Below are 57281 nucleotides of genomic sequence, written 5' to 3'. Positions count from 1 at the left end.
TCGACCAGCTCCACGTCGAGCCCGGCGTCCTCGACCCCCCGGATCACCCGGACCGCCTCCCGGGGCGTCCACCCCTGGTTGGCGTCCAACCGCAGGCGCACCTGCGGGCCGACGGCCGCCCGGACGGCGCGGACCCGTTCCAGGTCGCCCGCCGGGTCGGTGCCGACCTTCAGCTTCAGCACGTCGAAGCCCTCGTCGCACCGCTGACGGGCGGCCACCGCCAGGTCCGCGCCGGCCCCGGCGGCCAGCGTGACGTCCGTCGGCACCCGCAGCGCCGTCCCGCCGAGCAACCGCACCAGGGGTACGCCGAGCCGCCGTGCCGCCAGGTCGTGCAGCGCCACGTCCAGCGCGGCCCGGGCCGCCTCGTTGCCGGCCACCGCCGCCGCGACCTCGGCGCAGCGGGCCAGCACGTCGTCGGCGTCCCGGCCGACCACCGCCGGGGCGAGCACGTCGGAGACGCAGGACTCCGCGCCGGCCACCGACGCCCCGGTGACCTGCCACACCTGCGGGGCCTCGCCGAAGCCGGACCGCCCGTCGGCGTCGGTCACCTCCACCACCAGGGTCTCCACGGTGGTGGTACGCCGCAGCGCGGTGACGAACGGGGTGTGCAGCGGCGCGGACAGCCGGTGGGTGCGTACCACGGCGATCGTCATGTGCGGCACCCTATACGCACGTCGTCACCGAAGGAGCGCGCCGATGACCGTGGGAAGCTGGACGCTGGCGGGTGCCCCGAACGCCCGTGACCTGGGCGGACTGCCCACCCGTGACGGCCGGCGGGTACGCCCCGGCCGGCTGATCCGCACCCCGGCGCTGGGCCGGTTGACCGAGGCCGACCTGACGGTGCTGGGCCGGCTCGCCCCGGCCTGCGTGGTGGACCTGCGCGACGACAGCGAGACGGCGCTCGCCCCGCCGAACCGGCTGGTCGGTGACCCCAACCTGGTGCGGCTGCCGGTGCTCGACCCGGCGCACCCCGGGTTCGGCTACCTGTCGGCGGTGCTGCTCGGTCACGACCTCACCGGCCACGACGAGGCGGCCCGGCGGGGTGCGGCGGCGGCGATGGCGGAGCTGTACCGGTGGTTCGTCAGCGGTGCGGTGGCCCGGGAGGGGTTCGCCCGCGCGGTGCGGCTGGCGGCCGACCCGGTCAACCTGCCGCTGCTGTTCCACTGTTCGGCGGGCAAGGACCGCACCGGGTGGCTGGCGGTGGTGCTGCTCACCGCCCTCGGCGTCGACGAGGAGACGGTCCGGGCCGACTACCTGCGGCACAACGCGTTGACGGTGGAGCTGCGCGAGGAGGCGGCGGCGGCGATGCTGCGGCGGCACCCGGAGCTGGACCCGGAGACGGCGCGGGCGGTGCTGGAGGTGCGCCCCGAGTACCTGGACGCCGGCTTCGACGAGGTGCGCCGCCGGCACGGGTCGTTCGACGCGTACCTGGCCGACGGGTTGGGGGTGACCCCGCAGCTCCGCGCCGCGCTGCGGACCCACCTGCTGGACTGACCGCCGGTCAGCCGGTGAGGTCGTGCCGGGCGGCCCAGGCCGTCGCCGAGACCTCCGCCAGCAGCCGGCAGGCGTCGAGGTCGTCGGGCGCGGTGGCGGGGTCGGTGGTGCTGCAGACGGCGATCACGTACGCCGGGGCGTCGTCGGGCAGGACCACACCGGCGCTGTGCCGTACGCCGCGTACCCAGCCGTTCTTGTGGGCGATCCGGGTGCCGTCGGGCAGCCCGGCGGCGAGATCGTCGCGGTGGCGCTGGTCCAGCAGCACGTCGACCATGGCGGTGCAGGCCGCCGGGGAGGCCAGCGGGCCGGGCCGACGTGCGCCGACGGCCAGCCCGCCGAGCAGGGCCGCCAGGTCGGCGGCGGTGACCAGGTTGGTGATGCCGGCCTCCCGGGCGGCGGCGTCCTCGATGCCCCGGCCGGTGACGCTGTGCCGGGCCCCGGCGAGCCGCCACGCCTCGGCGACGGCGGGCAGACCGACGCGTTCGATGATCAGGTTGGTGGCGAGGTTGCCGGACCGGGTGATCATCCGGTCGGCGAGCCAGCGCGGGGTGGCCCGCCCGCCGAGCCGCTGCCAGACGGCGTCGTCGTTGTCGTAGGGCCGGGCGCAGGTGAACCGGGGTGCGTCCGGCCGGGCCGAGGTGAAGTCGTTGACCACCGGCACCGGGGTGTCCAGGTCGAGGGTGCCGGCTTCGGCGGCCCGGTGCAGGGCCAGCAGCACCGCGACCTTCATGGTGCTGGCCGCGTAGTGGGTGGCGTCGGGGGTGCGGGTCCAGGTGGGTGGGGCGTCGAGCCGGCCCAGGTACGCCGAGACGGTGCCGGGCCGCCGGTCCAGCCGGGCGTCGAGGTCATCCCAGGTCATGCCCGTGACGCTAGCCGAATCCGGCCCACCGGGACGGCCCGGCGGCTCCCGGGAGGGTGCCGGGACGTGCCGGCGGTGTCGTCGCGCCGCCGTGACCCGCTGCCCCCTACTTTCCTGGTGTCACCAGACCGCACTCGTAGGCGCACACGACGAGTTGTGCCCGGTCGCGGGCCGACAGTTTGAACAGCAGCCGGCTCACGTGGGTCTTCACCGTGTTGAGGCTGACGGTGAGGTCGTCGGCGATCTCCGCGTTCGACTTTCCGGCCGCGACCTGGACGAGCACCTCACGTTCCCGCTCGGTCAGGTCGGTAAGCCCGTCCGGGCGGGTCACCGGGGTGCTCCGGACGGAGGTGTTGCGCACGAACTCGGCGACCAGCCGCGTGGTCACCCGTGGGGTCAGCAGCGCCTCGCCACCGGCGACGATGCGGATGGCGGCGAGCAGATCCTCCGGGGGTGTGTCCTTGAGGACGAACCCGCTCGCTCCGGCGCGCAACGCGGCGAAGACGTGTTCGTCCTCCCCGAACGTCGTGACGATCAGTACGCGGGCGTCGATGCGGTCGTCGTCGGCGATGTGGCGGGTGGCTTCCAGGCCGTCCATGACCGGCATGCGGATGTCCATGAGCAGGACGTCCGGCTTCAGCGCGCGGCACTGGCGGACCGCGGCGGCACCGTCGGCCGCCTCGCCGACCACCGTGAGCCCCGGTGAGGCCTCCAGGAGGACGCGGAACCCGGCGCGGACCAACGCCTCGTCGTCCACGACCAGCACCCGGACCGGTGCCGTCGAGCCGCCGGTGCCGGCGTCGAGGTCACCCACGGCTGTCCGCCCCGTCCCGGTCGACGTCTCCGGACCGGTTCACCGGCCCTGACGGGAAACGGACGAGCACCGCGAAACCACCGTCGCGACGCGGTCCCGCCGTGACCGTGCCGTCGTACAGGGCGACCCGGTCGCGCATCCCGGCCAGGCCGTGTCCGGAACCGTGGCCGGCCCCGGACGTGCCCGCGACCGGGGCGGAGTTGGACACCGCGATGCTCAGCCCGTGCGGGTCCTGCCCGACCTCGACGGATGTCGCCACCCGGCCGGCGTGGCGTACCACGTTCGTCAGAGCCTCCTGCACGACGCGATAGGCCGACTCCTCGACCGGTGGCGATGCGGCGGCGTCCGTGGCCAACGTGAGGGTGATCGGATAGCCGTCGTCACGCAGGTTGCCGACGAGCGAACGGAGGTGGGCGAGCGTCGGCCGCTCGGCGGCCGGGCCGACGTCCAGTGCGCCGCCGGTGCGCCGTGGGTCGCCCGGAACGTCGCGCAACGAGTGCAGCACCGTGCGCAACTCGTCCAGCGCGCTGCGGCTGGCTGTCTCGATCGCCGACAGCGCGACCAGTGCCTCGTCCGGCCGCTGTTCGAGCACCATCCGCGCCACCCCCGACCGTACCGCGATCATGCTCAGCGTGTGCGACACGATGTCGTGGACGTCCGCCGACACCCGCACCCGTTCCTCCGCGCGGACCCGACGCTCGGCCTCCCGCGCCCGCTCCTGCTCCTCCGCGCGCAACCGTCGTTCCGCCTGTCGGCGGGCACCGAACGCGTACCCGAGCAACCACGCCGGGATCGCGAGCACCAGCTGGATCGCGTTCTGCCCGGTGCCCGGATGTATCTGCATGGCGGTCACCTCCGCCACGGTGACCAGCCCGACCGCGGCCACGCTCGCCCGCAGCGACCGGGCGGGCGGCAGCCGGTCGGCCACCGTCAGCACCGCGATGCCCAGCGCCGGGCCCGCGTTGCTGTGGAACACGGTGAACCCGACATCGGCCACCGCCGCCACGACGAGGACCAGCGACACCGTGATCAGCACCAGCACCGGGGCCGACCGGCGCACCACCAGCGGCACGGTCGCGGCGGCGCCCAACACGGCGATCGCCGCCGTCGGGGCGTGTCCGGAGCCACGGAGCAGCACGGGAAGGGTGAACAGCCCGAACGACCCGACCGCGAGGGCGACATCGAGCAGGTCGAACGGTGGGAGACCGGGGCGGCGCAGTCGCATGTGGATCACGTTAACCAGGGCTCACGGGTACGGGCGTCATGCTGCAGGATGACGGGGCGACCCCGGAGGGACGCTGCGGATCATGCTGGAGAGCGACGCGCGGATCGGGCGGTGTGGCCGAGCGTAGGGGCATGACAAACCACCGGCTGCACCTGTCCCGCCCCGCCGTCATCACCGCCACCGTTGCCACCGTCGCAGGACTGGCCAGCGGCGTGGTGACCTACCTCAACCGCTCGCCCCAGCTCGAACCGCAGATCCCGGGGACCGAGGCGTGGCTTCCCCACCTCGTCGTCCTCGCCGTGGTCACCGTCTGGTACGTGGTGGCAGCCCGCCGCAGCCCGCTCGGCTGGAAGGTGGTCTTCACGCCGCTCGGACGTCCGATCGCAGCCCGGATCGGGGCGACGTTCCGCTCCGGCCTCGGCGTGGTCGGTGTGCTGCGGGGCCTGGCCGTCGCCTTCCTCGTGCTGCTGGAGGTGTACATGGCCTGGCGCATCGGCAAGCAGGTCTTCGCCGGACTGGACCCGAACTTTCCCCGCAACGCGTGGGGCGGCCCGTCGTACCTCGGTGCCATGTTCTGCCACTATCTGGACGGGGCTCTGCTGTACCCGATCTGCCATGTCCTGCTGCGGAAGGTCACCGTCCCCGCGAGGCCGGCAGCCGCCGCACCCGACCGGATGACCGGACAGGGCCCGCGAATCCGTGAGCGCGCTCTTCTCGGCGGTTGAGCACGGCCGCCGGACCGGCGCAGCGACACCCGACCGCCATGACGAACGCCCCGGCATGATCAGAGGAGATCATGCCGGGGCGGGCGTCTGTTCCGGAAACCGCCGACCGGGTCCCGGGTGACGGACCGGGGGCTGCGGGTGGGTCAGCCGGCGTGCTTGCGGCGGGCGGCCATCCGGCCGCGCTGGGTCTGGTCCAGCACCACCTTGCGGATGCGTACGGCGACCGGGGTCACCTCGACGCACTCGTCCTCGCGGCAGAACTCCAGCGCCTGCTCCAGGGAGAGCTTGCGCGGGGGGATCAGCTTCTCGGTCTCGTCGGAGGTCGAGGCCCGCATGTTGGTGAGCTTCTTCTCCTTGGTGATGTTGACGTCCATGTCGTCGGAGCGGGAGTTCTCCCCGACGATCATGCCCTCGTACACCTCGGTGGTGGGCTCGACGAAGAGCTGGCCGCGCTCCTGGAGGTTGATCATCGCGAACGGGGTGACCACGCCGGAGCGGTCGGCTACCAGCGACCCGTTGTTTCGGGTCCGCAGCTCACCGAACCATGGCTCGTAGGACTCGAAGACGTGGTGCAGGATGCCGGTGCCCCGGGTGTCGGTGAGGAACTCGGTACGGAAGCCGATCAGGCCCCGCGCCGGCACCAGCCACTCCATCCGGATCCAGCCGGTGCCGTGGTTGACCAGCTGCTCCATCCGGCCCTTGCGGGTGGCCAGGAGCTGGGTGATCGCGCCCAGGTACTCCTCCGGGGCGTCGATGGTCAGCCGCTCGACGGGCTCGCAGGTCTTGCCGTCGATCTCCTTGGTGACCACCTGCGGCTTGCCGACGGTCAGCTCGTAGGACTCGCGGCGCATCTGCTCGACCAGGATGGCCAGGGCCAGCTCACCACGGCCCTGCACCTCCCAGGCGTCCGGCCGCTCGGTGGGCAGGACCCGCAGCGACACGTTGCCGATCAGCTCCTTGTCGAGCCGGTCCTTGACCATCCGGGCGGTGACCTTGGCACCCTTGACCCGGCCGACCAGCGGCGAGGTGTTGGTGCCGATGGTCATCGAGATGGCCGGCTCGTCCACGGTGATCAGCGGCAGCGGGATCGGGTTCTCGGCGTCGGCGAGGGTCTCGCCGATCATGATCTCGGGGATGCCGGCGACGGCGATGATGTCGCCCGGCCCGGCCGAGTCGGCCGGCTTGCGCTCCAGGCCCTCGGTCATCAGCAGCTCGGAGATGCGGACCCGCTGGGTGCTGCCGTCGGTGCGGCACCAGGCCACGGTCTGGCCCTTGGCGATGGTCCCCTGGCGCACCCGGCACAGCGCCAACCGGCCCAGGAACGGCGAGGCGTCCAGGTTGGTGACGTGCGCCTGCAACGGCGCGCCCTCGTCGTAGGAGGGCGGCGGGATGGTGTCGAGCAGGGTCCGGAACAGCGGCTCCAGGCTGGTGCTGTCGTCGGGCACCGAGCCGTCGGCGGGCTGGGTCAGCGAGGCGATGCCGTCGCGGGCGCAGGCGTAGACGATCGGGAAGTCGATCTGCTCCTCGTCGGCGTCCAGGTCGAGGAAGAGTTCGTAGGTGTCGTCCACGACCTCCTTGATCCGGGCGTCGGGCCGGTCCACCTTGTTGATCACCAGGATGATCGGCATCCGCGCCTTGAGCGCCTTGCGGAGCACGAACCGGGTCTGCGGCAGCGGGCCCTCGCTGGCGTCGACCAGCAGCACCACCCCGTCGACCATGGTCAGGCCCCGCTCGACCTCGCCGCCGAAGTCGGCGTGGCCGGGGGTGTCGATGATGTTGATGGTGACCGGGTCGGAGCCGTCGGCCGGGAGGTAGCGCACGCCGGTGTTCTTGGCCAGGATGGTGATGCCCTTTTCCCGTTCGAGATCCATCGAGTCCATGACGCGCTCGGTGTTCTCACCACGGGCCCCGTAGGCGCCGGCCTGCCGCAACATGGCGTCGACCAGGGTCGTCTTGCCGTGGTCGACGTGGGCGATGATGGCGACATTGCGGAGGTCGGTGCGAAGCTGCATACCCTCCATACTCCTGTCTGCGGTTGCCGGGGCAGGTGTCGGGGTCGTCCCGTCACCGCCCGGATCTGTGCCGGAACTGCTGTTCCGGCCGTGCCAGCGGCGGGTCTGCCGAGCCCACCGGCGGGCCGACCGGCCCACCGGCCGGCCGGGCACCTGGTCGTCGCGACGGTCACCGCGGCGAGGCCGCAGTGATCTTCGGTCTGTCGGTGCCGGGGGAGTCGACCCTGCTGGTCGGTCTCCTAGCGTACGCGGGCCCGTCCGGGCCCGTCCGGGCACTGCTCCCGGTGACCGGAGCGGCCGTGACGGGCGACACATCCACCCGGGTACGCCGCCCGGCCGGGAACCCCCACCGGTGCAGGTGGGGACCCCCGGCCGGGCGGCGGGTCGGGTGGGCGGGTCAGTCCCGGGCGGCGACAGCCGGCGCGGGCGTGGGCCCCACGGCGTCGTCGGCCTCCCGGGCGATCCGGCCGGGCCACCAGAACCGGTCGCCGAGCAGGAACGCCAGCGCCGGCACCAGCACGGTGCGCACCAGCAGCGTGTCGAGCAGCACGCCGAGGCACACGATGATGCCGATCTGGGTGAGCAGGATCAGCGGCAGCACGCCGAGGACGGCGAAGACCGCGGCGAGCAGGATGCCGGCGCTGGTGATCACCCCGCCGGTGACGCGCAGGGCGGAGAGCATGCCGTCGCGGGTGCCGGCCCGGCGGGCGTCCTCGCGGGCCCGGGTGACCAGGAAGATGTTGTAGTCCACGCCGAGCGCGACGAGGAACACGAAGGCCAGCAGGAGCACCCCGCTGTCGAGCGCGGGGAAGCCCAGCACGTGGTCGAAGAGCAGCCACGCCGCGCCGAGGCTGGCGAAGAAGGACGCGATCACGGTGAGCACCAGCAGCAGCGGGGCGAGCAGGCCGCGCAGCAGCGCCACCAGCACGGCGAAGACGAGCACCAGGATGATCGGCAGGATCAGCCACAGGTCCCGGGTGTTGGCCTCGTCGGAGTCGTAGGTGGCCGCGACGGTGCCGCCGACCAGCGCCCCCTCGGCCGGTCCGGCACCCGCGACGGTCGGCGGCGCGGAACCGGGCACGGCGGCCACCGCGGCACGCAGCGCCTCGACGGCGCGGTCGGAGGCCGGGCTGCCCGGTTCGTCGGTGAGCACCACGTCGACCTGGGCGACGGCGGTGCCGGCCACGCCGGGCCGGGCGGAGGCGACCCCGGGCACGGCGGCGGCGGTGCGGGTGACCTCGGCGGCGGCGGCCGGGTTGGTGAGCACCGCCACCGGCTGGGTGGTGCCGGCGGGGAAGGCGCGGGCCAGCGTCTCGGCTCCGGCGACCGCCTCGGGCTTGACCCGGAACTGTTCGGTCTCGGACAGCCCGGTGCGCAGGGTGAGCCCGCCGAGGGCGAGGCCGGCGAGCAGCAGGGTGGACAGCGCGGCGACCGGCAGCGGGCGGCGGACCACGGCGGCACCGAGCCGGCCCCACAGCCTGCCCTCCCGGGCCGGGCCGCCGACCTTCGGCACGAACGGCCAGAACAGTCCCCGGCCGAAGATGACCAGGACGGCGGGCAGCACGAACAGCGCGGAGAGCATGGCGAACACGACGCCGGTGGCGCAGGCCACGGCGAGCGCCCGGTTGGTCTCCTGCTCGGACAGCAGCAGGGTGAGCACGCCGAGCACGACGGTGCCGCCGCTGGCGAGGATGGGTTCGGCGGTCCGGCGTACGGCGGCGCGCATGGCGGCGAACCGGTCCTCGTCGCGGCGCAGTTCCTCCCGGTAGCGGGCGATGAGCAGCAGGGCGTAGTCGGTGGCGGCGCCGAAGACCAGCACGCTGGCGATGCCGGTGACCGCGCCCTCCTGGAGGTTGATGCCGACGGCGGGGACGATGGTGTCGACGGCCCGCAGGGTGAGCTGTTCGGTGGCGGCGACGACGATCAGCGGCACGATCCACAGGAACGGGCTGCGGTAGGTCACCAGCAGCAGCAGGGCGACCACGCCGGCGGTGACGGCGAGCAGGGTGAGGTCGGCACCCTCGAAGACCTTGGTCAGGTCGGCGGTGAACGCGGGTGCGCCGGTGACCGCGGCGGTGAGCCCGTCGGGCAGGCCGCCGACGGCGTCGCGGACCTTCGCCACCTCGTCGGCGACGGCCTGCTGGCCGCCGGCGGTGTCCAGCGGGACGGCGAGCAGGGCGACGGTGCCGTCGGGGGAGACCTGCGGCGGGCTGACCTGTCCGCCGACGGCGAGCCGGCCCAACGCGCCGGAACGGTCGGTGACGGCGGCCCGGTCGGTGTCGGTCAGCGGGCTGCCGTCGTTCCGGCTGACCACGACGATCGCGGGTTGGACGTCGTTGTCGGGTAGCTGGTCCTGGAGGCGTTCCACCTGGGTCGACTGCCACTGCACGGACAGGCCGGTGGCCGAGACGGGGGCGGGGTTGTCGGGCTTGGGGAGCCCGAAGACGACCGCGCCGACGACGATCGCGGCGGCCACGGTGAGCCAGGCGGCGAGCCGGCTGCGGGCGACGCGGGTGAACAGAGACATCGGAGGCCCTCGTGGTCTGTCGGTGGGAACGCGGACGGCAAGATAGCCCGCCCTTCGAGTATCTTGATAGCCGAGATTATCGGCCGTTGTTCTATGCTGCAACCGGACACAGCGACAGGGGGCAACGGCGGGCGTGGCAACGCACGGGATGTATCGGCGGCGGGACGACCCGCGCGGGCGGATGGTGGCCGACATCACCAACGACCTGCGGCGATACTCGGTCGACGCGCAGCACATCGGGCACGCGTTCGCCAACCTGCACGGGCTCAACCCGACCGACCTGCACGCCCTGATCGCCGTCATGGACGCCGAACTGCTCGGCGACCCGATCACCCCCGGCCGGCTCGGCGAACAGCTCAACCTCTCCTCCGGGTCGGTGACCGCGCTCGTCGACCGGCTGGAACGCGCCGGGCACATCCGCCGCGACCGCGACACCGCCGACCGGCGCAAGGTGTTCCTGCACTACGCCGACCAGGGGGCCGCCCTGGCGATGAGCTTCTTCGGCCCGCTCGGGCGGCGTACCGACGAGGTGATGGCCCGGTTCACCGACGACGAGCTGGCGGTCGTGCACCGGTTCCTGGCCACCATGGTCGCCTCGATGCGGGAGCACCGCGACGCGATGCGGGCCGCCCGCGCCGAGCCGTCCCGCCGGCCGGTGGACTGAGCGCCGTGCCGGACCTGTCGCTCGCCCGCCTCGCCGCCGCCGTGCTGCGCCTGCCGGCCGCCGCCACCCACCGGGTCGACGTCACCCGGGGCCTCACGGTCCGGGCCCGCGACGGGGCGCGGTTGCGCACCGACCACTACGCCCCCCGGTTGCCCGGCGCGCCGACCGTGCTGATCCGCACCCCGTACGGGCGGGGCGGGCCGATGCGGCTGCTCGGCCGGCTCGTCGCCGGTCGCGGCTTCCACCTGGTGATCCAGTCCTGCCGGGGCACCGACGGCTCCGACGGGCTGTTCGACCCGCTGGTGCACGAGCGCGACGACGGCCTGGACACCGTCGACTGGCTGCGCCGGCAACCCTGGTACACCGGCCGGTTCGGCATGTTCGGGGCCAGCTACCAGGGTTTCGTGCAGTGGGCGCTGGCCGCCGACGCGGGGGAGGAGCTGGCCGCGATGGTCGCGGTGGTCACCGCCTCGGCCACCCGCGACTCGACGTACGCGGGGGAGTCCTTCGCCCTGGACACGGTGCTCACCTGGGCCGAGCTGCTCCAGGCGCAGACCGTGCCGTGGCTGGCCCGGCAGTGGGAACTCAAGCGCGGACAGCCCCGGCTGGCCGCCGCCCTGGCCCACCTGCCGCTGACCGAGGCCGACCGGGTGGCGACCGGGGTGACCGTGCCGTTCTTCCAGGAGTGGCTGCGCCACCACACCCCGGACGCCGACTACTGGCGGACCCGGGTCTTCGGCGCGCGGATCGCCGAGGTGCGCGCCCCGGTGACGATGGTCAGCGGCTGGCAGGACATCTTCCTCCCCGCCCAGCTCGCCGACCACGCCGCGCTGCGGGCGGCGGGCGTGCCCACCCGGCTCACCGTCGGCCCGTGGACGCACGGCAGCCCCGGCCTGCTGGCCGAGGCGCTGCGGGAGGGGTTGGGCTGGCTCGACGCCCACCTGCACGGCCGGCCGCCGTCGCCGCGCGCCCCGGTGCGGGTGCACGTCGGCGGGGACGGCGGCGGCTGGCGGGACCTGCCCGAGTGGCCGCCGCCGGCCACCGCGACCCCCTGGCACCTGCACGCCGGGGGCCGGCTCGACCCGCAGCCGCCGGCCGAATCGGCCCCCGACACCATCCGGTACGACCCGGCCGACCCCACCCCGTCGCTGGGTGGCCCGCTGCTGGTGGCCCAGCGCGCCGGCCCGGTCGACAACCGCCCCGTCGAGGCCCGGCCCGACGTGCTGGTCTACACCGGCGCGGTGCTGACCGGGCCGGTCGAGGTGGTCGGCCCGGTGCACGCCGAGATCCACGTCCGCAGCGAACTGTCGTACCTGGACGTCTTCGTGCGGTTGTGCGACGTGGACCGGCGCGGCCGGTCCTGGAACGTCTGCGACGGCCTGGTCCGGGTGGCCCCCGGCCGGTTCCCGGCCGACCCGGACGGGGTGACCCGGGTGCCGGTGCCGCTGTGGCCGGTGGCGCACCGGTTCGCGGCCGGTCACCGGCTGCGGGTGCAGGTGTCCGGGGGTGCCCACCCCCGCTACGCGCGCAACCCCGGGACCGGGGAGCCGCTCGGCGCGGCGATCACGCTCCGCGCTGGAACCCGGCAGATCCTGCATGATCCATCGCATCCGTCGCGGCTCGTGCTGCCGGTGGTCCCAGCCGGCTCCCAGCTTGGACCTATCTGTAGACAACCCGTCTGAGCTGGGACTTTTTTGGCAACCAGGGCTATCGTCTTTCGCAACGCTCGATGACGTGCACCAGCGGTCGGGCCCCGTTCTCCCCGCAGACACCGCCTACGTGGAGTGACGACGGTTCCCGACCCTGGCCTGATGCCGAAGCAGCCGGCACCGTTGGGCCGGCCGCGGAGAGGGGACGTCATGACGACGGCTCCGGCCAACCTGCTGGCAGTCCGCCGGCTCCTGCTCGACACCATCAAGAGCCTCGACCCCGCCGCGGTGGGGATCGTCGGTGACCCGGCCCACCGGGGTGGTTACCACTGCGGCTCCGACCGGGTGGTCACCAACGACTACTCGGTGGTGGAGTCGCCCCGGGATTCCGGCGGCCTCACCCTCTACGCCTCCGGGCTGGACGTGGGCACGTTCACCGTGCGCTCCGGGGGCGCCACGCACAACCTCCAGACGTTCTCCACCTGGTGCGTAGCCCAGTGCCGGGCGAACACGCCGGACAGCCGCGACCTGCGGGAGATCATCTACAGCCCGGACGGCAAGGTCGTCAGGCGGTGGGACCGGCTGGGCAAGCGCAGCTCCGGCGACGACTCGCACCTGTGGCACACCCACTTCAGCTTCTTCCGCGACTCGACCAAGGCCGGACGGGACCAGACCCCGCTGTTCCGGCGCTACCTGACCGGCATCGGACTACTGGAGGACACCGACATGACACCCGAAGAGCACGCCTGGCTGGAGACCGTCCACAAGAACCTGACCGTCCTCGACGGCCGCAACCCGGTGGGTCAGATCTACACCCGGATGGCGATGGGGGAGGACCACACCAACCCGGACTTCGTCGTCCCGCACCCGAGCCTGAAGTCGCTCGGCGCGCAGCTGGCCTCGTTGCAGACCGCGCTGACCGTACTGGCCAACAAGGACTTCACCGACGAGCAGGCGATCGTGGCCGGCGTCCTGGCCGGGCTCACCCCGGAGAAGATCGCCGCGGCCATCCCGCCCACCATCGCCAAGCAGGTCGCCGACGAGTTGGCCAAGCGGCTGGTGGCCTGACCCGGACCCCGTGTGCACCCCCTCCGTCCCGCCTCCGGCGGAAGGGGTGCACACGGCTGTCGGCGTTCATCCCCGGGCTCGGGCCCAGGTGAAGAAGCGGTCGGTCAGCTCCGGGCGTCGCCCGGGGTGGAGTTGGCCGAGCTGATGACCGGCCTCAGGCGACCGCGCTGTGCTCGTTCCAGCCCTTGGTGGTGCCCGGCCTGCTCCAGACCGAGGGCTACGCCCGGGAACTCTTCGAGCGGGCGAGCCACTTCCTCGGCGACGAGGTGGAGCAGCAGGTCGCGGCGCGACTGGCCCGGCAGGAGATCCTGCACCGGGCGTCCCCGCCGCTGTTCGTGGCGGTGCTCGACCACACCGTGCTGGAACGCCCGGTCGGCGGGCCGAAGGTGATGCGGGAGCAGTTGCTGCACCTGCGGGAGATCGGCGACCGGCCGCGGGTGCACCTGCACCTGGTGCCGAGGGGCACCGGCGCCTACCCCGGGCTCAACGGCGCGTTCGTGATCGCCACCCCGCCGGAGGGCGACGACGTCGCCTACCTCGACAACCAGCTACACGGATCGATCATCGAACGGACGGCGGACGTACACTCCCTGCGACGGACCTGGGAGTCGGTGCGCGCGGAGGCGCTGCCCCACGGGGCCACCATCAAGCTGATCTCGGAGGCGGCAGATTCATGGACCTGACCGGCGCGATCTGGCACAAGAGCACCCGCAGCAGCGGCAACGGCGGCGACTGCGTGGAGGTGGCCGCCAACCTGCCCGGCGTCGTCGGCGTCCGCGACAGCAAGGACCGGTCGGGCCCGGTGCTCACCTTCGCGCCGGCCGCCTGGCGGTCGTTCCTGCGCCACGCCAAGCGACCCTGACCGGGGCCTGACCCGGGCCCGCCGGCGACGCGGCACCGACCGCAGCGCGGTCGACGAGGCATAGCCCGGCCCGGGAACACCCGGCCGGGTTGCAGTGGAACCGGCAGCGGGGTCGACGGTTGCCGGGAGCGCTCGGTGGCGGCGGCCCCGGGCCGCCGCCACCGGCACGGAGACTTACAGCGGGCGGACGTTCTCCGCCTGCGGACCCTTCTGCCCCTGGGTCACATCGAACTCGACCTTCTGGGCCTCCTGCAGTTCCCGGTAGCCGCTGGTGGCGATCGCCGAGTAGTGAACGAAGACGTCGGGGCCCCCGCCGTCCTGCTCGATGAAGCCGAAGCCCTTTTCCGAGTTGAACCACTTGACCGTGCCGGTTGCCATGCATCTCTCCCTGTTTACAACGGGTGACCCCGCCGCTGCGGCGGATGATCGCCCTGTACTGCCCCGACAGTAGCCGGCCGAGGCGGTTTTTGCCGGCTGAAAAGCCGCAGGATGCGGACGGAAACTCGCAGGTCGCCGGAATGCCGCCCGACGGGAGGCCCGCTGCGGCACACTCGACCGGTGAACCGACCGCGCGTCGACGCGTTGACCGAGCTGGAACGCGAGATCGACGCGCCGGGCGACGGGCTGGACCGGCTGCGGCTGGTGCCCACCCCCTTCGTCCCCGAGGTGCGGCTGCACCTCGCCGAGGACGCGATCGTCTGGTGGGCCCGGATGGAGGCCAGCGCCGGGCACACCCTGCCCCCGCCGTTCTGGGCGTCGGCCTGGGCCGGCGGGCAGGCCCTCGCCCGCCACCTGCTCGACCATCCCGACCTCGCCGCCGGCCGCCGGGTGCTCGACCTGGCCGCCGGCTCCGGACTCGTCGCCATCGCCGCCGCCCTGGCCGGTGCCCGTCAGGTCGTCGCCAACGACGTCGACCCCTACGCGGTGGCGGCGGTCACCGTCAACGCGCGGGCCAACCGGGTCCACGTGCATGCCAGCCACCAGGACCTGCTCGACGACGACGGCACCCAGGCCGACCTGCTCGTCGCCGGGGACGTCCTCTACGACCGGGACCTCGCCGTACGGGTGCTGCCGTACCTGCGGCGGGCCGCCGACGGCGGGGCGCAGGTGCTGGTCGGCGACCCGGACCGGGGACACCTGCCGCCGGACGAGCTGGAGGTGGTGGCCAGCTACCCGGTGCCGACCACCGAACCCTCCGTCGACTCCCCGGTCCGCCGGGTCCAGGTGCTCCGCCCCCGCTGAACCACCCCCGTCGGGAGGCCCCGGGCCACGCCGTCGGGAGGCCCCGGGCCACGCCGTCGGGAGCCCCCGGGCCACGCCGTCGCGCGGCCCCGGGAAGCCCGTCGGAAAAGTCGGGGAGTGATCAGGGTCGCGACCCGATGCGCCGGGAGGCCCGGTGGCCGTAGCGTCATCTCGTGCTCGACGAATTGGCCCAGCTCGGAGACCTACCGACCGCCCTGTTGATGGCGGCACTCGGGCTGGTGATGCTCGCCGACGCCGTACCGCTGCTCGGGGTGCTCGTCCCCGGCGACGTGGCGATCCTCGCGGCGGTGGGGGTGGGCCGGCCGGTCGCCGGGGTGGCGACCGTCGTCGCCGTGGTCGCCGGCTGCCTCACCGGCTGGTCGCTGAGCTTCCTCGCCGGGCGGATCTTCGGCGAGCGGCTGCGGCACAGCCGGGTCGGCGACTGGATCGGTGAGGGCCGCTGGTCGGCCGCCGAGCAACTGCTGCGCTCCGGCGGCGGGCGGATGGTGCTCGTCGCACCCTTCCTGCCGGTGTTCAACACGCTGCTGCCGCTGGCGGCCGGGAGTCTGCGGATGTCGTACCGCCGGTTCGTCGTCTGCGCCGCGTTCGGCGCGGCGGCGTGGGCCGGCCTCTACCTGGCCCTGGGCGCGGCGTCGCGGGCCCTGGCCGGGCTGCTGCCCGGCAACCCGCTGCTGGTCACCATGGCCGTCGGCCTGCTGCTGGCCGGCCTGGTGCTGCTGGGCACCAGGCGTCGGCTGCGCGCGGTGACAGGCGTCGGTCAGCCGGGCTGACCGACGCCTGACGGGTCACCGCCGGCCCGTCACCGGCTCACCAGCCGCGCGCCCGCCACTGCGGCAGCGACGCCCGTTCCGCGCCGAGCGTGCTGTCCGCGCCGTGCCCCGGGTAGAACCAGGTCTCGTCGGGCAGCCGGCCGAACAGCTTGTGCTCGACGTCGTCGATGAGCTGGCCGAACCGCTCCGGGTCCCGGTCGGTGTTGCCCACCCCACCGGGGAACAGCGAATCGCCGGTGAACAGGTGCGGGGTGCCGGCCGGGTCGCGGTAGAGCAGCGCGATCGACCCCGGGGTGTGCCCCTTGATGTGGATCACCTCCAGCGTCTGGTCACCCACCGCGACGGTGTCGCCCTCGGCCAGGGTCTGTGCCGCGATCGGCAGCCCCTCGGCGTCGTCGGCGTGCACCAGGGCGGACGCGCCGGTCGAGGCCACGACCTCCTCCAGGGCGACCCAGTGGTCCATGTGCCGGTGGGTGGTGACCACCGAGGTCAGCCCGGCGTCGCCGATCAGGTCGAGCAGCCGGGGCGCCTCGTTCGCGGCGTCGACGAGCACCTGCGCGCCGGTGTCGCGGCAGCGCAGCAGGTAGGCGTTGTTGTCCATCGGGCCGACCGACACCTTGGTGACGGTGAGCCGGTCCAGTTCCCGCACGGCGGGTGGGCCGCCGTGGGTGACGTCTCCGGTGTAGCTCATGTGCGGTCTATATCCATTCCGGTGGGGTCGGCAGGGCACCGTCCGGGGTGACGGTCAGCCCGTCGCCGCTGCTGCGGCCGATCAACCAGGCGGCCAGCGCGGCGCAACTGCCGGCGACCTGCGGGGCGTCCTGCGCGTCGCCCAGCACCAGCTCCGGCCGGTTGCCGTCGGTGGGCCGCAGCACCAGCGCGGGCGCGTCGGACCGCTCGGCGAGCCCGCCGGCCACCTCGTGCAGCAGGTGCGGGGCGAACGCCGCCGGCCAGTCCGCCGGACGGTAGCCGGTGGCCAGGTCGACGTGGTGCACCTCCAGCTCGCGCCACCGGGCCCAGGGCACCAGGGCGGCCGGCCACGGGCCGCGTCGGGCCTGCACGGTGGCGCTCCACGCCGACGCCGTCATCGCGGCAACCGCCTCGACGAACCGGTCGGTGCTGCGGCGCAGGTCGGCCAGCAGCTCGGCGGGCGGCCGGCCGGCACCGGCGGCGATGTCGGCGTCGCGGGCCGCGTCGCTTGCGTACATCGGGATGTCCTGCCCGGTGCGGGCGGCGGTGAGCAGGTTGACGAGCCCGTCGGCGTTGCGCGCCAGGTGGGTCAGCACGTGACCCCGGGTCCAGCCGGGCAGCAGGCTGGGGGCGGCGACGGCCGCCGCGTCCAGCCCGGCGGCGGTGTCCAGCAGGCGGGCGGCCGAATCGGCCACCTCACCGGTAAACATCAGTGGATCCGTCGTCACGCCACGACCCTAACGGTCCGGACAGCGTTGCGCCGCCGGGGAATTCGCTTTCGGCGCGTCGGTCGGCGGCCTACCGTCGGCCTGACACGGTACCGGGACGACGGACGGGGGTGGTGATCATGCCGGTCGCAGTACGCGTGTTGCGCCACGACCAGTTCCGACCCCGGTGAGGATGACATGACCATCGATCTGACCGCCCTCGGCCTCGACGCCGAACGGGCGGCGTACGCGCGGCGGCGGCCGGACCGCCGGCCCGGCCGGGTGGCCCGGGTCGACCGGGGGGTGTGCACCGTGCTCGGCGCGGACGGACCGGTCCGGGCCAGCCTGGGGCCGGCGGTGCTGGCCGCCGCCGCCCGTGACCTGACCGCCCTGCCGTGCGCCGGTGACTGGGTGCTGCTGGCCCGCTGGCCGGACGGCCCGGTGACCGTCGACGCGGTGCTGCCCCGGCGGACCGCGCTGATCCGTCGTACCGCCGGCAAGGACGCCAGTGGCCAGGTGCTCGCCGCCAACCTCGACACCGCCGCGGTGATCGAGCCGGTGCACCCGGAGCCGGACGCCGCCCGGATCGAACGGCTGCTCGTCCTGGCCCACGAGTCCGGGGCCACTCCGCTGGTGGTGCTCACCAAGGCCGACCTGGCCGCCGACCCGCAGGCGGTGGCCCGGCAGCTCGCCGCCCTCGCCCCCGGGGTGCCGGTGCTGCCGGTCAGCGCCGAGCGGGGGACCGGCCTGACGCCGCTGCGTCCGCTGGTCGCCCCGGGGCGCACGCTGGCCCTGCTCGGCCCCTCCGGGGCGGGCAAGTCGAGCCTGGTCAACGCCCTGGTGGGGGCGGAGGTCATGCCGACCCAGGCGATCCGGCGGGTCGACGGCAAGGGGCGGCACACCACCACCTGGCGGGCGCTGGTCCCGGTGCCCGGCGGCGGCGCGGTGCTGGACACCCCCGGGGTCCGGGCGGTGGGGCTGCTCGACGGGCACGCCGGGCTGGACCGGGCGTTCACCGACATCGCCGAGCTGGCCACCGGCTGCCGGTACGCCGACTGCGGCCACACCGCCGAGCCGGCCTGTGCGGTGCGCGAGGCGGTGGAGACCGGGGAGCTGCCGGGCCGGCGTTTCGAGAGCTGGCGTCGGCTCCAGCGGGAGCTGGCGTACGAGAGCGGTCGCCGGCAGAGCCGGCTGGCGGCCGAGCGGCGGGGCGGCTGGCGGGGTGGTCGACGGCGGCCGGCCCGGCCGACGACGCCGCCCCTGCCGGGCGGGTTCTGACCGCCCCGGTCCGGCCGGCTCCGACCAACCGGAGCGGGTACGGGGCGCACACAGCGGGTCGGCCGGCCTCGGGCAGGCGGGTCGGCCGACCGGTGTGAGCTGGGGGAATGTTGGCGTGCGGGAAGTTGTCGTACCCCGGGGCTAGAGTTGCGCAGGCGTTCCTTCTGCGCCGCGTAAAACCACTCAGATCCCACTCGGAGCGGACAGATCCGCCTCATATTCTTCTTCCGGGAGCACCCGCACCGTGGCCGACCGTCTGATCATCCGTGGCGCGCGCGAGCACAACCTGCGTGACGTCAGTCTCGACCTGCCCCGGGACGCCCTCATCGTCTTCACCGGGCTCTCCGGCTCCGGCAAGTCGAGCCTGGCCTTCGACACCATCTTCGCCGAGGGGCAGCGCCGCTACGTCGAGTCGCTGTCGTCGTACGCGCGGCAGTTCCTCGGCCAGATGGACAAGCCCGACGTCGACTTCATCGAGGGCCTGAGCCCGGCCGTCTCCATCGACCAGAAGTCCACCTCGCGCAACCCGCGGTCGACCGTCGGCACCATCACCGAGGTCTACGACTACCTGCGGCTGCTCTTCGCCCGCATCGGCGAGCCGCACTGCCCGGTCTGCGGCGAGCGGATCTCCCGGCAGAGCCCGCAGCAGATCGTCGACCGGGTCCTCGCGATGGCCGAGGGCACCCGGTTCATGGTGCTCGCCCCGGTGGTCCGGGGCCGTAAGGGCGAGTACGTCGACCTCTTCGCCGAACTCCAGGCCAAGGGCTACGCCCGCGCCCGGGTCGACGGGGTGGTGCACCCGCTGACCGAGCCCCCGAAGCTCAAGAAGCAGGAGAAGCACACCATCGAGGTGGTGATCGACCGGCTCAGCGTCAAGCCGGGCGCCAAGCAGCGGCTGACCGACTCGGTCGAGGCCGCGCTCGGCCTCTCCGACGGTCTGGTGCTGCTCGACTTCGTCGACCTGCCCGAGAACGACCCGGCCCGGGAACGCCGCTACTCCGAGCACCTGGCCTGCCCCAACGACCACCCGTTGGCGATCGAGGACCTGGAACCCCGGGTGTTCTCGTTCAACGCGCCCTACGGGGCCTGCCCGGAGTGCACCGGCCTGGGCACCAAGAAGGAGGTCGACCCGGAGCTGGTCGTCCCCGACCCGGAGCGCACCCTGCGCGAGGGCGCGCTGCAGCCCTGGGCCACCGGGCACAACCTGGAATACTTCCTGCGCCTGCTGGAGGCGCTGGGCGAGAGCCAGCACTTCGACGTCGACACCCCCTGGCGGGCGCTGCCGGCCCGGGCCCAGAAGATCATCCTGCACGGCTCCGACGACCAGGTGCACGTGCGATACCGCAACAAGTACGGCCGCGAGCGCTCCTACTACACCGGCTTCGAGGGCGTGGTGCAGTGGATCGAACGCCGGCACACCGACACCGAGAGCGACTGGTCGCGCGACAAGTACGAGGGCTACATGCGCGACGTGCCCTGCGCGGCCTGCGGTGGCACCCGGCTCAAGCCCGAGGTGCTGGCGGTCACCATCGCCGGCAAGAGCATCGCCGAGGTGTGCAACCTGTCGGTGGGCGAGGCGGCCGAACTGCTCGCCGGCATCGCGCTGACCGACCGGCAGAAGATGATCGCCGAGCGGGTGCTCAAGGAGATCAACGCCCGGCTGCGGTTCCTGCTCGACGTCGGCCTGGACTACCTCTCCCTGGACCGGCCGGCGGGCACCCTGTCCGGTGGCGAGGCGCAGCGCATCCGGCTGGCCACCCAGATCGGCTCCGGCCTGGTCGGCGTGCTCTACGTGCTCGACGAGCCGTCGATCGGCCTGCACCAGCGGGACAACCACCGGCTGATCGAGACCCTGCTGCGGCTGCGCGGCCTGGGCAACACGCTGATCGTCGTCGAGCACGACGAGGACACCATCCGGGTGGCCGACTGGATCGTCGACATCGGCCCCGGCGCGGGCGAGCACGGCGGCCGGATCGTGCACAGCGGTTCGGTGCCGGCGCTGCTGGACAATCCCGAGTCGGTGACCGGGGCGTACCTGTCGGGCCGGCGGGAGATCCCCACGCCGAAGCAGCGTCGGCCGCAGACGCCGGAGCGGGAGCTGGTGGTGCACGGGGCGCGCGAGCACAACCTGCGCAACCTGACCGTGCCGTTCCCGCTGGGCCAGCTCATCGCGGTCACCGGGGTCTCCGGCTCGGGCAAGTCGACGCTGGTCAACGACATCCTGTACGCGGTGCTGGCCAACCAGATCAACGGGGCGCGGCTGGTGCCGGGCCGGCACACCCGGGTCTCCGGGCTGGAGCACGTCGACAAGGTGGTCGGCGTCGATCAGTCGCCGATCGGCCGTACCCCGCGTTCCAACCCGGCCACCTACACCGGGGTCTGGGACCACGTCCGCAAGCTGTTCGCCGAGACCACCGAGGCCAAGGTCCGGGGGTACGGCCCCGGCCGGTTCTCGTTCAACGTCAAGGGCGGGCGCTGCGAGGCGTGCTCCGGCGACGGCACCATCAAGATCGAGATGAACTTCCTGCCGGACGTCTACGTCCCGTGCGAGGTGTGCAAGGGCGCCCGGTACAACCGGGAGACCCTGGAGGTGCACTACAAGGGCAAGACCGTCTCCGACGTGCTGGAGATGCCGATCGAGGAGGCGGCCGAGTTCTTCTCCGCCATCCCGGCCATCCACCGGCACCTGCGCACGCTCAACGACGTGGGCCTGGGTTACGTCCGGCTGGGCCAGCCCGCGCCGACGCTGTCCGGCGGTGAGGCGCAGCGGGTCAAGCTGGCCTCCGAGTTGCAGAAGCGCTCCACCGGCCGCACGGTCTACGTGCTCGACGAGCCCACCACCGGCCTGCACTTCGAGGACATCCGCAAGCTGCTGATGGTGCTGGAGGGGCTGGTCGACAAGGGCAACACGGTGATCACCATCGAGCACAACCTCGACGTGATCAAGTCGGCCGACTGGCTGATCGACATGGGCCCCGAGGGTGGTCACCGGGGCGGCACCGTGCTCGCCACCGGCACCCCGGAAGAGGTCGCCGAGGTCGCCGAGAGCCACACCGGGCAGTTCCTGCGTTCGGTGCTCAAGCTCGACGGCCAGGCCCGGGGCGCGAAGGCGGCGGTGACCCGGGCGGCCCGCGCCAACGGCTCGACGCCGAAGGCGCGTACCCGCAAGGTGCCGGCCGGGGCCCGCTGACCCGGCGGGTCGGCCCGCTGCGCGGGGTGTTCCCGGGCGGCCGGGGTGAACCGTCGGGCACAGTGGTGCGTGTGCTCCAGTGAGCCGCGCGGGTCGACGACCGGCGGCAGCAGTCGAGAGAAAGGCCGGAGATGACAGACGACCAGGTGCCGACCGGGCCCGGTACGCAGACCCGACGTGCCCTGCTGGCCGGGGCCGGCGCGGTGGGGGCGGCGGTCCTCCTGACCGCCTGCGGCGACGACTCCGGTGACGAGCCGGCCACCCCGGCCACCGGCGGACCGGCCGCGACCTCCGGCGGGTCCGGTGCCGCCGCGATCGCCAGGACCGGTGACATCCCGGTCGGCGGCGGCCAGGTCTACGCGGCGCAGGGCGTGGTGATCACCCAGCCGACGGCGGGGCAGTTCAAGGGGTTCGACCCGATCTGCACCCACCAGGGCTGCCCGGTGTCGAACGTCGACGGCGGGACGATCAACTGCACCTGCCACAACAGCAAGTTCGCCATCGCCGACGGCGCGGTCAAGGAGGGGCCGGCGACCAAACCGCTGGCCGCCAAGGAACTCAAGATCGACGGCGACCAGATCTCGCTGGCCTGACCGGTACCGGCCGGCCCGGAGGACGTCCTCCGGGCCGGCCGTTCGGGTTCACTGCGCGTAGACCGCCAGCTCCCAGATCGAGTAGCCGTACGTGGTGGCCCGGGTCACCCCGTGCATCCGGACGTACCGGGCGGTCGTGGTGGAGAAGGCCGCCACGTCGGTGCCGCCGTCGCCGGCCGTGGTCGACCACACCGACCGCCACGTCGACCCGTCGGTCGACACCTCGATCCGGTACGACCGGGCGTACGCCGACTCCCAGGCCAGCGTCACCCGGCCCACCCGACGGGCCGACCCCAGGTCGACGCTGAGCCACTGGTCGTCGGCCCAGCTACTCGCCCAGCGGGTGCCCAGGTCCGAGTCGACGGCCTTGCCCGGCCCGAAGAACAGCTCACTGCCCGACGCGGTCGCCGTCCGGCCGGCGGCCAGGTTGGTCAGGTCGTCGCCCCGCCGGGCCGGGAACGACACCACCTGCTGGAAGGTGGGCCGGTTCTGCCAGGCGATGGTGGCGTGCTTGATCCCGCCCAGCGGCGACTGGATGATCGCGTCCGCGCACCACTGGTCACCGGCGGCGCAGCTCGCGTCGCCGGGGTACACCTGGGCCGCCGGCGTGGCCGCCGCCGTCCGCAACGTGTCCAGCAGCACCTGCCGGCAGCCGGCCAGGTTCCCGGCCCCGCAGTAGCCCCGGCCCAGCCCGCCGCGCACCGGGTCGCCGAGCACCGCGCGCAGGTCCTTGTCGACGTAGCCCCACCAGCCGTACTGGAAGGACGAGCCCTTGTGCGCCTGGGCCTCGTTGGCCGAGGTCGGCAGGTTGGACCTGTCGCCCTGCTGGTGCCCGGAGGGGGACTCGTTGATCTGGATCGCGTTGATCAGCGACTGGTAGAGGTCCGGGCCGAGCTGGTCGCGGAACATCCCCCGGACCAGCAGCGGCCACCAGGCGTCGAAGGTGCGGATCGCGTCGGCGTGCCGGTAGACCTTCGACCCCTTCGCCGTCTCCACCCGCAGCGCGCCGTCCTGCCGCCACGCCTTGAGCCGGCTGATCTCGGTGGCCAGCGCGGCGTCGGCGACGGGCTGGCTCTCCAGCACCCGGATCAGCTCGTCGAGCACCTCGGCCCCGCGCAGGTCGGTCACGCCGGCCTGCTCGACCAGCGCGGTCAACGAGCCCCGGTCGAACTTCCGGCCGGCCGCAAGGCCCGCCTTGAGCGGACGGTCCAGCAGGTCGGCCCGGTGCACCGCGCCGAAGCTGTAGTTGCCGTCCGCGCCGCCGAAGTCCTTGGCCTGCTTGTTGTTCCAGCTGACGTAGTAGTCCTGGTTGACCGAGCGGGGGTGGGCGGCCAGCGGGGCGTAGTCGGCGGTGTTCGTCGCCGGGTCGAAGCCCTGCCACTCGTAGGCCGGCTCGGCCTTCATCGGCAGGTTCGGGTTGGACCCGGCGGCCCGCACCGGGTTCAGCCCGGAGTTGAAGTACGCCGACTCGGTGGAGTTGACGTAGAACCAGTTGAACGCGTACTCGACGTTGTTGGCCGAGGCGACGAAGGCGTCCGCCGAGCCCATCTGGGTCGGGTCGTTGAACATCTGGAAGCCGATCGCCGAGTCGGCCTCGTGCCGGTAGGTGGAGCGGAGCTGGGTGAACGCGTGCGGTTTGCCGCCCACCGTGCCCCGCCAGGACACCAGGCCGAGCTTCGTCCGCCAGGCCACCAGCTTGTACGACCCCTTGGCGGTGCCGTCGGCGAGGGTCGGGCTCCACTTGTTGACGTGCGCGAGCTGCTCCATCGCCACGCACTGGCCCCGGTAGAGGTAGTGGTCGGCGGCGAGGGTGGGGGTGCTGCCGTCGGTGGTGCACAGCGGCACCGCGTACGTGTCGGTGATGTCGTGGATCGACGAGGTGGCGCTCCACGCGTAGTCCTGCCCCCGGCCGAGCAGCACGTAGAGGTTGAGGCCGGCGAACGCCGCGCCCCGGGCGCTGATCCCCGGGCCCTGCAACTCCTGCACCATCAGCAGTTGCGGGGAGAAGTAGCCGGTCTGCGGGCCGAAGACCGCGACCGGGTGCCCGGTGGCCGAGTTCGCCGCCGAGACCACCGCCGCGTTGGACATACCCCGGTGCGCCGGGCTGATGGTCAGCCCGGACAGCGCGGCGGCCAGCTCACCGGACGCGCTGTTGCCGGTGGTACGGGCCGGGGCGGCGGTGCTGCCGGCGGAGCCGGTCGGGTCGGTGAAGATCGGCTCGACCCGGGCCGAGCCGGCGTCGGGCAGCGCCACGCTCGCCGCGTCCGGGGAGGCGTCGCCGTACGGGAAGCTCTGACCGTCGTGCAGGGTCAGCACGGTCTCCGGGTCGTTCTGGTTGCGGAACGCCGTCCACACCTTGTCGCCCTCGGTGGCGCCATACTTGGCGCGGGCGGCGATGCGGACCAGCGCGGACTGCATCTCGGTGCCGCCTCCGCCGCCGAACAGGCCGCCCACCACGCCGGCGATGGCGATCAGGTCGGTGAGCTGGAACGGCTCCGGGCCGCCGGCGTTGGTGACCGCGTCCAGGTGGCCGGTGAGCACGTACTCGCCGGGGCAGTTGCGGGCGCCCATGCAGACGCCGATGTAGGCGTTGATACCGGCGATGTACTCCTGCACGTCGGCGTAGAGCTGCTGGCCGCGCGGACCCTTCGTGCGCAGCGCCTCGACCTGCGCCTGGAGGTCCGCCTCGGTGTACGGCGAGTTGCGCCAGACGCTCTGCTCCAGGGCCCGGTTGCCGGGGGCGCCCCCGGCGAACGAGGTGAGGGTGCCCCGGCCGACGTGGCGCAGCAGGTCCATGGTGAACAGCCGGTCCTCGGCCCCGGCGTAGCCCGCGCCGTACATGGTGCCGCCCCGGGTGGTGCCGGTGACGTGCGGGACGCCTGTCGCCTTGTCCCGCAGGATGCGGACGTCGGCGCGGGGCGAGTAGTCGCGTTCGACCTGCCCCTGCGGCACCCCGAAGGAGGCGTCGTTGAAGAACGAGCCGATCTGTTCCTCGCGTAGCCCGGCGTAGCCGTAGACCAGGTCGGCGTAGCGGTCGAGCTGGTCGGCGGAGTGCCGGGGCAGGGTGCCGAGCGTCTGGTTGGCCAGTACCTCGACGAGGGTGGCGTTGCCGTTCTGGCCGGGCGGCAGGATGTCGCCGCACTCGCCGAGGCAGTAGTCCTCGGGGGTGAACGCGGCACGCGGCGCGGCGGCCCCGGCCGGGGCGGCGGGGGTCGCGGTGAGCAGGGCGGCGACGCTGATGCCGGCGGTCAGGCCGGCGAGCAGGCGGCGGACGGTGGGGGGACGGGGCATGCGATCCTCCGATGAGGATGGGATCTTTTCGTGAATAACATTCGGTTACCGGATGGTAATCTCCGTTCGTCGATATCGGAAGACGTCCATCGAGCCGCCGCCGGATCTTTACTCCGGAGTGTCGAGCCGGTCGGAGCGCGTGGATATCTTTCGATCCGGTGCCGGGCTGACGCCCGCCCGTCGACCCGCCCCGACCGGTCCCCCCGCCGGTCCCGCCGCTCCAGATTGGATCGTCGATGAAGGTCGTCCGTCTGCTCGCGTCCGCGACGCTGCTCGCGGTCGCGCTCACCCCGCCCGGTGCGGCCGCCGCCTCGGCCCCCGCCCCCGCCGGGACCGCCCCCACCCCCGCCGGGACCGCCGCCGCCCCCACCTCGGGTGCGTTCTCCGTGCTCACCTACAACGTCGCGGGCCTGCCCGACATCCTGTCCAGCGGCGACCCGGCGACGAACACCAGGCCGATCGGCGAACGGCTCGGCGGGTACGACATCGTGCACGTCCAGGAGGACTTCAACTACCACGCCGACCTGTACGCCACCGACCAGCACCCGTACCGGACGCCGACCAGCGGGGGCGTGCCGTTCGGCAGCGGCCTCAACACGCTGTCGAACTACCCGTACAGCGACTTCGCCCGGGTGAAGTGGAACTCCTGCAACGGGACCGACTGCCTCACCCCGAAGGGCTTCACCGCCAGTCGCATCCGGCTGGCCGAGGGCGTCTACGTCGACTTCTACAACGCCCACCCCAACGCCGGCACCACCGACGCCGACCTGGCCGCCCGCCGGTCCAACCTCAGCCAGCTCTCCGCGTACGTCGCCGCCAACTCGGCAGGCAACGCGGTGGTCCTGATGGGTGACCTGAACGTCCGCTACACCCGTACCGGCGACAACATCCGCGACCTGGTCGCGGCCAACGGGCTCACCGACGTCTGGGTGCAGCAGGAACGGGCCGGCCAGCCGCCGGCCGCCGGTGACCCGGCGCTGATCTGCGACGAGGCCAACGTGACCGACTCCTGCGAGGTGGTCGACAAGATCCTCTACCGGGGCAACAAGCTGGTCCGGCTCGCCCTGAACCGCTACCACAACGAGCACGCCCGGTTCCTCACCCCGACCGGCGGGCCGCTGTCCGACCACTACCCGCACGCCGCCTGGTTCGACTGGACCCTCGACCCGACGCTGCGGGCCAGCGACACCTGGGGCGGCCCGCACGGCACGCCGTTCACCGACGCCGACCGGGTCGGCCCGGCGGTCACCCGGGTCACCCTGCGCGGCGGCTCCCGGCTCGACGCCGTCGGCGTCGACCTCGCCGACGGCGGCCAACTGCGCCACGGCGGCACCGGCGGGACGGAGAGCAGCCTCACCCTCGCCCCCGGCGAGCGGATCACCCAGGTCACCCTCACCCAGGGGCAGAAGGACGGCCGGACCAGGATCTTCTCGGCCCGGCTCGACACCGACCAGGGCCGCGTCCTGACCGCCGGTACGCCCACCTCGGCGGCGGTCACCTTCACCGCACCGCCGGGCGGTCGGCTGGCCGGATTCTTCGGCCGCAGCGGCACCGAGGTCGACCAGCTCGGCGTGATCTGGAGTGTCGGGGGCAACGGATAGTCTCGGTGCCGTGGCTGATCCCTCGACCTACCGCCCCGCGACCGGCACGATCCCCGAGTCCCCCGGGGTCTACCGGTTCCGCGACGGCACCGGCCGGGTGATCTACGTCGGCAAGGCCAAGAACCTGCGCAGCAGGCTCAACTCCTACTTCGCCGACCCGTGGGGGCTGCACGAGCGCACCCGGCAGATGGTCACCACGGCCGAGTCGGTCGACTGGGTCACCGTCGGCACCGAGGTCGAGGCGCTCCAGCTCGAATACACCTGGATCAAGCAGTACGACCCCCGGTTCAACGTCAGGTACCGCGACGACAAGTCGTACCCGTACCTGGCGGTCACCCTCGACGAGGAATACCCGCGGCTGCAGGTCATGCGGGGCGCGAAGCGTAAGGGCGTGCGGTACTTCGGGCCGTACTCGCACGCCTGGGCGATCCGCGAGACGCTCGACCTGCTGCTGCGGGTCTTCCCCGCCCGCACCTGCTCCGCCGGGGTGTTCAAGCGGGCCGGGCAGGTGGGTCGCCCCTGCCTGCTCGGCTACATCGGCAAATGCTCCGCGCCCTGCGTCGGCACCGTCTCCGCCGAGGCGCACCGGGCGATCATCGACAACTTCTGCGAGTTCATGGCCGGCCGCACGGACAGCATGGTGCGTCGCCTCGAACGCGAGATGACCGAGGCCAGCGAGCAGTTGGAGTTCGAGCGGGCGGCCCGGCTCCGCGACGACGTGGCCGCCCTGCGCCGGGCCATGGAGAAGCAGACCGTGGTGCTCGGCGACGGCACCGACGCCGACGTGGTCGCCTTCGCCGACGACCCCCTCGAAGCCGCCGTGCAGGTCTTCCACGTCCGCGACGGCCGGGTACGCGGCCAACGCGGCTGGGTGGTGGAAAAAACCGAGGAGCTGACCACCGGCGACCTGGTCCACCACTTCTGCACCCAGGTCTACGGCGGCGAGCAGGGCGAGGCGGACGTCCCCCGGGAACTGCTCGTCCCCGAGCTGCCCGTCGACGCCGACGCGCTCGCCGACTGGCTCAGCACCCGCCGGGGCAGCCGGGTGTCGCTGCGGGTGCCCCAGCGCGGCGACAAGAAGACCCTGCTGGAGACGGTCGGCCGCAACGCGAAGGACGCGCTGGCCCGGCACAAGCTCAAGCGGGCCGGTGACCTCACCACCCGGGGCAAGGCGCTCGACGAGATCAGCGAGGCGCTCGGCATGCGTACCTCGCCGCTGCGCATCGAGTGCTTCGACGTCTCCCAGATCCAGGGCACCGACGTGGTGGCCAGCATGGTCGTCTTCGAGGACGGGCTGCCCCGCAAGAGCGAGTACCGCCGGTTCATCGTCCGGGGCGCCACCGACGACCTGTCGGCGATGTCCGAGGTGCTGCGTCGGCGCTTCGCCCGCTACCTCGACGCCCGCGCTGAGACCGGCGAGCTGGGCGAGGAGACCGCGTCCGACCCCGACCGCCCCGGCATCGACCCGACCACCGGCCGGCCGCGCAAGTTCGCGTACCCGCCGCAACTCGTGATCGTCGACGGTGGCGCCCCGCAGGTGGCGGCGGCGGCCCAGGCGCTGGCCGAGCTGGGCATCGACGACGTGGCGCTGTGCGGGCTGGCCAAGCGGCTGGAGGAGGTCTGGCTGCCCGACGACGACTACCCGGTCATTCTGCCGCGCACCTCCGAGGGGCTCTACCTGCTCCAACGTGCCCGCGACGAGGCGCACCGGTTCGCCATCACCTTCCACCGGCAGCGGCGTTCCAAGCGGATGACCGAATCGGCCCTGGACACCGTCCCCGGGCTGGGCGAGGTACGCCGCAAGGCGTTGCTGCACCACTTCGGCTCGCTCAAACGGCTCTCCGCCGCCACCGTGGAGGAGATCGTCGAGGTGCCCGGGGTGGGCCGGCGCACCGCCGAGGCGATCCTCGCCGCCCTCGACGGCGACACCACCCCCACCCCGACCGACTGACCCCGTCGGCCCCCGGCCCTTGGCCCTCGGTCCTGGTCCCGGCCCTCGGTCCTGGTCCCGGCCCCCGGTCTTGGTCCCGGCCCCCGGTCTTGGTCCCGGCCCTCGGTCCTTGGTCCCGGCCCTCGGTCCTGGTCCCCCGTCCGGCAGCGCCTGAGCGGGCCCGTTGAGTTTGGCGTGATCAACTCGACTGGGGCGAAGTTGCGGTATCCGGGGGTGGGGGTAGCGCAACTTCGGCCCACGGGAGTGGATCAACGGCGGTGGGGTGGCGGGCGGGCTGGTCGGGGGTGGGTTGGGGGGCGAAGTTGCGGTATCCGGGGGTGGGGATAGTCCAATATCGGCCCAGGTGAGTCGATCAACGGGGGTAGGGCGGCGAGCGGGCTGGTCAGGGGTCGGACGGGGGGCGAAGTTGCGGTATCCGACGGGCGGGATACCGCAACATCGGCCCAGGTGAGTGGATCAAGGAGGCCGGTCAGGGCTGGTCGGCGAGGACGGCGAGGATGGACTCGCCGTACTTGGCGAGCTTGTTCTCGCCGACGCCGCTGATCCTCGACAGCTCGGCCAGCGAGGTGGGGGCGTCGGTGGCGATCTGCCGCAGCGTCGCGTCGTGGAAGATCACGTACGCGGGTACGCCCTGTTCCTTGGCGGTGGCCCCCCGCCAGGCCCGCAGCCGCTCGAACAGCGACCCGGCCGCCGGGGACAACTCGGCGACCACGGTGGCCGCGCCGCGTGGCTTCGCCGACCGGGTCGAGGCCACCTTCTCCGGCTCCCGGCGCATGGTCACCGTGCGACGGCGACCCAGCACCTCCGCGCTGGCCTCGGTCAGCGCCAACGTGCCGTAGTCGCCCTCGACCGCCAACAGCCCCTCGGCGAGCAACTGCCGGACCACCCCACGCCACTCCGCCTCACGCAGCTCGGTGCCGATGCCGAAGGTGCTCAGCGCGTCGTGGCCGTACTGGCTGATCTTGTCGTTCTGCCTGCCGAGCAGGATGTCGACGCAGTGCCCGGCCCCGAAGCGCTGGTTGCGTTCCCGGTCGAGCCGGTAGACGGTGGACAGCAGCTTCTGCGCGGCCACCGTGCCGTCCCAGGTCTCCGGCGGGGTCAGGCAGGTGTCGCAGTTGCCGCAGTCGGCCGTGCCGGACTGGCCGAAGTATTCGAGCAGCTGCACCCGGCGGCAGCGGACCGTCTCGCAGAGCGCCAGCATGGCGTCCAGGTGGGTGGCGAGGTTACGCCGGTGGGCCAGGTCGCCGTCCGACGTCTCGATCATCTTGCGTTGCTGCACCACGTCCTGCAGGCCGTAGGCGAGCCAGGCGGTCGACGGCAGCCCGTCCCGGCCGGCCCGGCCGGTCTCCTGGTAGTAGCCCTCCACCGACTTGGGCAGGTCGAGGTGGGCCACGAACCGGACGTCCGGCTTGTCGATGCCCATCCCGAAGGCGATCGTGGCGACCATGACCAGGCCGTCCTCGCGCAGGAACCGCTGCTGGTTGGCGGCGCGGGTGCCCGCGTCCAGGCCGGCGTGGTAGGGCAGCGCGGCGATCCCGTTGGCGACCAGGAATTCGGCGGTCTTGTCCACCGAGGCGCGGGACAGGCAGTAGACGATGCCGGCGTCGCCCGGGTGCTCGTCGCGCAGCAGGGCCAGCAACTGCTTGCGCGGCTCCTTCTTGGGCACGATCCGGTACTGGATGTTGGGCCGGTCGAAGCTCGCCACGAAGTGCTTCGCCTCGGTGAGCTGGAGCCGGGTGGCGATCTCGGCCCGGGTGGCGCTGGTGGCGGTCGCGGTCAACGCGATCCGGGGCACCGCCGGCCAGCGTTCGTGCAGCATCGACAGGGCCAGGTAGTCGGGGCGGAAGTCGTGCCCCCACTGGGACACGCAGTGCGCCTCGTCGATGGCGAACAGGCCGATCCGCCCCCGGTCGAGCAGTTGCTGCACGCCCCGGGTGCCCAACGCCTCCGGGGCGAGGTAGAGCAGGTCCAGCTCACCGGCGACGAACGCCTGCTCGACCGCGCGCCGGGCCGCGTAGTCCTGCGTCGAGTTGAGGAAGCCGGCGCGGACGCCGACGGCCGTCAGCGCGTCGACCTGGTCCTGCATGAGGGCGATCAGCGGGGAGACGACCACCGCGACGCCGTCACGGACCAGGGCCGGGACCTGGTAGCACAGCGACTTGCCGCCACCGGTGGGCATCAGCACCAGCGCGTCCCCGCCGGCCACCACGTGGTCGATGACCTCCTGCTGGAAGCCCCGGAAGGCGTCGTAGCCGAAGACCCGGCGGAGCACGTCGAGCGCGTCGGAGGCGCGCAGCTCGGTGGGGGAGACCATCCGGGGAGTCTACGAGCCGGCCCCGACACCGCCGTCCACGACGCCCCCGCGCCGCCCCTCCGCAGGGCGCCGGGCACCGCCCTGACGTCACCGGCGTCGGTTCGCTGCGGTTGGATGGCCCGATGGCGGTACGCATCGACATCGACGCACTCCGGGACGCGGCCGGGGCCGACGTCTGCGCGGCGGCGGACGAGCTGACGGTCGCCGGTCAGCCGGCGCAGATCGACCCGGCCGGCGGCGGGGTGACCGGCGTGATCCGCGAGGCGGGACAGCCGCCGTACGAGGTCTGGGTGGGGGTCACGCCGGACGGCTTCACCACGGAGTGCGACTGCGCCGCCGACACCGACCTGTGTGCGCACGCGGTGGCCCTCACCGCCGCCGCGCTGGCCGACGGCTTCGCGTGGTCCTCGGCGGCCACCCCCCGGTCGGACACGGCGGTCGACCCCCGGGTCGCGGAGCTGACCGCGCTCGCGCGCGGTCTGCCCGCGCGCCGGCTGGCGGCGCTGGTCGGCGAGTGGGCGGCCACGGACCCGGTGTGGGAGAGCGCGCTGCGGGCGCAGGCCGGCCACTGCGCCTCCCCCGCCACCACCGAACACGACGACAGCTAGGCGACCGGGCCGCCACCGCCGGGCCCTGCCGTGGCGGCCCGGCTGCCGTTCAGCGGTATGCCTGTCCGTCATCAATATGACGGACAGGCATACCGCCGTGTGCCAGGTGGTGCTCCCGACGCTGGTCAGATGCCGGGCCGGACCCGTCGGGCAACCCGCCGTCGGGCGTGCCGGGATCGACGCCGCCCGCCGGGATAGAGTCGTCGACTGACCCTGTGCGGTACGGGGCCCCCGGGGCCCGCCGCCACGAAGCGGGAGTGGTGGGATGGTCGAGGCGCGGACAACCGGCGGGTACGTCGAGGGCGGCACGGCGGAGTCGGACACCACGCTGGTGGTGGTCACCGGCCTGTCCGGCGGTGGCCGCAGCACCGTCGCCCGCGCCCTGGAGAACGTCGGCTACTACGTGGTGGACAACCTGCCGCAGGCGCTGATGCTGGACATGGCCGAGCTGGCGATGAAGGCCGGTGGGGCGGCCCGGCGTACCGCGATGGTGCTGGACGTCCGCTCGCGGGCCTTCTCCACCGACCTGGCCGGGGCGATCCGGGAGCTCAAGGAGCGCGGCTTCTCGCCCCGGGTGGTCTTCGTCGACGCCGACGACGAGGTGCTGATCCGACGGTTCGAGAGCGTCCGCCGCTCGCACCCGTTGCAGGGTGAGGGGCGGCTCGCCGACGGGATCGCCGTCGAGCGGGAACTGCTGGAGGAGGCCCGGGACCAGGCCGATGTGATCATCGACACCAGCCACCTCAACGTCAACCAGCTCCGTCGCCGGGTCGAGGAGCTGTTCGGCGGGGAGGACGCCCGTCGGCTGCGGCTCACCGTGCTCTCCTTCGGCTTCAAGTACGGCCTGCCGCCGGACGCCGATTTCGTGCTCGACGCCCGGTTCCTGCCGAATCCGTACTGGGTGCCCGAGCTGCGGGAGCACACCGGTCGGGAGGCGGCGGTCAGCGCGTACGTGCTCGGCCAGGAGGGCGCGGACACCTTCGTCGCCTCGTACGCCGAGCTGGTCAACGCCACCACCGCCGGGTTCGAACGGGAGGGCAAGCGGTACCTGACGGTCGCCGTCGGCTGCACCGGCGGCAAGCACCGCAGCGTGGCGATCGCCGAGGAGTTGGCCGAGCGGCTGCGCCAGTCGGGGCTGGCCGCCAACGCGCAGCACCGGGACCTGGGGCGGGAATGACGGCGACGTCGGTGGTCGCCTTCGGCGGGGGACACGGTCTGTCCGCCTCGCTGCGGGCGCTGCGACACTGCGCCGGGGAACTCGAACTGGACATCACCGCCGTGGTCACCGTCGGCGACGACGGCGGCTCCAGCGGCCGGCTGCGCGCCGAGCGCGGCGGGCTGCCCCCGGGCGACCTGCGGCAGGCCCTGGTGGCGCTGGCCGGGGACCATCCGGCCACCCGCCGCAGCGCCGGGCTGTTCCAGCACCGGTTCGCCGGCGACCAGCGCGACGGGCTGGCCGGTCACGCGGTGGGCAACCTGGTGCTCTGCGGCCTGATGGAGCAGCTCGGCGACCCGGTCGCCGCACTCGCGCACGCCGGGGCGATGCTCGGCGCGGTCGGCCGGGTGCTGCCGATGTCCGCCGAGCCGGTGGACATCGAGGCCCGGGTCCGTGGGGTGGACCCGACCCGCCCCGACGAGGTACGCACGGTGCGCGGCCAGCGCCACGTGGCGGTGACCACCGGCACGGTGGAGGCGCTGCGGATCACCCCGGACGCGCCGGTGGCCTGTGCGGAGGCGGTGGCCGCGGTCGGCGGTGCGGACTGGCTGATCTTCGGGCCGGGGAGCTGGTACACCAGCGTCCTGCCGCACCTGCTGGTGCCGGGGCTGGCCGAGGCGATCGTGACCAGCCCGGCCCGCCGGCTGGTCACCCTCAACCTGGCCGCCGAGCAGGAGACCCTGGGGCTCTCGGTGGCCGACCACCTGGCCGCCCTGCGCTGGTACCTTCCGCAGCTCACGGTGGACTACGTGGTGGCCGACTCCAAGGCGGTGGGTGACCCCGAACCGGTCGGGCGTGCGGCAGAATCGCTTGGTGCCCGGTTGGTCCTCGCCCCGGTCGCCGTCGACGACGGCACACCCCGTCACGATCCGGCCGCCCTGGCTGCGGCACTGGTGCCTGTCCTGGGCGCCGATCGTTAAGCACGTACGTAATCACCGGCGACACGCCGGTACCGGTCCGTGAGGGGGCGCACAATGGCGATGACGGCTGCGGTCAAGGACGAGCTGAGCCGGGTCGACGTGCCCAAGCCCTGCTGCCGGCGGGCGGAGATGGCCGCGCTGCTGCGGTTCGCCGGTGGGCTGCACATCGTCTCCGGTCGGGTGGTGGTGGAGGCCGAGCTGGACACCGGGGCGGTGGCCCGTCGGCTGCGCCGGGAGATCGCCGAGGTCTACGGCTATCCCAGCGAGATCCACGTGCTCGCCTCCGGTGGGCTGCGCAAGGGCAGCCACTTCATCGTCCGGGTGGTCAAGGACGGCGAGGCGCTGGCCCGGCAGACCGGCCTGCTCGACGTCCGGGGCCGGCCGGTACGCGGGCTGCCGCCGCACGTGGTGGCGGCGAACGTCTGCTGCGCGGTGTCGGCCTGGCGGGGCGCGTTCATGGCGCACGGCTCGCTGACCGAGCCGGGCCGCTCCAGCGCGCTGGAGATCACCTGCCCGGGGCCGGAGTCGGCGCTGGCCCTGGTCGGCGCGGCCCGACGGATCGGCATCACCGCCAAGAACCGCGAGGTGCGCGGGGTGGACCGGGTGGTGGTCAAGGACGGTGACGCGATCGCCGCGCTGCTCACCCGGATCGGTGCCCACTCCAGCGTGCTGGCCTGGGAGGAGCGTCGGGTCCGCCGCGAGGTGCGGGCCACCGCCAACCGGCTGGCGAACTTCGACGACGCCAACCTGCGCCGCTCGGCGCGGGCCGCGGTGGCCGCCGCCGCCCGGGTCACCCGGGCGCTGGAGATCCTCGCCGACGACGCCCCGAACCACCTCACCTCGGCCGGTCAGCTCCGGCTGGAGCACCGGCAGGCGTCGCTGGAGGAGTTGGGCGCGCTGGCCGACCCGCCGTTGACCAAGGACGCGATCGCCGGGCGGATCCGCCGGCTGCTGGCGCTGGCCGACAAGCGGGCCCGTGACCTGGGCATCCCGGATACCGAAGCGGCAGTCACGCCGGACATGCTCGTGGTCTGATAGGACGGTGGGCCGCCATCCCGCGGGCGCGTGCGAGGCACGGGCCGGTGGGCGTGACGTGCCCCGGGTCGGGTGGGTGGGGCGTGCCGTGCCGTCGACCCGACGGGGTCACCACCCGCCGCAGGGCGGCGGGGCACGCTCGGATAGGGTCGATGGGTACGGCAAGGGGGCCGGCACAGGCACTCCTCGCCGTGCACGCCGCCTCGGGCGGTCAGGTCCTCCCAGACCGTGGCGGGGTGGCCGAGACGAATCGTCAACGGCCGGCTCACCGGCCGGCGCACACACCTCCGCCGGCCCGTTCTGACGTCGGCGGACCAGAACGCGAGGAGATGGGACCTGTGACCATCCGGGTTGGCATCAACGGCTTCGGCCGCATCGGCCGTAACTTCTTCCGGGCCGTGCTGGCGTCCGGCGCCGACATCGAGGTCGTCGCCGTGAACGACCTGACCGACAACGCGACGCTCGCCCACCTGCTCAAGTACGACAGCATCCTCGGTCGCCTGCCGCACGAGGTCAAGGCCACCGCCGACGAGATCACCGTCGGTGGCAAGACCATCAAGGCGTTCGCCGAGAAGGACCCGGCGAAGCTGGCGTGGGGCGACGCCGGCGCGGACGTCGTCATCGAGTCCACCGGTTTCTTCACCGACGGCACCAAGGCCAAGGCGCACATCGACGGCGGGGCCAAGAAGGTCATCATCTCCGCCCCGGCGAAGAACGAGGACGTCACGGTCGTCATGGGCGTGAACCACGACCAGTACGACCCGGCCAAGCACACCATCATCTCGAACGCGTCGTGCACCACGAACTGCCTGGCCCCGATGGCGAAGGTCCTGCAGGACACCTTCGGCATCGAGAAGGGCCTGATGACCACGATCCACGCGTACACCCAGGACCAGAACCTCCAGGACGCGCCGCACAAGGACCTGCGTCGCGCCCGCGCCGCCGCGCTGAACATCGTCCCCACCTCGACCGGTGCCGCCAAGGCGATCGGGCTGGTGCTGCCGGTGCTCAAGGGCAAGCTGGACGGTTACGCGCTGCGGGTGCCGATCCCGACCGGCTCGGCCACCGACCTGACCGTCGAGGTCGGCCGGGAGACCAGCGTGGACGAGGTCAACGCCGCGATCAAGGCCGCCGCGGACGGCCCGCTCAAGGGCATCCTGGTCTACAACGAGGACCCGATCGTCTCGGCCGACATCGTCACCGACCCGGCGTCGTGCATCTTCGACGCGCCGCTGACCAAGGTCATCGGCAACCAGGTCAAGGTCGTCGGCTGGTACGACAACGAGTGGGGCTACTCCAACCGGCTCGTCGACCTGGTCAAGCTGGTGGGTTCCTCGCTGTGAGTGCGAGCATCCGCAACCTCGACGACCTGCTCGCCGAGGGGGTGTCGGGTCGGCGCGTGCTGGTGCGCGCCGACCTGAACGTCCCGCTCGACAAGCAGACCGGGGAGATCACCGACGACGGCCGCATCCGGGCTGTCCTGCCCACCCTGGGCGCGCTCGTGCAGGCCGGGGCGAAGGTCGTGGTCTGCTCGCACCTGGGCCGCCCGAAGGGCGCCCCGGACCCGCAGTACAGCCTCCGCCCGGTCGCCGGGCGGCTCGGTGAGCTGCTCGACGCGCCTGTGCACTTCGCCACCGACACCGTCGGCGAGTCCGCCCGCGCCACCGTGGACGCGCTGGCCGACGGCCAGGTGGCCCTGCTGGAGAACCTCCGCTTCAACAAGGGGGAGACCAGCAAGGACGACACCGAGCGGGGGGCCTTCGCCGACCAGCTCGCCGCGTTCGGCGAGGCGTACGTGGACGACGCGTTCGGCGCGGTGCACCGCAAGCACGCCAGCGTCCACGACGTACCGGCCCGGCTGCCGCACGTGGCGGGCCGGCTGGTGCTGCGCGAGGTGGAGGTGCTGTCCCGGCTGACCGGCGAGCCGGAGCGCCCGTACGTGGTGGTGCTCGGCGGCTCCAAGGTCTCCGACAAGCTGGCGGTCATCGAGGCGCTGCTGCCGAAGGTCGACCGGCTGCTCATCGGCGGCGGGATGTGCTTCACCTTCCTCAAGGCCCAGGGCCACGAGGTGGGCACCTCGCTGCTGGAGGAGGAGATGGTCGAGACCTGCGGCAACCTCCTGTCCCGCGCCGAGGGCAAGATCCTGCTCCCGGTGGACGTGGTGGCGGCCGACGCCTTCGCCCCGGACGCCGCGCACGACACGGTGCCCGCCGACGGCATCCCCAGCCACCGGCTCGGCCTGGACATCGGCCCGGAGACGGTGGCCGGCTTCACCGCCGCGCTGTCGCAGGCGAAGACGGTCTTCTGGAACGGCCCGATGGGCGTGTTCGAGATGCCGGCCTTCGCGAACGGCACCCGGGGTGTCGCCGAGGCGATCACCAAGACCGACGCGTTCACCGTGGTCGGTGGCGGTGACTCGGCGGCGGCCGTACGGGCCCTCGGGCTGGACGAGTCGTCGTTCGGGCACATCTCGACAGGTGGCGGCGCCTCCCTGGAGTACCTGGAGGGCAAGACCCTCCCCGGCATCGCGGCCCTGGAGAACTGATGGCGAGCGTCACCCGCCGGCCGCTGATGGCCGGCAACTGGAAGATGAACCTCAACCACCTCGAGGCCAACCTGCTGGTGCAGAAGCTGGCCGCGAGCCTCACCGAGCAGCAGCTCACCGCCGTCGAGACGGTGGTCCTGCCGCCCTTCACCGACCTGCGCACCGTGCAGACCGCGGTGGACGGCGACAAGCTGCTCATCGGCTACGGCGGGCAGGACCTCTCGCCGTACCAGTCCGGCGCGTACACCGGGGACATCTCCGGGGCGATGCTGGCCAAGCTGGGCTGCACCTACGTGGCGGTCGGGCACTCGGAGCGGCGGCAGTACCACTACGAGGACGACGCGATCGTCAACGCGAAGGTGGCCGCCGCGCTGGCCAACGGGCTCACCCCGATCCTCTGCATCGGTGAGGGCCTGGAGATCCGCGAGCAGCTGCGGCACGTCCCGCACTGCTGCGACCAGCTCGACGGCGCCCTGAAGGGGCTCTCCGCCGAGCAGGTCACCAAGGTCGTGGTCGCCTACGAGCCGGTCTGGGCGATCGGCACCGGCAAGACGGCCACCCCCGAGGACGCCCAGGAGGTCTGCGGGGAGGTCCGCAAGCGGCTGGTCGAGACCTACGACCAGGGCACCGCCGACCAGGTCCGGATCCTCTACGGCGGCTCGGTGAAGTCGTCCAACGTCGCATCGATCATGTCCCAGCCGGACGTGGACGGGGCGCTGGTGGGCGGGGCCAGCCTCGACGCCGAGGAGTTCGCGAAGATCTGCCGCTTCCCGGAGCACACGGTCGCCTGATCGCTCGCTATTCTTGACTCCGCCCGTCCACCGGTCGGTGCCGCCGTGCCCGATCTGTCCGGGCGAGGATCGTAACGAGAGGACTGACCCCAGCCATGCCGATCTGGTTCGCATACACGTTGATCGTGTTGCTGGTCATCACGAGCGTTCTGCTCACCATGCTCATCCTGCTGCACCGCGGTAAGGGCGGCGGGCTGTCGAGCATGTTCGGCGGCGGGGTCAGCTCCAGCCTGGCCGGCTCGTCGGTGGCCGAGAAGAACCTGGACCGCTACACCGTCCTGGTGAGCATCGTCTGGTTCGCCTGCATCGTCGGGCTCGGTCTCTGGCTCCGGCTCCAGCTCAACAGCGGGTCCTGAGCGACACGATCAGGTCGTACAATCTGCGCGCGGTCCGTCACGGACCGCGCGCAGTTGTTTTCTCCGCCACGTCGTCCACCGCCAGCCTCAGGCGGTGGTCCCCTCTGACGACAGGAGCGAGTGTGCCCAGTGGCAACGTCATCCGTGGTTCCCGGATCGGTTCGGGGCCGGAGCGCCCCACCGAACGGTACGAGCCGGCCCCCCGCCGCGCGGTCACCTACTGGTGCCGCAACGACCACGTCACCGAGATCCGGTTGGCGTTGGACGCCGAGGAGCCGGCCGTCTGGGACTGTCCGCGCTGCGGCCTGCCCGCCGGTCAGGACGCCCAGAACCCGCCCGGACGTACCCGTCCCGAGCCCTACAAGACCCACCTGGCGTACGTGAAGGAACGACGTACCCCGGAGGAGGGGGAGGCACTGCTGGCCGAGGCGTTGGCCGCGCTGCGCCGCCGCCGCGGCCGGGAGTGACCACCGCGGCGGTGTGAGCGGTCCGGCGGGCGGACCGCCCCGCGCTCAGCGCAGGCTGCGCAGCCGGGCCGGCACGTCGGCCGCCGCCGCCCGGTCGAGCAGCCACAGGGTCCGCGAGACGCCCTGCACCCCGGCCGCCGGGAGCTGCTTCGGGCCGGCCCCGGCCAGCGCCATCCCCACCGCCCGCGCCTTGTCGGCCCCGCTGGCGACCAGCCAGACCTCCTCGGCGGTGTTGATCGCCGGCAGGGTGAGGGTGGTCCGCACCGGCGGCGGCTTCGGGCTGCCCCGCACCGCGCTGACCGGCCGGGTGTCGTGGTGCACCGGGTGCTCGGGGAAGACCGACGCCACGTGCCCGTCCTCACCGACACCCAGCATCAGCACGTCGAAGTGGGGCAGCGCGGCGTGGCCGGGCCGGGCCGCCCGGGCCAGCTCCTCGGCGTACGCGGCGGCGCCGGCCTCCGGGTCGTCGCCGGTCGGGCCGTCGGTGGCCGGCATCGGGTGCACCCGGGCCGGGTCCAGCGGCATCGCGTCCAGCAGCGCGGCGCGGGCCTGCGTCTCGTTGCGCTCCGGGTCGCCCGCCGGCAGGAAACGCTCGTCGCCCCACCAGACGTCCACCCGGGACCAGTCGACGGCGTCGTGGGCGGGCAACGCGCCCACCGCCCGGTAGACCGCCGCGGCGATCCGCCCCCCGGTCAGCACGATCGACGCCGCGCCCCGCTCCGCCTGCGCGTCGAGCAGCTTCACCACCAGCCGGGCCGCCACCGCCTGCGCCAGCAGGTCGGCGTCGGCGTGCACGGCGACACTCGCCTCACTCATGTTGGCCTTTCCTGACCGCGCGACGCGGTCCTGCTCGTCGTGGCGGGGACCGGTCGGCCCGCCGGGTGCCGGTGGGGAACTCGTCGTGCCGGGCCGCCCGTCGTGGGCGGCGGGCACCGTACGCCGGTGGGCGGCCCCGCAGGACCGCCCACCGGCGTACGTCAGGACGCGCTGGTGCCGGCGTGCGTGCTGACGCCCGCCTCCGCCCGGCGCGCGGTGGCCGGGTCCTTCCAGACGTGCACCCGCTGCGCCGGGCGCTGCTCCAGGCCGGACAGGCCGGCCGCCGCGCCCAACGCCTCGGCGTACACCTGATCGGTGTCGAGCCGGCGCAACTCCTCGGCCAGCTCGTCACCGAGCGGTCGCCGCACCAGCGGCAGCACCCGGTCGTCCTGGCCGGTACGCCGGAACGTCGCCAGGCTGTCGTCCCGGGTCAGCGTCAGCTCGTCGCCGTTGGCGCAGCGCAGCTGCACCTGACGCATCCTCGGGTGGTCGTCGGTGTGCTGCCACTGCGGGTCGATGCCGAGCCGGGCCGCCAGCCAACCCCGCATCAGCGCCGCCGTCGGGTCGGTCCGCGGGGCCACCACCGTCGCCTCGGTGACCCGCGCCTCGGTGGTGTCGAACGCCCCGGCGACCAGGGTGCGCCACGGGGTGATCCGGGTCCACGCCAGGTCGGTGTCCCCGGGGGCGTAGTCCCGGGCCCGCTCCCGCAGCGCCTCGATCGGGTCGACGGCCTGCGCGCAGTCGGTGATCCGCCGGTCGGCGACCACCCCGAGGAAGTCGGTGGCGATCTCCGCCGGTGGTTCGCCGTGCCACCAGGTGACCACCGGCACGTCCGGCACCAGCAACGGCATCACCACCGACTCGGCGTGCAGGGCGAGGCGGCCGTACATCCGGGTCACCACCGCCTCGCACGGGCCCAGCCGGCCGCCGACGACGATCTCCGCGTCCAACCGGTTGCGTTCCCGCTCCACGTCGGCGCGGACGACCACGAGCAGCCGGCACGGGTGCGCGGCGGCGGCGATGGTGGCCGCCGCCTCCGCGTCCCGGACCCGCTTCTCGTCGACCACGACGATCAGGGTGAGCGCCATCCCGCTGGCCACCCCGCCCGCGCTGCGCCGCTCGGCGGCGAGCGCCTTGACCACCTCGTTGCCGGTGGTGTCCCACAGCCCGATCACTGGTGCCTCCCGGTCCGCCCGCTGTGCCTGCTACCTACCTGCCCGTTCACGCCCGCCGCCAGGCGCGGCCCTCGCGGGCCAGCATCTCGTCGGCGGCCCGGGGACCCCACTCGCCGGAACGGTACGGCTCCGGCTTGGTGCCCTCCCAGGCGTGCTCCAGCGGGTCCACCACCGCCCAGCTCTGCTCCACCTCGGCGGCGTCCGGGAAGAGCGTCCGGTCGCCGATCAGCACGTCCAGCACCAGCCGCTCGTACGCCTCGGGGCTGGACTCGGTGAACGCCTCGCCGTACTGGAAGTCCATCGCGATGTCGCGGACCTCCATCGTGGTGCCGGGCACCTTCGACCCGAACTTCAGCACCACGCCCTCGTCCGGCTGCACCCGGATGACGAGCTGGTTGTTGCCCAGCGACTCCATGTCGGCCGTGTTGAACGGCAGGTGCGGCGCCTTCTTGAACATGATGGCGACCTCGGTGACCCGCCGGGGCAGCCGCTTGCCGGCCCGGATGTAGAACGGCACCCCGGCCCAGCGCCGGTTCTGGATGCCCAGCTCGACGGCCACGTACGTCTCGGTGGTCGAGTCGGCGGGGACACCCTCCTCGTCGAGGTAGCCGACGGCCCGCTGACCGCCCACCCAACCGGGCAGGTACTGGCCGCGTACGGTGTCCCGGGCGACGTCCTTCGGCAGGGTGATCGCCTTGAGCACCTTCAGCTTCTCGGCCCGGATCTCGTCGGCGTCGAAGCTGGTGGGCTCCTCCATGGCGACCAGGGCGAGCAGTTGGAGCAGGTGGTTCTGGAGCACGTCGCGGGCGGTGCCGACCGAGTCGTAGAAGCCGGCCCGGGTGCCGATGCCGACGTCCTCGGCCATGGTGATCTGCACCGAGTCGACGTACTTGGAGTTCCACAGCGGCTCGAACAGGTTGTTGGCGAACCGCAGGGCGAGGATGTTCTGGACCGTCTCCTTGCCCAGGTAGTGGTCGATCCGGAAGACGTCCTGCCTGGTGAACACGTCGTCGACCAGGTCGTTGAGTTCCTTCGCCGAGGGCAGGTCGTTGCCGAACGGCTTCTCCACCACCACCCGCCGCCAGCCGCCGCACTTCTCGTTGTCGGCCATTCCGGTGCGGGCCAGTTGCTTGAGCACCACCGGGAAGGCCGTCGGGGGGATGGAGAAGTAGAACGCGGCGTTGCCGTGGATGCCGTGGCTGTCGCGCAGCTGGTTCAGTGTCGCGGCGAGCTTGTCGAAGGCGGCGTCGTCGTCGAACGAGCCACCGACGAACTTGATGTTGCCGGCCAGCCGGCCCCACACCTCCTCGCGCCACGGTGTCCGGGCGTGCTGCTTGGCCGACTCGTGGGCCAACGCCTCGAAGTCGCCGTCGCCCCAGTCGCGGCGGGCGAAGCCCAGCACCACGAAACCGGGGGGCAGCAGGCCCCGGTTGGCCAGGTCGTAAACCGCCGGCAGCAGCTTCTTGCGCGCCAGGTCACCGGTCACCCCGAAGATCACCAGGGCGCACGGCTCCGGGATCCGGGGGAGTCGTCGGTCCTGCGCGTCGCGCAGCGGATTCACGCCGCCTCCTCGCTCCGTGTGGTCCATGTCGTCCATCGTCACGCCCGCCATCGTCCGATCGCATCCAGCAGCCGGGCCGGCCCGGCCGGCCTGTCGGTCAGGTACGGCGGTGGCACCGGCCCGGGTCGGTCGGCCGGTGCCACCGGGCCGCCCCGCGCACGCGGGGCGGCCCGTACGGCGGCGGGCGCGGTCGATGCGACCGCGTCCGCCCCGTGCACCGCGAGACCGGCGGCGGCATCGGCCGGGCCGGTCAACAGGTCACTCACCCTCGACACCCCGTCGGGGCGCCGGCGGCGTGGGGCGTCGCGGGGACCGGCCCCGCGACGCGTCCGACGCCGTTGGTCACGCGTTCCCGCCGGCCCGCTGGGCCGCCTCGGCGTTGCCCTTCGCGGCCTCGTTCGGGGCGCCGGCACCCCGCGCCGCGGCGGCCAGCGACGTGCGGACGCCGTCGAGCAGTTCGCTCCAGCTCGCCTCGAACTTCTCCACGCCCTCCCGTTCCAGGGTGGCGATCACGTCGTCCATGTCGACGCCGACGGCGGCCAGGTCGGCGAAGACCTGCCGGGCCGCGTCGTACGCGCCGGTGATGGTGTCGCCCCGGGTCTCCCCGTGCTCGGCGTACGCCGTCACGACCGACTCCGGCATGGTGTTGACGGTGCCCGGGGCGATCAGCTCCTCGACGTAGATCACGTCGCGGTAGTCCGGGTTCTTGGTCGAGGTCGACGCCCACAGCGGGCGCTGCGGGTGCGCGCCGGCATCGGCCAGGGCCTGCCACCGGTCGGAGGAGAAGACCTCGGTGTAGCGCTCGTAGGCGAGCTGGGCGTTGGCCACGGCGGCCTTGCCGCGCAGCGCCTTGGCCTCCTCGGAGCCGATCTTGTCCAGCCTCTTGTCGATCTCGGAGTCGACCCGGGAGACGAAGAAGGAGGCCACCGAGCCGATGGTGGACAGGTCGTGGCCGTTGGCCTTCGCCTGCTCCAGGCCGGCGAGGAACGCCTCCATCACCGCCGAGTAACGGTCCAGCCCGAAGATCAGGGTCACGTTGACGCTGATCCCCTCGGCCAGGGTCGCGGTGATCGCCGCCAGCCCCGCCTCGGTCGCCGGGATCTTGATGTACAGGTTCGGCCGGTCCACCAGCCACCACAGCGCCTTGGCCTCGGCGACCGTCTTGTCGGTGTCGTGGGCGACCCGGGGGTCGACCTCGATGGAGACCCGACCGTCGACACCGGCGCTGCCGTCGTACGACGGGCGCATCACGTCGCACGCCCAGCGCACGTCGTAGGTGGTGAGCATCCGGACGGCCTCTTCGACCTCGATGCCCCGGGTGGCGAGGTCCTTGAGCTGCCAGTTGTACTCGTCGGCGTCACTGAGCGCCTTGGCGAAGATGGTCGGGTTGGTGGTCACCCCGGCCACGTGCTGCTCGCGGCGGAGCCGGTCCAGCCCGCCGGAGCTCAGTCGTACCCGGGAAAGGTCGTCGAGCCAGACCGCCACTCCGGCGGCGGTGAGGTCACCCAGTCTGTCCGTCATGTCGTCCACGCTCCCCTCAGTTGCCGGTCGTGAAACCGGTGATGTCGCCCACCCGGGTCAGCGCCGCGTGCGCGGCGGCGACGATCCGGTCGGGGGTGAAGCCGAACTGCTCGAACAGCACGGTGTGCGGGGCGCTGGCCCCGTAGTGCTCCAGGCTGACGCTCTCGCCCAGGTCACCGACGATGCCCCGCCAGGACATCCCGATCCCGGCCTCGACGCTCACCCGGGCCTGCACCCCGCGCGGCAGCACCGACTCGCGGTACGCCTCGTCCTGCTCGTAGAACCACTCCTGGCAGGGCATCGAGACGACCCGGGTGGGGGTGCCGTCGGCCTCCAGCCGCTCCCGGGCGGTGAGGCAGAGCTGCACCTCGGAACCGGTACCCACGATGATCACCTGCGGCTTGCCGTTCGACGCCTCGGCCAGCACGTAGCCGCCCTTGGCGGTGCCCTCCGCGCCCGCGTACGTCTCCCGGTCCAGGGTCGGCAACGCCTGCCGGCTCAGCGCCAGCGCGGTCGGCCGGTCGGTGTGCTCCAGGGCCTGCCGCCACGCCCAGGCGGTCTCGTTGGCGTCGGCGGGCCGGACCACGTCCAGGCCGGGGATGGCGCGCAGCGCGGTCAGGTGCTCCACCGGCTGGTGGGTCGGGCCGTCCTCGCCGAGACCGATCGAGTCGTGCGTCCAGACGTACGTCACCGGCAGCTTCATCAGGGCGGCGAGCCGCACCGAGGGACGCATGTAGTCGCTGAACACCAGGAACGTGCCGCCGTAGGGGCGGGTGCCGCCGTGCAGGGCGATGCCGTTGAGGATCGCGCCCATGGCGTGCTCACGGATGCCGAAGTGCAGCGTGCGGCCGTACTCGTGGCCGGGGAAGTCCTTGGTGGCGTGGGCGGCCGGGATGAACGACGGCTCGCCCTTCATGGTGGTGTTGTTGCTCTCGGCCAGGTCGGCCGAGCCGCCCCACAGCTCCGGCAGCACCGGGGCGAGCGCCTCCAGCACCTTGCCGGAGGCGGCCCGGGTGGCCACGCCCTTGGCGTCGGCGGGGAAGACCGGCAGCGCGTCCGTCCAGCCCTGCGGCAGCACCCGGCCGGCGATCCGGTCGTAGAGCGCCCTGCGCTCCGGGTTGGCCTGCGCCCAGGCGTCGAACTCGCCGGTCCACGCCTGCTCGGCCTCGCCGCCGCGGGTCAGCACCCCACGGGCGTGCGCGAGCACCTCCTCGTCGACCTGGAAGCTCTGCTGCGGGTCGAAGCCGAGGATCTCCTTGGTGGCCTTCACCTCGTCGGCGCCGAGCGCCGAACCGTGGATCTTGCCGGTGTTCTTCTTGTTGGGCGCGGGCCAGCCGATGATGGTGCGCAGCGCGATGAACGAGGGGCGGCCGGTCTCGGCCTTCGCCGCCAGCAGCGCCTGGTACAGCGCCTCGACGTCCTCGTGGTAGTCGCCCTGGTCGGCGTCGCCGGCCCGCCAGTCGACGGTCTGCACGTGCCAGCCGTACGCCGCGTAGCGGGCCGCCACGTCCTCGCTCTTGGCGATGCGGGTGTCGTCCTCGATGGAGATCTCGTTGTCGTCGTAGATCAGCGTGAGGTTGCCCAGCTGCTGGTGCCCGGCCAGCGCGCTCGCCTCGTGGCTGATGCCCTCCTCGATGTCGCCGTCGGAGGCGATGCACCAGATCTGGTGGTCGAAGACCGACGCGCCGGGCTCGCTCTCCGGGTCGAACAGGCCCCGCTCGCGGCGGGCGGCCATCGCCATGCCCACCGCGTTGCCCAGGCCCTGCCCGAGCGGGCCGGTGGTGGTCTCGACCCCGGGGGTGTGGCCGTGCTCCGGGTGGCCCGGGGTGAGCGAGCCCCACTGCCGCAGCGACTTCAGGTCGTCCAGGCTCAGCGGGTAGCCGGAGAGGAAGAGCTGGATGTAGAGCGTGAGGCTGGAGTGCCCGGCGGACAGCACGAACCGGTCCCGGCCGGGCCAGTTCGGGTCGGCCGGATTGTGCCGCATCACCCGGTTGAACAGCAGGTACGCCGCGGGCGCGAGGCTCATCGCGGTGCCGGGGTGGCCGTTGCCGGATTTCTCCACGGCATCCATGGCCAGGACGCGGACGGTGTCGACGGCCCGGCGGTCGAGGTCGGTCCAGTTGAGTGCGGGTCGGTTGGCAGCCACTATGGTTGTGCTCCTCGGCAGATGGGCGGAACCCTCACTGGTGACCCTATCGAGCGGGTCTAAACGTCCGCCCGGGGATCTCAGCAGGCAGTTACGTACGGGCCGGCCGGATCGTTCGGTCACCCGTCAGGTGTGACGGCCCGCACCGTTGTCGGGTCGCCCGGGCAGCGAAAACGACGACGCGTAGTGTGTGGTGCGGTGTGTGGGCCCCGACGGGGTCCCGCCGAACCGACTTCCCCTGCCGACGCCGGAAGGTGGCAATCCGTGAGCATGATCACCGAGCGCCCCGTCAGCAACTCTGCCGGGCAGCCGCCGGTGCGCACGGTGGGCGGGCGGCCGTCGGCCCGTCGGCGGGACGTCCGGGCGGTGGTGTCGGCGTACGTGACACTCACCAAGCCGCGCATCGTGGAGCTGCTGCTGGTGACCACGGTGCCGGCGATGATGCTCGCCGACGGCGGCCTGCCGTCGCTGTGGCTGATGGCGGTGGTGCTGGTCGGCGGCTCGCTGGCCGCCGGTGCGGCGAGCGTGATCAACTGCTACATCGACCGGGACATCGACCAGTTGATGCGGCGCACCAAGCGGCGTCCGCTGCCGACGCACACCGTGTCGCCCCGCAGCGCCCTGGTCTTCGGGCTGGTGCTGGCGGCGGCGTCGCTCGCGCTGATGGCGACGTTCACCAACCTGCTGGCCACCGCGCTGACGCTGGCCGCGATCGTCTACTACGACCTGGTCTACACGCTCTGGCTCAAGCGCACCACGACGGCGAACACCTTCTGGGGCGGGGCCTGCGGGGCGGCACCGGTGCTGATCGGCTGGGCGGCGGTGACCGGGTCGCTGGCCCCGGCGGCCTGGGTGCTGTTCGCGGTGGTCTTCTTCTGGCAGATGCCGCACTTCTACCCGTTGGCGATGAAATACAAGGACGACTATGCCCGCGCCGGCATCCCGATGCTGCCGGTGGTGGCCTCGCCCCGGCGGGTCAACGCCGAGATCCTGATCTTCGCCTGGCTGACGGTGGCGACCTCGCTGGCGCTGTGGCCGCTGGGCATGAGCGCGGTGTACGGGGTACCGACCGCCGTGGTGGGCGCGGTCTTCCTGGTCGAGGCGCACCGGCTCTGCCGGCGGGTGACCCGGGGTGAGCCGGTCAAGCCGATGCGGCTGTTCCACTGGTCGACGACCTACCTGACCATCGTGTTCGTCGCGGTGGCCCTCGACGCCCTGCTCTGACCCCCCTTATCTCCCGGGTCCCGCCCGCCGCGTCGGCCCGCGCGGCCCGCCGGGCGTGGTCGTCGCGTGGGGGAGTGTCGCGGGCGGTCCGGACTGATCCGACCCGCCGGACGGGTCCGAAATCCTGCCCGGATGGTGGGATTTTCTGCGGGCACCGCAAGCTGCCACAAGCTGGACACATCGGGGCGATATCGCTGAGGCGTTTTGCCCGCGCTTATCCGACACGGTCGGACAATCCGCCCGCGCTTTCCGATAAACCCTCGGGTAATTGGTATCACAAATAGTTCATGATTCTCGCGCGTCGGGGTGCAAGTCTGCTTAGGCTTCGCGTCATGGCAGAAGGTTCCGATACGACGCTGACGGCCGAGCAGACCGCCGGAGCGGCCCCCACCGGGCTGGTCACGGGCATCAGGTCCTTCGCCGCCGCCCACGGCGGCGCGAAGGCGGTCATCGAGTACGTCGGCAAGCGTGGTGCCCGGATCGTCCTGGTCGGCACCGACGGTGCGTGGGGCGACCAGTTCGCCGAGGACACCGTCACCGCCCGGGAGGCGTGCTCCCAGGCGGGAGTCGCCGTCGAGAACGCCTGGGAGCGCGAGCTGATGGACCAGATGCGGCCGAGCAACGACCTGTGGCGGTCGATGGCCCGGCGCACCATGTCCCGTTGACCCACGACCCGATCCACCACCAGTCGACCCGGGGGGAACCCCGGGTCGCTCTCGTCACCTGCTCCCGTTTCGCCGACCTCTACCCCGACGACCGGCTCGTGCTCGCCCCGCTTTCGGCCCGGGGAGTCACCGTCGAGGCGGCCGTCTGGGACGACCCCCGGGTCGACTGGGCCGGCTACGACCTGGTGGTGCTCCGCTCGCCCTGGGACTACGCCCCACGCCGCGACGAGTTCGTCGCCTGGGCCGGCACGGTGCCCACCCTGGTCAACCCCGCCGACGTGGTGCGGTGGAACACCGACAAGCGCTACCTCGGCGAGCTCGCCGCCGCCGGGGTGCCCACCGTGCCGACCTCCTGGGTCGCGCCGGGCGAGGACTGGGTTCCGCCGTCGACCCCCGGCTGGTACGTGGTGAAGCCGACGGTCAGCGCCGGCAGCCTCGACACCGGCCGGTACGACCCCGCCGACCCGACCCACCGGGACCTGGCCGTGGCGCACGTACGCCGGCTGACGGCCGCCGGCCGGACCGCCATGGTCCAGCCGTACCTGGACGCGGTGGACACCGCCGGGGAGACCGCGCTGCTCTTCGTGGCCGGCCCGGACGGCCTGACGTTCAGCCACGCCATCCGCAAGGGCGCCATGCTCGACGGCCCCGACCTGGGCGTCGAGGGCCTGTACCGGCCGGAGCGGATCGACCCGCGCACCCCCACCGGGGAGCAGTTGGCCGTCGCCGAGCGGGTGCTGGCCGAGGTCCCCGGCGGGTCGCAGCGGCTGCTCTACGCCCGGGTGGACCTGATCCCCGGGCCGGACGGCACGCCCGTGCTGATCGAGCTGGAGCTGACCGAGCCGTCGCTGTTCCTCGGCCACGCCGACGGCGCCGCCAAGCGGCTCGCCGACGCGGTGCTGGTCCACCTCGCCCGCCGCTGACCCGGCCGGGCCCCGCCCGGCCGGTCGTGCCGCCCCGGGGCCGGCGGGGTCCCAGAGCCTGCCGCGCCGCCCCACCCCACCGGGCAGCGGCCGGTCCCGGTCGGCCCGGTGACGCTCAGACGGTGGCCGGCACCCGCCGCTGCCCGGCCGGCGGCGACGCCGGGTCGCCGGCGACCGGCCGGCGCTGTCGGGTCGACCAGAGCATCGCCAGGGTGGCCAGCAGCACCAGGCAGGAACCGAGCATGTGCGCGGCGACCAGCACGCCCGGCAGGTGGGTGAAGTACTGCACGAAACCGATCAGGCCCTGCCCCAGCTCCACCGCCACCAGCACGAGCGCGGCGCGGGCCGGGCCGGTCGCGCCGACCGCCCGCAACGCCAGGACCAGCGCGACGGAGAGGCCGATCAGCAGGAACACCCCGTCGGCGTGCACCTGGGAGATCGTCTCCGGGTCCAGCCCGTTGCGGGCGGCACCGTGGTCGCCGGCGTGCGGGCCGCTGCCGGTCACCCAGGTGCCGACCACCAGCACGGCGACGCTGACGGCGGTGGTGAGCCGGGCGAGGGTGCGCAGCGGCCCGGGCACCACCGCCACCACCGGCCCGTCCGGGTCGACGATCCGCCGCCAGAGGGCGTACGCGGCGGCGATGACCGCCATCGAGGCGAGGAAGTGCAGCCCGACCACCCACGGGTTGAGGTTGGTCAGCACGGTGATCCCGCCGATCACGGCCTGCGCGGGGATGCCGAGGAACACCGCCACGGCCAGCCCGGTCAGCCCGGGGCGGCGGGGCCGGTGGGCCAGCACGGCCAGCAGGGTGGCCAGCGCGATCGCCCCGACGGCGAAGGTGAGCAGCCGGTTGCCGAACTCGATCACCCCGTGCACGCCCATCTCGGCGGTGGTGGTGTACGACGCGTCGGTGCACCGGGGCCAGGTCGGGCAGCCGAGCCCCGACGCGGTGAGCCGGACGGCCCCGCCGGTCACCACGATGGCCACGTTGGCGACGATCGAGGCGTACGCGAGGCGGCGCAGCAGGGTGGTCGAGACCGGGAACCGGACGGATCGCTTCACGGAGCGAATCCTACGCACCGTAGTTGATCCCGATCGGGTGACTCCGCGGCCCGGTGGGCCGGATCACCGGGGTCGGGTTTGCGGGCCCCCGGCGAATTACGTAACGTTGGCGTTGTGAAAAACGCGGCGGCGCTCTCCGGGCACCCGCCGACGGCCGTCCCGGCCGTCGGCGTCGGCGCGCGGTCCCGTCGTGCCGTGCGGCGCGGACCCGACGCACCGCACCGCAGCGCGCCGGCCCCGACGCCGGCCGCCGACCTGTCCACCCGTGACCGGGTCACCCGGCTCCTGCTGGAGCAGGGGGCGGCCACCGCCGGCCAGCTCGGCTCGGCGCTCGGTCTCAGCCCGGCCGCGATCCGCCGGCACCTCGACGCGATGCTCGCCGACGGTGACGTGGTCGCCCGGGAGCAGACCGTGCGGGGCAGCCGGGGGCGGGGCCGACCGGCGAAGGTCTTCCTGCTCACCGACGCGGCCCGGGGCCGCTGCGGCACCCACCACTACGACAACATGGCCACCGCCGCGCTGCGCTGGATCGCCCGCAACGGCGGCCCCGACGCGGTCGAGGCGTTCGCCGCCGACCAGGTCGCCGCGCTGGAGGCCCGTTGCCGGGCCGCCATGGAGGACGCCGGCGACGATCCGCTGGCCCGGTCCGAGGCACTCGCCGGTGCGCTCACCGCCGAGGGCTACGCTGCCAACGCGTCCACGATCGCCTCGGGCGGGCAGCTCTGCCAGCACCACTGCCCGGTGGCGCACGTGGCCGCCGAGTTCCCCCAGCTGTGCGAGGCCGAGACGGCGGTCATCTCCCGTCTGGTCGGCACCCACGTGCAGCGTCTGGCCACCATCGCGCACGGCGACGGGGTGTGCACCACGCACATTCCGACCCAACCGCGCGCCCAGTCCGGTAACACCGTCACCACTGTGAGGACAGATAGATGACCGAGCAGATCGTCCAGCCCCTGACCCAGGAAGAGCAGCTCGCCGCGCTCGGTCGCTACGAGTACGGCTGGGCCGACCCCGACGTCGCCGGGGCGGCCGCCCAGCGCGGTCTCAACGAGGCGGTGGTGCGGGACATCTCGGCCAAGAAGAACGAGCCGGCCTGGATGCTCGACCTGCGCCTCAAGGGTCTGCGGCTGTTCGGCCGCAAGCCGATGCCGTCCTGGGGCGCCGACCTCACCGGGATCGACTTCGACAACATCAAGTACTTCGTGCGCTCCACCGAGAAGCAGGCCACCAGCTGGGAGGACCTGCCGGAGGACATCAAGAACACCTACGACCGGCTGGGCATCCCCGAGGCCGAGAAGCAGCGGCTGGTCGCCGGGGTCGCGGCGCAGTACGAGTCCGAGGTGGTCTACCACAAGATCCGCGAGGACCTGGAGGAACAGGGTGTCCTCTTCCTGGACACCGACACCGCCCTCAAGGAGCACGAGGACGTCTTCAAGGAGTACTTCGGCACGGTGATCCCGGTCGGCGACAACAAGTTCGCCGCGCTGAACACCTCCGTGTGGTCCGGCGGCTCGTTCATCTACGTGCCGAAGGGCGTGCACGTGGAGATCCCGCTCCAGGCGTACTTCCGGATCAACACCGAGAACATGGGCCAGTTCGAGCGGACGCTGATCATCGTCGACGAGGGCGCGTACGTGCACTACGTCGAGGGCTGCACCGCGCCGCTCTACTCCTCCGACTCGCTGCACAGCGCGGTCGTCGAGATCATCGTCAAGAAGAACGCCCGCTGCCGCTACACGACCATCCAGAACTGGTCGAACAACGTCTACAACCTGGTCACCAAGCGGGCCGTCTGCCACGAGGGCGCCACCATGGAGTGGGTCGACGGCAACATCGGCTCCAAGGTGACCATGAAGTACCCGGCGGTCTACATGACCGGCGAGCACGCCAAGGGCGAGGTGCTCTCGGTGGCGATGGCCGGTGAGGGCCAGCACCAGGACGCCGGGGCCAAGATGGTGCACGCCGCGCCGCACACCAGCAGCACCATCGTGTCGAAGTCGATCGCCCGGGGTGGTGGCCGTACCTCGTACCGGGGGCTGGTGCAGGTGCTGGAGGGCTCGCACCACAGCCGCAGCACGGTCAAGTGCGACGCGCTGCTGGTCGACACGATCTCCCGCTCGGACACCTACCCCTACGTCGACATCCGCGAGGACGACGTGTCGATGGGGCACGAGGCGACCGTCTCCAAGATCAGCGACGACCAGCTCTTCTACCTGATGAGCCGGGGGCTGAGCGAGGACGAGGCGATGGCGATGATCGTGCGCGGCTTCATCGAGCCGATCGCCAAGGAACTCCCGATGGAGTACGCCCTGGAGCTCAACCGCCTGATCGAACTCCAGATGGAGGGCGCGGTCGGCTGACGCCGCCCCGCCGCCCCACGACACCGTCGTCCCGGACAGACAGACCAAGGAAGAGATGACTACCCAGGCTTCCGCGCCGCCCAGCACCAAGTCGCAGGCGCTCCGCTCGTACGACGTCGCCGACTTCCCGGCCCTGACCGGCCTGGAGGAGGAGTGGCGCTTCACCCCGCTCAAGCGGCTCCGTGGGCTGACCGACGGGGCGCGGGCCGCCACCGGCACGGTCCGCCACGAGTACGCCGACCTGCCGGCCGGCGTCACCGTCGGGCGGATCGGCCGGGACGACCCCCGGGTGGGCAGCGTGCTCACCCCGGTCGACCGGGTCAGCGCGCTGGCCTACGGCGGCGCCGGTGAGGCGCTGCTGGTCGAGGTCGCGGCCGACGCCGTGGTCGACGCGCCGGTGAGCCTGCGGGTGGTCGGCGACGACGCCACCGGGCTGGCCTTCGGGCACACGTTCGTCGACGTGGGCCGGTTCGCCGAGGTGGTGCTGGTGCTGGAGCACGTCGGCGCGGCGACGCTCGCCGACAACGTCGAGGTGGCGGTGGCAGACGGGGCGAAGCTGACCCTGGTCACGGTGGCCGACTGGGCCGCCGACGCGGTGCAGGCCCAGCACCTGAAGGTGCGCCTCGGCCGCGACGCCAAGGTCTCGCACGTCCAGGTCAGCCTGGGTGGTGACCTGGTCCGCCAGTACACCACTGTCGAGTACACCGGCCGGGGCGGCGAGGCCGAGCTGTACGGCGTCTACTTCGCCGACGGCGGCCAGCACCTGGAGCACCGCCAGCTCGTCGACCACAACGTGCCCGACTGCCGCAGCCACGTCGGCTACCGGGGCGCGTTGCAGGGCGAGCAGGCGCACACCGTCTGGGTGGGTGACGTGCTGATCCGGGCCGAGGCGACCGGCACCGACACGTACGAGATCAACCGGAACCTGCTGCTCTCCGACGGCGCGCGGGCGGACTCCGTACCCAATCTGGAGATCGAGACCGGCGAGATCGCCGGCGCCGGTCACGCCAGCGCGACCGGCCGGTTCGACGACGAGCAGCTGTTCTACCTGATGGCCCGGGGCATTCCGGCCGACGAGGCCCGTCGCCTGGTGGTGCGGGGCTTCTTCGCCGAGGTGATCAACAAGATCCCGGTCGAGTCGCTGCGTGAGCGGCTCGGCGACGCGATCGAGGCCCGGCTCGCGAAGGCCGGGGCCTGACATGATCCGGATCTGCGCGACGGAGGACGTGCCGAAGGGCACCGTGATCAGCGCCGATGTGGACGGCCTCCCGATCGCCGTGGTGCACAGCACCGACGGCGAGTTCTACGCCGTGCACGACGAGTGTTCGCACGCCTCGGTCGCCCTCTCCGAGGGTGAGGTCGAGGGCTGCACGCTGGAGTGCTGGCTGCACGGCTCCCGGTTCGACCTGCGCACCGGTGAGCCCACCGGGCTGCCCGCCACCGAACCCGTTCCCGTCTACGCCGTCGAGGTCCGCGACGGCGACATCTACCTTCCCGTGGGCGCCGACGGCCGCCCGACGCCGAGCAATGGAGTGACCCGATAATGAGCACCCTGGAGATCCGCGACCTGAAGGTGTCGGTCAAGCTGCCCGAGGGTGAGCTCAAGCCGATCCTGTCCGGTGTCGACCTGACCGTGCGGTCGGGGGAGACCCACGCGATCATGGGCCCGAACGGCTCCGGCAAGTCGACCCTGGCGTACTCGGTCGCCGGTCACCCCAAGTACGAGATCACCGGCGGCTCGGTGACCCTCGACGGGGTCGACGTGCTGGAGATGACCGTCGACGAGCGGGCCCGCGCCGGCCTCTTCCTGGCCATGCAGTACCCGGTCGAGGTGCCCGGCGTCTCGGTGGCGAACTTCCTGCGTACCGCGAAGACCGCCATCGACGGCGCGGCCCCGAAGCTGCGTACCTGGGGCGGCGAGCTGCGCGGCGCGATGGAGAAGCTCCAGATGGACCCGGCGTTCGCCCAGCGCAACGTCAACGAGGGCTTCTCCGGCGGCGAGAAGAAGCGGCACGAGATCGTGCAGCTGGAGCTGCTCAAGCCCAAGATCGCCATCCTCGACGAGACCGACTCCGGCCTCGACGTGGACGCGCTGCGGGTGGTCAGCGAGGGGGTCAACCGGGTCCGCGACACCGGCGACACCGGCCTGCTGCTGATCACCCACTACACCCGCATCCTGCGCTACATCAAGCCCGACTTCGTGCACGTCTTCGTGGCCGGCCGGATCGTCGAGCAGGGCGGCCCGGAGCTGGCCGACAAGCTCGAGGACGAGGGCTACGAGCGGTACGTCGCCGGAGCCGGCGCGGCGCGGGCCTGAACACACACGGACGGGGACCGCTGAGATGACCACCATCGCCATCCCGGACGGGATGCCGCAGTACGACGACGTGCCGCGCTTCGACGTGGCCGCGGTGCGGGCCGACTTCCCGATCCTCGACCGGGAGGTCAACGGGCACCGGCTGGTCTACCTCGACAGCGCCAACACCTCGCACAAGCCGCGCCAGGTGCTCGACGTGCTCGCCGGGCACTACGCGATGCACAACGCCAACGTGTCGCGCTCGGTGCACACCCTGGGCACCGAGGCGACCGAGGCGTACGAGGGGGCGCGGGCGAAGATCGCCGCGTTCGTCAACGCGCCGAGCGTCGACGAGGTGGTGTTCACCAAGAACTCCACCGAGGCGATCAACGTGGTGGCGTACGCGTTCTCCAACGCCTCGCTGCGCGCCGACGCCGACGAGCGGTTCCGGCTCGGCCCCGGCGACGAGATCGTGATCTCCGAGATGGAGCACCACTCGAACATCGTCCCGTGGCAGTTGCTGGCCGAGCGGACCGGCGCGACGCTGCGCTGGTTCCCGGTCACCGACACCGGCCGGCTGGACGAGTCGGGGCTGGCGGACCTGGTCACCGAGCGAACGAAGATCGTCGCGCTGGTGCACACCTCCAACATCCTCGGCACGGTCAACGCCACCGCCCGAATCACCGAACGGGTCCGCCAGGTGGGTGCGCTGCTGCTGCTCGACTGCTCGCAGTCGGTGCCGCACCAGCCGATCGACGTGGTCGACCTGGACGCCGACTTCATCGTGTTCACCGGGCACAAGATGTGCGGGCCGACCGGCATCGGCGTGCTGTGGGGGCGGGGCGAGCTGCTCGCCGCGATGCCCCCGGTCATGGGCGGCGGCTCGATGATCGAGACGGTGTCGATGGCCCGGTCCACGTTCGCCGCGCCGCCGGCCCGGTTCGAGGCGGGCACCCCGCCGATCGCCGAGGCCGTCGCGCTCGGCGCGGCGGTCGACTACCTCACCGGCGTCGGGATGCGGGCGATCCAGTGGCACGAGAAGGAGCTGACCGCGTACGCGCTGGACGCGCTCGCGACCGTGCCGGGCCTGCGGATCTTCGGCCCGACGGTGCCGGTGGGCCGGGGCGGCACCATCTCGTTCGCGCTCGGCGACGTGCACCCGCACGACGTCGGGCAGGTCCTCGACTCGCTCGGCGTGCAGGTGCGGGTGGGCCACCACTGCGCCAAGCCGGTCTGCACCCGGTTCGGGGTGCCGGCGATGACCCGGGCGTCGTTCTACCTGTACACCACCACGGAGGAGATCGACGCCCTGGTCGCCGGTCTCGAACAGGTGCGGAGGATCTTCGACTGATGCAGCTGGACCAGCTCTACCAGGAGATCATCCTGGACCACTACAAGCGCCCGCAGGGGCGTGGGCTGCGCGAAGCCGACCGCCCCGACGCCGAGGTGGGCGAGGCGCACCACGTCAACCCGACCTGCGGCGACGAGGTCACCGTACGGGTGGCCGCCGTCGGCGACATCGTGGTGGACATCTCGTACGACGGTGCGGGCTGTTCGATCAGTCAGGCGTCGGCGAGCGTGCTGTACGACCGGCTCTCCGGTCGGTGCGCGGGGGAGATCGCCGCCGTGCACGCGGGGTTCGTGGCGTTGATGTCCGGCCGTGGCCAGGTCACGCCGGACGAGGAACTACTCGGTGACGGGGTGGCCTTCGCGGGTGTCGCCCGCTACCCGGCCCGGGTCAAGTGCGCGCTGCTGCCGTGGATGGCGTTCAAGGACGCCGCGGCACGCGCGGGGGTGGGCGTGAGCCCGACGGAGGTGGAGGCATGAGCGAGAACACCGCTACCGCGGCGACGCCGGAGACCGGTGACGCCAGCACGACGACCGACGCGGTGACGCCGCCGGCCACCAACGGTGCCGCCGGCCCGGCGGACGCCGCCGCGTCCCCGGCCACTGGTACCCAGGCTGCCGACGGCGTCGCCGGGTCCCCGGCCGCCGACGGTGTCGCCGGGGCCCCGGCCGCCGACGGCCCGGCGGAGGCCGCGTCGA

52 protein-coding genes (2 of these 52 running past the window's edge) are annotated in these 57281 nt (G+C 72.8%); 34 read left to right on the top strand and 18 right to left on the bottom strand.

The window, feature by feature from the left end; all coding sequences use genetic code 11:
- Window positions 1-653: the 5' portion of a mandelate racemase/muconate lactonizing enzyme family protein gene (locus ACN268_RS12555; protein ID WP_421483361.1), read on the bottom strand. Its footprint begins 445 nt before the window's first position; only the first 653 of its 1098 coding nucleotides appear in the window; the start codon lies at window positions 651-653; its stop codon lies beyond the left edge, outside the window.
- 43 nt (window positions 654-696) lie between these two features.
- On the opposite strand from ACN268_RS12555, the gene ACN268_RS12550 reads away from it, so the two are divergent.
- Complete coding sequence (locus ACN268_RS12550) at window positions 697-1494, top strand: tyrosine-protein phosphatase (protein WP_421483360.1); 798 nt, start codon at window positions 697-699, stop codon at window positions 1492-1494.
- A gap of 7 nt (window positions 1495-1501) precedes the next feature.
- On the opposite strand, the gene ACN268_RS12545 is transcribed toward ACN268_RS12550, so the two are convergent.
- The 3 genes from ACN268_RS12545 to ACN268_RS12535 all read right to left on the bottom strand — a co-directional run bounded on the left by ACN268_RS12545 (window position 1502) and on the right by ACN268_RS12535 (window position 4392).
- Window positions 1502-2353 carry a serine hydrolase gene (locus ACN268_RS12545; protein WP_421483359.1) on the bottom strand — a complete coding sequence of 284 codons (852 nt, stop codon included), beginning with the start codon at window positions 2351-2353 and terminating at the stop codon, window positions 1502-1504.
- 106 nt (window positions 2354-2459) lie between these two features.
- Entirely contained in the window at window positions 2460-3167 is a 708-nt protein-coding gene (locus ACN268_RS12540) for a response regulator (RefSeq protein ID WP_421483358.1), read from the bottom strand.
- A complete protein-coding gene (locus tag ACN268_RS12535) occupies window positions 3160-4392 on the bottom strand; it encodes a sensor histidine kinase (RefSeq protein WP_421483357.1) in 1233 nt (410 codons plus the stop codon). The genes ACN268_RS12540 and ACN268_RS12535 overlap by 8 nt, the downstream gene beginning before the upstream one ends.
- Window positions 4393-4523: 131 nt before the next feature.
- Here ACN268_RS12535 and ACN268_RS12530 point away from each other — a divergent pair, with 131 nt between their 5' ends.
- Complete coding sequence (locus ACN268_RS12530) at window positions 4524-5117, top strand: hypothetical protein (protein WP_421483356.1); 594 nt, start codon at window positions 4524-4526, stop codon at window positions 5115-5117.
- 143 nt (window positions 5118-5260) lie between these two features.
- On the opposite strand, the gene typA is transcribed toward ACN268_RS12530, so the two are convergent.
- The gene (gene typA, locus ACN268_RS12525) at window positions 5261-7129 is read right to left on the bottom strand and encodes a translational GTPase TypA (protein WP_088645075.1); all 1869 of its coding nucleotides are present in this window, start codon (window positions 7127-7129) and stop codon (window positions 5261-5263) included.
- Window positions 7130-7526: 397 nt separating this feature from the next.
- Window positions 7527-9656, bottom strand: a complete 2130-nt coding sequence (locus tag ACN268_RS12520) for an MMPL family transporter (RefSeq protein WP_421483355.1) — start codon at window positions 9654-9656, stop codon at window positions 7527-7529.
- 148 nt (window positions 9657-9804) lie between these two features.
- Here ACN268_RS12520 and ACN268_RS12515 point away from each other — a divergent pair, with 148 nt between their 5' ends.
- The 5 genes from ACN268_RS12515 to ACN268_RS12495 all read left to right on the top strand — a co-directional run bounded on the left by ACN268_RS12515 (window position 9805) and on the right by ACN268_RS12495 (window position 13899).
- Window positions 9805-10320, top strand: coding sequence for a MarR family winged helix-turn-helix transcriptional regulator (locus ACN268_RS12515; RefSeq protein ID WP_302746430.1), 516 nt, complete (start codon window positions 9805-9807; stop codon window positions 10318-10320).
- Between the two features lie 5 nt (window positions 10321-10325).
- Window positions 10326-12002, top strand: coding sequence for a CocE/NonD family hydrolase (locus ACN268_RS12510; protein ID WP_421483354.1), 1677 nt, complete (start codon window positions 10326-10328; stop codon window positions 12000-12002).
- Between the two features lie 177 nt (window positions 12003-12179).
- Window positions 12180-13037, top strand: coding sequence for a hypothetical protein (locus ACN268_RS12505; RefSeq protein WP_363793312.1), 858 nt, complete (start codon window positions 12180-12182; stop codon window positions 13035-13037).
- Between the two features lie 167 nt (window positions 13038-13204).
- A complete protein-coding gene (locus ACN268_RS12500; RefSeq protein WP_421486872.1) occupies window positions 13205-13720 on the top strand; it encodes a DUF5753 domain-containing protein in 516 nt (171 codons plus the stop codon).
- Window positions 13711-13899, top strand: a complete 189-nt coding sequence (locus ACN268_RS12495) for a DUF397 domain-containing protein (protein WP_145920884.1) — start codon at window positions 13711-13713, stop codon at window positions 13897-13899. Before ACN268_RS12500 ends, ACN268_RS12495 begins: the two co-directional genes overlap by 10 nt.
- 174 nt (window positions 13900-14073) lie before the next feature.
- Here the strand turns inward: ACN268_RS12495 and ACN268_RS12490 are convergent, their stop codons facing one another.
- Window positions 14074-14277, bottom strand: coding sequence for a cold-shock protein (locus ACN268_RS12490; protein WP_067314937.1), 204 nt, complete (start codon window positions 14275-14277; stop codon window positions 14074-14076).
- A gap of 180 nt (window positions 14278-14457) precedes the next feature.
- On the opposite strand from ACN268_RS12490, the gene ACN268_RS12485 reads away from it, so the two are divergent.
- On the top strand, window positions 14458-15141 hold the full coding sequence (locus ACN268_RS12485) for a class I SAM-dependent methyltransferase (protein ID WP_421483352.1): 684 nt from the start codon (window positions 14458-14460) through the stop codon (window positions 15139-15141).
- Between the two features lie 173 nt (window positions 15142-15314).
- Window positions 15315-15932 carry a DedA family protein gene (locus ACN268_RS12480; RefSeq protein ID WP_204926073.1) on the top strand — a complete coding sequence of 206 codons (618 nt, stop codon included), beginning with the start codon at window positions 15315-15317 and terminating at the stop codon, window positions 15930-15932.
- 37 nt (window positions 15933-15969) lie between these two features.
- Here ACN268_RS12480 and ACN268_RS12475 read toward each other — a convergent pair whose 3' ends face one another.
- Complete coding sequence (locus tag ACN268_RS12475; protein ID WP_204926074.1) at window positions 15970-16623, bottom strand: MBL fold metallo-hydrolase; 654 nt, start codon at window positions 16621-16623, stop codon at window positions 15970-15972.
- A 7-nt stretch (window positions 16624-16630) separates the two neighbouring features.
- Window positions 16631-17350: a maleylpyruvate isomerase family mycothiol-dependent enzyme gene (locus ACN268_RS12470; protein WP_421483351.1), complete on the bottom strand. Its 720-nt coding sequence runs from the start codon at window positions 17348-17350 to the stop codon at window positions 16631-16633.
- 177 nt (window positions 17351-17527) lie between these two features.
- Between ACN268_RS12470 and rsgA the strand changes: the two genes are divergently transcribed.
- From rsgA to ACN268_RS12455, 3 genes are all read left to right on the top strand, one after another.
- Window positions 17528-18607, top strand: a complete 1080-nt coding sequence (rsgA, locus tag ACN268_RS12465) for a ribosome small subunit-dependent GTPase A (RefSeq protein WP_421483349.1) — start codon at window positions 17528-17530, stop codon at window positions 18605-18607.
- A 244-nt stretch (window positions 18608-18851) separates the two neighbouring features.
- Complete coding sequence (gene uvrA, locus ACN268_RS12460; RefSeq protein ID WP_421483348.1) at window positions 18852-21797, top strand: excinuclease ABC subunit UvrA; 2946 nt, start codon at window positions 18852-18854, stop codon at window positions 21795-21797.
- A 131-nt stretch (window positions 21798-21928) separates the two neighbouring features.
- Window positions 21929-22390, top strand: coding sequence for a Rieske (2Fe-2S) protein (locus ACN268_RS12455; protein ID WP_204926078.1), 462 nt, complete (start codon window positions 21929-21931; stop codon window positions 22388-22390).
- 48 nt (window positions 22391-22438) lie between these two features.
- On the opposite strand, the gene ACN268_RS12450 is transcribed toward ACN268_RS12455, so the two are convergent.
- Window positions 22439-25681 (bottom strand): penicillin acylase family protein, encoded by a 3243-nt coding sequence (locus tag ACN268_RS12450; RefSeq protein WP_421483346.1) that lies wholly within the window; start codon window positions 25679-25681, stop codon window positions 22439-22441.
- 236 nt (window positions 25682-25917) lie between these two features.
- On the opposite strand from ACN268_RS12450, the gene ACN268_RS12445 reads away from it, so the two are divergent.
- A complete protein-coding gene (locus ACN268_RS12445; protein WP_421483345.1) occupies window positions 25918-27282 on the top strand; it encodes a jacalin-like lectin in 1365 nt (454 codons plus the stop codon).
- Window positions 27283-27292: 10 nt separating this feature from the next.
- Window positions 27293-29233: an excinuclease ABC subunit UvrC gene (uvrC, locus tag ACN268_RS12440; protein WP_421483344.1), complete on the top strand. Its 1941-nt coding sequence runs from the start codon at window positions 27293-27295 to the stop codon at window positions 29231-29233.
- 469 nt (window positions 29234-29702) lie between these two features.
- On the opposite strand, the gene recQ is transcribed toward uvrC, so the two are convergent.
- On the bottom strand, window positions 29703-31547 hold the full coding sequence (gene recQ / locus ACN268_RS12435; protein WP_421483343.1) for a DNA helicase RecQ: 1845 nt from the start codon (window positions 31545-31547) through the stop codon (window positions 29703-29705).
- A gap of 122 nt (window positions 31548-31669) precedes the next feature.
- Between recQ and ACN268_RS12430 the strand changes: the two genes are divergently transcribed.
- The 9 genes from ACN268_RS12430 to ACN268_RS12390 all read left to right on the top strand — a co-directional run bounded on the left by ACN268_RS12430 (window position 31670) and on the right by ACN268_RS12390 (window position 39485).
- A complete protein-coding gene (locus tag ACN268_RS12430) occupies window positions 31670-32155 on the top strand; it encodes a hypothetical protein (protein ID WP_421483342.1) in 486 nt (161 codons plus the stop codon).
- 265 nt (window positions 32156-32420) lie between these two features.
- Window positions 32421-33332, top strand: a complete 912-nt coding sequence (gene rapZ, locus ACN268_RS12425) for an RNase adapter RapZ (RefSeq protein WP_421483340.1) — start codon at window positions 32421-32423, stop codon at window positions 33330-33332.
- Window positions 33329-34291: a gluconeogenesis factor YvcK family protein gene (locus tag ACN268_RS12420; RefSeq protein WP_421483339.1), complete on the top strand. Its 963-nt coding sequence runs from the start codon at window positions 33329-33331 to the stop codon at window positions 34289-34291. Before rapZ ends, ACN268_RS12420 begins: the two co-directional genes overlap by 4 nt.
- A 54-nt stretch (window positions 34292-34345) precedes the next feature.
- Window positions 34346-35326: a DNA-binding protein WhiA gene (whiA, locus tag ACN268_RS12415; protein WP_067304387.1), complete on the top strand. Its 981-nt coding sequence runs from the start codon at window positions 34346-34348 to the stop codon at window positions 35324-35326.
- Window positions 35327-35664: 338 nt separating this feature from the next.
- Window positions 35665-36669, top strand: a complete 1005-nt coding sequence (gene gap, locus ACN268_RS12410; RefSeq protein WP_088645054.1) for a type I glyceraldehyde-3-phosphate dehydrogenase — start codon at window positions 35665-35667, stop codon at window positions 36667-36669.
- Window positions 36666-37871 carry a phosphoglycerate kinase gene (locus ACN268_RS12405; RefSeq protein ID WP_211291563.1) on the top strand — a complete coding sequence of 402 codons (1206 nt, stop codon included), beginning with the start codon at window positions 36666-36668 and terminating at the stop codon, window positions 37869-37871. The genes gap and ACN268_RS12405 overlap by 4 nt, the downstream gene beginning before the upstream one ends.
- Window positions 37871-38662: a triose-phosphate isomerase gene (gene tpiA, locus ACN268_RS12400; protein ID WP_421483337.1), complete on the top strand. Its 792-nt coding sequence runs from the start codon at window positions 37871-37873 to the stop codon at window positions 38660-38662. The genes ACN268_RS12405 and tpiA overlap by 1 nt, the downstream gene beginning before the upstream one ends.
- A gap of 95 nt (window positions 38663-38757) precedes the next feature.
- Window positions 38758-39018 (top strand): preprotein translocase subunit SecG, encoded by a 261-nt coding sequence (secG, locus tag ACN268_RS12395; RefSeq protein WP_088645052.1) that lies wholly within the window; start codon window positions 38758-38760, stop codon window positions 39016-39018.
- A gap of 122 nt (window positions 39019-39140) precedes the next feature.
- Window positions 39141-39485: an RNA polymerase-binding protein RbpA gene (locus tag ACN268_RS12390; protein ID WP_088645051.1), complete on the top strand. Its 345-nt coding sequence runs from the start codon at window positions 39141-39143 to the stop codon at window positions 39483-39485.
- 45 nt (window positions 39486-39530) lie between these two features.
- Here the strand turns inward: ACN268_RS12390 and pgl are convergent, their stop codons facing one another.
- The 6 genes from pgl to tkt all read right to left on the bottom strand — a co-directional run bounded on the left by pgl (window position 39531) and on the right by tkt (window position 46704).
- A complete protein-coding gene (gene pgl / locus ACN268_RS12385) occupies window positions 39531-40301 on the bottom strand; it encodes a 6-phosphogluconolactonase (protein WP_088645094.1) in 771 nt (256 codons plus the stop codon).
- A gap of 161 nt (window positions 40302-40462) precedes the next feature.
- Window positions 40463-41476: a glucose-6-phosphate dehydrogenase assembly protein OpcA gene (locus ACN268_RS12380; protein ID WP_421483336.1), complete on the bottom strand. Its 1014-nt coding sequence runs from the start codon at window positions 41474-41476 to the stop codon at window positions 40463-40465.
- 46 nt (window positions 41477-41522) lie between these two features.
- Window positions 41523-43073: a glucose-6-phosphate dehydrogenase gene (gene zwf, locus ACN268_RS12375; protein WP_421486871.1), complete on the bottom strand. Its 1551-nt coding sequence runs from the start codon at window positions 43071-43073 to the stop codon at window positions 41523-41525.
- Window positions 43074-43075: 2 nt separating this feature from the next.
- Window positions 43076-43303: a hypothetical protein gene (locus tag ACN268_RS12370; RefSeq protein ID WP_421483334.1), complete on the bottom strand. Its 228-nt coding sequence runs from the start codon at window positions 43301-43303 to the stop codon at window positions 43076-43078.
- Between the two features lie 76 nt (window positions 43304-43379).
- On the bottom strand, window positions 43380-44558 hold the full coding sequence (gene tal / locus ACN268_RS12365; protein WP_421483333.1) for a transaldolase: 1179 nt from the start codon (window positions 44556-44558) through the stop codon (window positions 43380-43382).
- Window positions 44559-44574: 16 nt separating this feature from the next.
- Window positions 44575-46704 carry a transketolase gene (gene tkt / locus ACN268_RS12360; protein WP_421483331.1) on the bottom strand — a complete coding sequence of 710 codons (2130 nt, stop codon included), beginning with the start codon at window positions 46702-46704 and terminating at the stop codon, window positions 44575-44577.
- Between the two features lie 264 nt (window positions 46705-46968).
- Here tkt and ACN268_RS12355 point away from each other — a divergent pair, with 264 nt between their 5' ends.
- The 3 genes from ACN268_RS12355 (at window position 46969) to ACN268_RS12345 (ending at window position 49516) form a co-directional block, all read left to right on the top strand.
- The gene (locus ACN268_RS12355; RefSeq protein ID WP_421483330.1) at window positions 46969-47928 is read left to right on the top strand and encodes a heme o synthase; all 960 of its coding nucleotides are present in this window, start codon (window positions 46969-46971) and stop codon (window positions 47926-47928) included.
- Window positions 47929-48260: 332 nt separating this feature from the next.
- Complete coding sequence (locus tag ACN268_RS12350) at window positions 48261-48593, top strand: hypothetical protein (protein ID WP_363651813.1); 333 nt, start codon at window positions 48261-48263, stop codon at window positions 48591-48593.
- Window positions 48590-49516, top strand: a complete 927-nt coding sequence (locus tag ACN268_RS12345) for an ATP-grasp domain-containing protein (RefSeq protein ID WP_421483329.1) — start codon at window positions 48590-48592, stop codon at window positions 49514-49516. The genes ACN268_RS12350 and ACN268_RS12345 overlap by 4 nt, the downstream gene beginning before the upstream one ends.
- A gap of 115 nt (window positions 49517-49631) precedes the next feature.
- Here the strand turns inward: ACN268_RS12345 and ACN268_RS12340 are convergent, their stop codons facing one another.
- The gene (locus tag ACN268_RS12340) at window positions 49632-50597 is read right to left on the bottom strand and encodes a COX15/CtaA family protein (protein WP_421483328.1); all 966 of its coding nucleotides are present in this window, start codon (window positions 50595-50597) and stop codon (window positions 49632-49634) included.
- Between the two features lie 96 nt (window positions 50598-50693).
- On the opposite strand from ACN268_RS12340, the gene ACN268_RS12335 reads away from it, so the two are divergent.
- The 8 genes from ACN268_RS12335 to ACN268_RS12300 form a co-directional block, all read left to right on the top strand.
- Complete coding sequence (locus ACN268_RS12335; protein ID WP_421483327.1) at window positions 50694-51512, top strand: helix-turn-helix transcriptional regulator; 819 nt, start codon at window positions 50694-50696, stop codon at window positions 51510-51512.
- A complete protein-coding gene (sufB, locus tag ACN268_RS12330) occupies window positions 51509-52939 on the top strand; it encodes a Fe-S cluster assembly protein SufB (protein ID WP_204926097.1) in 1431 nt (476 codons plus the stop codon). The genes ACN268_RS12335 and sufB overlap by 4 nt, the downstream gene beginning before the upstream one ends.
- 55 nt (window positions 52940-52994) lie before the next feature.
- Window positions 52995-54137 (top strand): Fe-S cluster assembly protein SufD, encoded by a 1143-nt coding sequence (gene sufD, locus ACN268_RS12325; protein ID WP_421483326.1) that lies wholly within the window; start codon window positions 52995-52997, stop codon window positions 54135-54137.
- Between the two features lies 1 nt (window position 54138).
- Window positions 54139-54483 (top strand): non-heme iron oxygenase ferredoxin subunit, encoded by a 345-nt coding sequence (locus tag ACN268_RS12320; RefSeq protein ID WP_421483325.1) that lies wholly within the window; start codon window positions 54139-54141, stop codon window positions 54481-54483.
- Entirely contained in the window at window positions 54483-55256 is a 774-nt protein-coding gene (sufC, locus tag ACN268_RS12315) for a Fe-S cluster assembly ATPase SufC (RefSeq protein ID WP_204926100.1), read from the top strand. Before ACN268_RS12320 ends, sufC begins: the two co-directional genes overlap by 1 nt.
- Before the next feature lie 25 nt (window positions 55257-55281).
- Window positions 55282-56586 (top strand): cysteine desulfurase, encoded by a 1305-nt coding sequence (locus ACN268_RS12310; RefSeq protein WP_088645040.1) that lies wholly within the window; start codon window positions 55282-55284, stop codon window positions 56584-56586.
- Window positions 56586-57062: a Fe-S cluster assembly sulfur transfer protein SufU gene (gene sufU / locus ACN268_RS12305; RefSeq protein WP_421483324.1), complete on the top strand. Its 477-nt coding sequence runs from the start codon at window positions 56586-56588 to the stop codon at window positions 57060-57062. The genes ACN268_RS12310 and sufU overlap by 1 nt, the downstream gene beginning before the upstream one ends.
- A gap of 62 nt (window positions 57063-57124) precedes the next feature.
- Window positions 57125-57281, top strand: partial view of a metal-sulfur cluster assembly factor gene (locus ACN268_RS12300; RefSeq protein ID WP_421486870.1) — the beginning only. The gene runs 332 nt beyond the window's last position; 157 of the gene's 489 nt are visible here — the first part of the coding sequence; the start codon lies at window positions 57125-57127; its stop codon lies off the right edge, out of view.

Origin of the sequence: Micromonospora sp. WMMD735 (assembly GCF_049178995.1) — a bacterium.
GTDB lineage: Bacteria > Actinomycetota > Actinomycetes > Mycobacteriales > Micromonosporaceae > Micromonospora > Micromonospora wenchangensis.
This window is presented reverse-complemented; position numbering and strand designations above follow the sequence as displayed.

Excerpts from the sequence above, each read along its gene's own strand:
- ACN268_RS12490 (WP_067314937.1), bottom strand. The coding sequence starts at position 14,277 with ATGGCAACCGGCACGGTCAAGTGGTTCAACTCGGAAAAGGGCTTCGGC.
- sufU (WP_421483324.1), top strand. The coding sequence starts at position 56,586 with ATGCAGCTGGACCAGCTCTACCAGGAGATCATCCTGGACCACTACAAG.
- ACN268_RS12445 (WP_421483345.1), top strand. The coding sequence starts at position 25,918 with ATGAAGGTCGTCCGTCTGCTCGCGTCCGCGACGCTGCTCGCGGTCGCG.
- pgl (WP_088645094.1), bottom strand. The coding sequence starts at position 40,301 with ATGAGTGAGGCGAGTGTCGCCGTGCACGCCGACGCCGACCTGCTGGCG.
- ACN268_RS12505 (WP_363793312.1), top strand. The coding sequence starts at position 12,180 with ATGACGACGGCTCCGGCCAACCTGCTGGCAGTCCGCCGGCTCCTGCTC.
- ACN268_RS12520 (WP_421483355.1), bottom strand. The coding sequence starts at position 9,656 with ATGTCTCTGTTCACCCGCGTCGCCCGCAGCCGGCTCGCCGCCTGGCTC.
- recQ (WP_421483343.1), bottom strand. The coding sequence starts at position 31,547 with ATGGTCTCCCCCACCGAGCTGCGCGCCTCCGACGCGCTCGACGTGCTC.
- sufD (WP_421483326.1), top strand. The coding sequence starts at position 52,995 with ATGACTACCCAGGCTTCCGCGCCGCCCAGCACCAAGTCGCAGGCGCTC.
- sufC (WP_204926100.1), top strand. The coding sequence starts at position 54,483 with ATGAGCACCCTGGAGATCCGCGACCTGAAGGTGTCGGTCAAGCTGCCC.
- ACN268_RS12310 (WP_088645040.1), top strand. The coding sequence starts at position 55,282 with ATGACCACCATCGCCATCCCGGACGGGATGCCGCAGTACGACGACGTG.
- ACN268_RS12455 (WP_204926078.1), top strand. The coding sequence starts at position 21,929 with ATGACAGACGACCAGGTGCCGACCGGGCCCGGTACGCAGACCCGACGT.
- ACN268_RS12450 (WP_421483346.1), bottom strand. The coding sequence starts at position 25,681 with ATGCCCCGTCCCCCCACCGTCCGCCGCCTGCTCGCCGGCCTGACCGCC.
- typA (WP_088645075.1), bottom strand. The coding sequence starts at position 7,129 with ATGCAGCTTCGCACCGACCTCCGCAATGTCGCCATCATCGCCCACGTC.
- ACN268_RS12495 (WP_145920884.1), top strand. The coding sequence starts at position 13,711 with ATGGACCTGACCGGCGCGATCTGGCACAAGAGCACCCGCAGCAGCGGC.
- tpiA (WP_421483337.1), top strand. The coding sequence starts at position 37,871 with ATGGCGAGCGTCACCCGCCGGCCGCTGATGGCCGGCAACTGGAAGATG.
- ACN268_RS12535 (WP_421483357.1), bottom strand. The coding sequence starts at position 4,392 with ATGCGACTGCGCCGCCCCGGTCTCCCACCGTTCGACCTGCTCGATGTC.
- rapZ (WP_421483340.1), top strand. The coding sequence starts at position 32,421 with ATGGTCGAGGCGCGGACAACCGGCGGGTACGTCGAGGGCGGCACGGCG.
- tal (WP_421483333.1), bottom strand. The coding sequence starts at position 44,558 with ATGACGGACAGACTGGGTGACCTCACCGCCGCCGGAGTGGCGGTCTGG.
- ACN268_RS12350 (WP_363651813.1), top strand. The coding sequence starts at position 48,261 with ATGGCAGAAGGTTCCGATACGACGCTGACGGCCGAGCAGACCGCCGGA.
- ACN268_RS12550 (WP_421483360.1), top strand. The coding sequence starts at position 697 with ATGACCGTGGGAAGCTGGACGCTGGCGGGTGCCCCGAACGCCCGTGAC.
- ACN268_RS12420 (WP_421483339.1), top strand. The coding sequence starts at position 33,329 with ATGACGGCGACGTCGGTGGTCGCCTTCGGCGGGGGACACGGTCTGTCC.
- rsgA (WP_421483349.1), top strand. The coding sequence starts at position 17,528 with ATGACCATCGATCTGACCGCCCTCGGCCTCGACGCCGAACGGGCGGCG.
- ACN268_RS12430 (WP_421483342.1), top strand. The coding sequence starts at position 31,670 with ATGGCGGTACGCATCGACATCGACGCACTCCGGGACGCGGCCGGGGCC.
- whiA (WP_067304387.1), top strand. The coding sequence starts at position 34,346 with ATGGCGATGACGGCTGCGGTCAAGGACGAGCTGAGCCGGGTCGACGTG.
- ACN268_RS12545 (WP_421483359.1), bottom strand. The coding sequence starts at position 2,353 with ATGACCTGGGATGACCTCGACGCCCGGCTGGACCGGCGGCCCGGCACC.
- ACN268_RS12530 (WP_421483356.1), top strand. The coding sequence starts at position 4,524 with ATGACAAACCACCGGCTGCACCTGTCCCGCCCCGCCGTCATCACCGCC.
- ACN268_RS12475 (WP_204926074.1), bottom strand. The coding sequence starts at position 16,623 with ATGAGCTACACCGGAGACGTCACCCACGGCGGCCCACCCGCCGTGCGG.
- zwf (WP_421486871.1), bottom strand. The coding sequence starts at position 43,073 with ATGGACGACATGGACCACACGGAGCGAGGAGGCGGCGTGAATCCGCTG.
- sufB (WP_204926097.1), top strand. The coding sequence starts at position 51,509 with ATGACCGAGCAGATCGTCCAGCCCCTGACCCAGGAAGAGCAGCTCGCC.
- ACN268_RS12515 (WP_302746430.1), top strand. The coding sequence starts at position 9,805 with ATGTATCGGCGGCGGGACGACCCGCGCGGGCGGATGGTGGCCGACATC.
- ACN268_RS12320 (WP_421483325.1), top strand. The coding sequence starts at position 54,139 with ATGATCCGGATCTGCGCGACGGAGGACGTGCCGAAGGGCACCGTGATC.
- secG (WP_088645052.1), top strand. The coding sequence starts at position 38,758 with ATGCCGATCTGGTTCGCATACACGTTGATCGTGTTGCTGGTCATCACG.